This is a genomic window from Flavobacterium notoginsengisoli, from assembly GCF_014207905.1.
GTDB lineage: Bacteria > Bacteroidota > Bacteroidia > Flavobacteriales > Flavobacteriaceae > Flavobacterium > Flavobacterium notoginsengisoli_A.
In genome coordinates this window covers 1,043,736-1,101,406 of the sequence record NZ_JACHLB010000001.1, presented here as the reverse complement: position 1 = coordinate 1,101,406, position 57,671 = coordinate 1,043,736, and the positions used below count along the sequence as shown (strand labels likewise).

At 32.4% G+C, this 57,671-nt stretch carries 51 protein-coding genes (2 of these 51 cut by a window edge); 32 read left to right on the top strand and 19 right to left on the bottom strand.

Going from position 1 to position 57,671, the window contains the following annotated elements; translation table 11 throughout:
• The 4 genes from HNP35_RS04755 to HNP35_RS04740 all read right to left on the bottom strand — a co-directional run.
• Positions 1-440: the 5' portion of a M28 family metallopeptidase gene (locus tag HNP35_RS04755; RefSeq protein ID WP_184157964.1), read on the bottom strand. Its footprint begins 1,027 nt before the window's first position; 440 of the gene's 1,467 nt are visible here — the first part of the coding sequence; the start codon lies at positions 438-440; the stop codon falls past the left edge of the window.
• A 144-nt stretch (positions 441-584) separates the two neighbouring features.
• Positions 585-2,828: a hypothetical protein gene (locus HNP35_RS04750; RefSeq protein ID WP_184157965.1), complete on the bottom strand. Its 2,244-nt coding sequence runs from the start codon at positions 2,826-2,828 to the stop codon at positions 585-587.
• Between the two features lie 91 nt (positions 2,829-2,919).
• Positions 2,920-5,607, bottom strand: a complete 2,688-nt coding sequence (locus HNP35_RS04745) for a carboxypeptidase-like regulatory domain-containing protein (RefSeq protein ID WP_184157966.1) — start codon at positions 5,605-5,607, stop codon at positions 2,920-2,922.
• 79 nt (positions 5,608-5,686) lie between these two features.
• Complete coding sequence (locus HNP35_RS04740; RefSeq protein ID WP_184157967.1) at positions 5,687-6,574, bottom strand: GLPGLI family protein; 888 nt, start codon at positions 6,572-6,574, stop codon at positions 5,687-5,689.
• A 214-nt stretch (positions 6,575-6,788) separates the two neighbouring features.
• Here HNP35_RS04740 and HNP35_RS04735 point away from each other — a divergent pair, with 214 nt between their 5' ends.
• From HNP35_RS04735 to HNP35_RS04720, 4 genes are all read left to right on the top strand, one after another.
• Positions 6,789-7,604, top strand: a complete 816-nt coding sequence (locus HNP35_RS04735) for a hypothetical protein (protein WP_184157968.1) — start codon at positions 6,789-6,791, stop codon at positions 7,602-7,604.
• Positions 7,604-8,218, top strand: coding sequence for a deoxynucleoside kinase (locus HNP35_RS04730; protein ID WP_109191639.1), 615 nt, complete (start codon positions 7,604-7,606; stop codon positions 8,216-8,218). Before HNP35_RS04735 ends, HNP35_RS04730 begins: the two co-directional genes overlap by 1 nt.
• Before the next feature lie 151 nt (positions 8,219-8,369).
• A complete protein-coding gene (locus tag HNP35_RS04725; protein ID WP_184157969.1) occupies positions 8,370-8,666 on the top strand; it encodes a type II toxin-antitoxin system HigB family toxin in 297 nt (98 codons plus the stop codon).
• 2 nt (positions 8,667-8,668) lie between these two features.
• The gene (locus HNP35_RS04720; protein WP_184157970.1) at positions 8,669-9,037 is read left to right on the top strand and encodes a helix-turn-helix domain-containing protein; all 369 of its coding nucleotides are present in this window, start codon (positions 8,669-8,671) and stop codon (positions 9,035-9,037) included.
• Between the two features lie 88 nt (positions 9,038-9,125).
• On the opposite strand, the gene HNP35_RS04715 is transcribed toward HNP35_RS04720, so the two are convergent.
• The 5 genes from HNP35_RS04715 to HNP35_RS04695 all read right to left on the bottom strand — a co-directional run bounded on the left by HNP35_RS04715 (position 9,126) and on the right by HNP35_RS04695 (position 16,912).
• Positions 9,126-11,678 carry a sodium-translocating pyrophosphatase gene (locus HNP35_RS04715; protein WP_184157971.1) on the bottom strand — a complete coding sequence of 851 codons (2,553 nt, stop codon included), beginning with the start codon at positions 11,676-11,678 and terminating at the stop codon, positions 9,126-9,128.
• A gap of 113 nt (positions 11,679-11,791) precedes the next feature.
• On the bottom strand, positions 11,792-12,322 hold the full coding sequence (locus HNP35_RS04710; protein ID WP_111288276.1) for an inorganic diphosphatase: 531 nt from the start codon (positions 12,320-12,322) through the stop codon (positions 11,792-11,794).
• 146 nt (positions 12,323-12,468) lie between these two features.
• Positions 12,469-13,335, bottom strand: coding sequence for a diaminopimelate epimerase (dapF, locus tag HNP35_RS04705; RefSeq protein ID WP_184157972.1), 867 nt, complete (start codon positions 13,333-13,335; stop codon positions 12,469-12,471).
• Positions 13,336-13,362: 27 nt separating this feature from the next.
• Positions 13,363-15,864 (bottom strand): DUF5686 and carboxypeptidase-like regulatory domain-containing protein, encoded by a 2,502-nt coding sequence (locus HNP35_RS04700; RefSeq protein WP_184157973.1) that lies wholly within the window; start codon positions 15,862-15,864, stop codon positions 13,363-13,365.
• 70 nt (positions 15,865-15,934) lie between these two features.
• Positions 15,935-16,912 (bottom strand): pyruvate dehydrogenase complex E1 component subunit beta, encoded by a 978-nt coding sequence (locus HNP35_RS04695; protein ID WP_184157974.1) that lies wholly within the window; start codon positions 16,910-16,912, stop codon positions 15,935-15,937.
• Positions 16,913-17,414: 502 nt separating this feature from the next.
• Between HNP35_RS04695 and HNP35_RS04690 the strand changes: the two genes are divergently transcribed.
• The 4 genes from HNP35_RS04690 (at position 17,415) to HNP35_RS04675 (ending at position 20,962) form a co-directional block, all read left to right on the top strand.
• Positions 17,415-18,161 (top strand): electron transfer flavoprotein subunit beta/FixA family protein, encoded by a 747-nt coding sequence (locus HNP35_RS04690; RefSeq protein WP_184157975.1) that lies wholly within the window; start codon positions 17,415-17,417, stop codon positions 18,159-18,161.
• Positions 18,162-18,236: 75 nt separating this feature from the next.
• Positions 18,237-19,205, top strand: a complete 969-nt coding sequence (locus HNP35_RS04685) for an electron transfer flavoprotein subunit alpha/FixB family protein (RefSeq protein WP_184157976.1) — start codon at positions 18,237-18,239, stop codon at positions 19,203-19,205.
• A gap of 164 nt (positions 19,206-19,369) precedes the next feature.
• Entirely contained in the window at positions 19,370-19,993 is a 624-nt protein-coding gene (locus HNP35_RS04680; RefSeq protein ID WP_184157977.1) for a bifunctional nuclease family protein, read from the top strand.
• A 117-nt stretch (positions 19,994-20,110) separates the two neighbouring features.
• The gene (locus HNP35_RS04675; protein WP_184159709.1) at positions 20,111-20,962 is read left to right on the top strand and encodes a thymidylate synthase; all 852 of its coding nucleotides are present in this window, start codon (positions 20,111-20,113) and stop codon (positions 20,960-20,962) included.
• Between the two features lie 32 nt (positions 20,963-20,994).
• Here the strand turns inward: HNP35_RS04675 and HNP35_RS04670 are convergent, their stop codons facing one another.
• The gene (locus tag HNP35_RS04670; protein ID WP_184157978.1) at positions 20,995-21,291 is read right to left on the bottom strand and encodes an isoamylase early set domain-containing protein; all 297 of its coding nucleotides are present in this window, start codon (positions 21,289-21,291) and stop codon (positions 20,995-20,997) included.
• 239 nt (positions 21,292-21,530) lie between these two features.
• On the opposite strand from HNP35_RS04670, the gene HNP35_RS04665 reads away from it, so the two are divergent.
• The 4 genes from HNP35_RS04665 (at position 21,531) to HNP35_RS04650 (ending at position 24,377) form a co-directional block, all read left to right on the top strand.
• Positions 21,531-21,875: a 2TM domain-containing protein gene (locus tag HNP35_RS04665; protein ID WP_184157979.1), complete on the top strand. Its 345-nt coding sequence runs from the start codon at positions 21,531-21,533 to the stop codon at positions 21,873-21,875.
• A gap of 12 nt (positions 21,876-21,887) precedes the next feature.
• Positions 21,888-22,370 (top strand): dihydrofolate reductase, encoded by a 483-nt coding sequence (locus tag HNP35_RS04660; RefSeq protein WP_184157980.1) that lies wholly within the window; start codon positions 21,888-21,890, stop codon positions 22,368-22,370.
• Between the two features lie 563 nt (positions 22,371-22,933).
• Complete coding sequence (gene ubiE, locus HNP35_RS04655) at positions 22,934-23,665, top strand: bifunctional demethylmenaquinone methyltransferase/2-methoxy-6-polyprenyl-1,4-benzoquinol methylase UbiE (protein ID WP_184157982.1); 732 nt, start codon at positions 22,934-22,936, stop codon at positions 23,663-23,665.
• 1 nt (position 23,666) lies between these two features.
• The gene (locus HNP35_RS04650; RefSeq protein WP_184157984.1) at positions 23,667-24,377 is read left to right on the top strand and encodes a porin family protein; all 711 of its coding nucleotides are present in this window, start codon (positions 23,667-23,669) and stop codon (positions 24,375-24,377) included.
• Positions 24,378-24,386: 9 nt separating this feature from the next.
• Here HNP35_RS04650 and HNP35_RS04645 read toward each other — a convergent pair whose 3' ends face one another.
• Entirely contained in the window at positions 24,387-25,115 is a 729-nt protein-coding gene (locus tag HNP35_RS04645; protein WP_184157986.1) for an RNA methyltransferase, read from the bottom strand.
• A gap of 37 nt (positions 25,116-25,152) precedes the next feature.
• Here HNP35_RS04645 and HNP35_RS04640 point away from each other — a divergent pair, with 37 nt between their 5' ends.
• From HNP35_RS04640 to HNP35_RS04625, 4 genes are all read left to right on the top strand, one after another.
• Complete coding sequence (locus HNP35_RS04640; protein ID WP_184157988.1) at positions 25,153-27,726, top strand: BamA/TamA family outer membrane protein; 2,574 nt, start codon at positions 25,153-25,155, stop codon at positions 27,724-27,726.
• Positions 27,727-27,786: 60 nt separating this feature from the next.
• Entirely contained in the window at positions 27,787-28,854 is a 1,068-nt protein-coding gene (gene fbaA, locus HNP35_RS04635; RefSeq protein ID WP_012023542.1) for a class II fructose-bisphosphate aldolase, read from the top strand.
• Between the two features lie 109 nt (positions 28,855-28,963).
• The gene (accD, locus tag HNP35_RS04630; protein WP_008466538.1) at positions 28,964-29,821 is read left to right on the top strand and encodes an acetyl-CoA carboxylase, carboxyltransferase subunit beta; all 858 of its coding nucleotides are present in this window, start codon (positions 28,964-28,966) and stop codon (positions 29,819-29,821) included.
• Positions 29,805-30,491 carry a hypothetical protein gene (locus HNP35_RS04625; RefSeq protein WP_184157990.1) on the top strand — a complete coding sequence of 229 codons (687 nt, stop codon included), beginning with the start codon at positions 29,805-29,807 and terminating at the stop codon, positions 30,489-30,491. The genes accD and HNP35_RS04625 overlap by 17 nt, the downstream gene beginning before the upstream one ends.
• A 174-nt stretch (positions 30,492-30,665) precedes the next feature.
• Here HNP35_RS04625 and HNP35_RS04620 read toward each other — a convergent pair whose 3' ends face one another.
• On the bottom strand, positions 30,666-31,913 hold the full coding sequence (locus tag HNP35_RS04620; protein ID WP_184157992.1) for an ABC transporter permease: 1,248 nt from the start codon (positions 31,911-31,913) through the stop codon (positions 30,666-30,668).
• A gap of 164 nt (positions 31,914-32,077) precedes the next feature.
• Between HNP35_RS04620 and purH the strand changes: the two genes are divergently transcribed.
• The 6 genes from purH (at position 32,078) to rodA (ending at position 39,345) form a co-directional block, all read left to right on the top strand.
• A complete protein-coding gene (gene purH / locus HNP35_RS04615; protein ID WP_184157994.1) occupies positions 32,078-33,604 on the top strand; it encodes a bifunctional phosphoribosylaminoimidazolecarboxamide formyltransferase/IMP cyclohydrolase in 1,527 nt (508 codons plus the stop codon).
• A 56-nt stretch (positions 33,605-33,660) separates the two neighbouring features.
• Positions 33,661-34,689, top strand: coding sequence for a rod shape-determining protein (locus HNP35_RS04610; protein ID WP_008466528.1), 1,029 nt, complete (start codon positions 33,661-33,663; stop codon positions 34,687-34,689).
• 111 nt (positions 34,690-34,800) lie between these two features.
• Positions 34,801-35,625, top strand: a complete 825-nt coding sequence (gene mreC / locus HNP35_RS04605; RefSeq protein ID WP_184157995.1) for a rod shape-determining protein MreC — start codon at positions 34,801-34,803, stop codon at positions 35,623-35,625.
• On the top strand, positions 35,618-36,124 hold the full coding sequence (locus HNP35_RS23760; RefSeq protein ID WP_246453326.1) for a rod shape-determining protein MreD: 507 nt from the start codon (positions 35,618-35,620) through the stop codon (positions 36,122-36,124). Before mreC ends, HNP35_RS23760 begins: the two co-directional genes overlap by 8 nt.
• Positions 36,121-38,094 carry a penicillin-binding protein 2 gene (gene mrdA, locus HNP35_RS04600; RefSeq protein WP_184157997.1) on the top strand — a complete coding sequence of 658 codons (1,974 nt, stop codon included), beginning with the start codon at positions 36,121-36,123 and terminating at the stop codon, positions 38,092-38,094. Before HNP35_RS23760 ends, mrdA begins: the two co-directional genes overlap by 4 nt.
• A gap of 15 nt (positions 38,095-38,109) precedes the next feature.
• The gene (gene rodA, locus HNP35_RS04595; protein ID WP_184157999.1) at positions 38,110-39,345 is read left to right on the top strand and encodes a rod shape-determining protein RodA; all 1,236 of its coding nucleotides are present in this window, start codon (positions 38,110-38,112) and stop codon (positions 39,343-39,345) included.
• A gap of 155 nt (positions 39,346-39,500) precedes the next feature.
• Here the strand turns inward: rodA and HNP35_RS04590 are convergent, their stop codons facing one another.
• From HNP35_RS04590 to xrtF, 6 genes are all read right to left on the bottom strand, one after another.
• Positions 39,501-40,181, bottom strand: coding sequence for a DedA family protein (locus tag HNP35_RS04590; RefSeq protein ID WP_184158001.1), 681 nt, complete (start codon positions 40,179-40,181; stop codon positions 39,501-39,503).
• Positions 40,182-40,314: 133 nt separating this feature from the next.
• Positions 40,315-40,656 (bottom strand): heavy-metal-associated domain-containing protein, encoded by a 342-nt coding sequence (locus HNP35_RS04585; RefSeq protein WP_184158003.1) that lies wholly within the window; start codon positions 40,654-40,656, stop codon positions 40,315-40,317.
• Positions 40,657-40,687: 31 nt separating this feature from the next.
• Positions 40,688-42,694, bottom strand: coding sequence for a TonB-dependent receptor plug domain-containing protein (locus tag HNP35_RS04580; RefSeq protein ID WP_184158005.1), 2,007 nt, complete (start codon positions 42,692-42,694; stop codon positions 40,688-40,690).
• Positions 42,695-42,813: 119 nt separating this feature from the next.
• On the bottom strand, positions 42,814-43,212 hold the full coding sequence (locus tag HNP35_RS04575; RefSeq protein ID WP_184158007.1) for an HYC_CC_PP family protein: 399 nt from the start codon (positions 43,210-43,212) through the stop codon (positions 42,814-42,816).
• 47 nt (positions 43,213-43,259) lie between these two features.
• Positions 43,260-43,706: an exosortase F system-associated membrane protein gene (locus HNP35_RS04570; protein ID WP_184158009.1), complete on the bottom strand. Its 447-nt coding sequence runs from the start codon at positions 43,704-43,706 to the stop codon at positions 43,260-43,262.
• Positions 43,696-44,232, bottom strand: coding sequence for an exosortase family protein XrtF (gene xrtF / locus HNP35_RS04565; protein ID WP_184158011.1), 537 nt, complete (start codon positions 44,230-44,232; stop codon positions 43,696-43,698). Before xrtF ends, HNP35_RS04570 begins: the two co-directional genes overlap by 11 nt.
• A gap of 70 nt (positions 44,233-44,302) precedes the next feature.
• Here xrtF and HNP35_RS04560 point away from each other — a divergent pair, with 70 nt between their 5' ends.
• From HNP35_RS04560 to HNP35_RS04540, 5 genes are all read left to right on the top strand, one after another.
• Positions 44,303-44,758 (top strand): GAF domain-containing protein, encoded by a 456-nt coding sequence (locus tag HNP35_RS04560; RefSeq protein ID WP_184158013.1) that lies wholly within the window; start codon positions 44,303-44,305, stop codon positions 44,756-44,758.
• Between the two features lie 33 nt (positions 44,759-44,791).
• Entirely contained in the window at positions 44,792-45,487 is a 696-nt protein-coding gene (locus tag HNP35_RS04555) for a hypothetical protein (RefSeq protein ID WP_184158015.1), read from the top strand.
• A 26-nt stretch (positions 45,488-45,513) separates the two neighbouring features.
• Positions 45,514-46,452, top strand: a complete 939-nt coding sequence (locus tag HNP35_RS04550) for an energy transducer TonB (protein WP_184158017.1) — start codon at positions 45,514-45,516, stop codon at positions 46,450-46,452.
• A gap of 159 nt (positions 46,453-46,611) precedes the next feature.
• Positions 46,612-46,878 (top strand): 30S ribosomal protein S15, encoded by a 267-nt coding sequence (gene rpsO, locus HNP35_RS04545; protein WP_057117622.1) that lies wholly within the window; start codon positions 46,612-46,614, stop codon positions 46,876-46,878.
• A gap of 167 nt (positions 46,879-47,045) precedes the next feature.
• Positions 47,046-49,190 (top strand): polyribonucleotide nucleotidyltransferase, encoded by a 2,145-nt coding sequence (locus tag HNP35_RS04540; protein WP_184158019.1) that lies wholly within the window; start codon positions 47,046-47,048, stop codon positions 49,188-49,190.
• Between the two features lie 78 nt (positions 49,191-49,268).
• On the opposite strand, the gene HNP35_RS04535 is transcribed toward HNP35_RS04540, so the two are convergent.
• Positions 49,269-50,345, bottom strand: a complete 1,077-nt coding sequence (locus tag HNP35_RS04535; protein ID WP_184158020.1) for a fatty acid desaturase family protein — start codon at positions 50,343-50,345, stop codon at positions 49,269-49,271.
• A 104-nt stretch (positions 50,346-50,449) separates the two neighbouring features.
• Between HNP35_RS04535 and HNP35_RS04530 the strand changes: the two genes are divergently transcribed.
• The 5 genes from HNP35_RS04530 to HNP35_RS04510 all read left to right on the top strand — a co-directional run.
• Complete coding sequence (locus tag HNP35_RS04530; RefSeq protein ID WP_184158022.1) at positions 50,450-51,412, top strand: hypothetical protein; 963 nt, start codon at positions 50,450-50,452, stop codon at positions 51,410-51,412.
• A 173-nt stretch (positions 51,413-51,585) separates the two neighbouring features.
• Positions 51,586-52,332 (top strand): hypothetical protein, encoded by a 747-nt coding sequence (locus HNP35_RS04525; RefSeq protein WP_184158023.1) that lies wholly within the window; start codon positions 51,586-51,588, stop codon positions 52,330-52,332.
• A gap of 5 nt (positions 52,333-52,337) precedes the next feature.
• Complete coding sequence (locus HNP35_RS04520; protein ID WP_184158025.1) at positions 52,338-55,115, top strand: TonB-dependent receptor; 2,778 nt, start codon at positions 52,338-52,340, stop codon at positions 55,113-55,115.
• Positions 55,116-55,118: 3 nt separating this feature from the next.
• The gene (locus HNP35_RS04515; RefSeq protein WP_184158027.1) at positions 55,119-56,327 is read left to right on the top strand and encodes a DUF4249 domain-containing protein; all 1,209 of its coding nucleotides are present in this window, start codon (positions 55,119-55,121) and stop codon (positions 56,325-56,327) included.
• On the top strand, positions 56,315-57,671 hold the 5' portion of the coding sequence (locus HNP35_RS04510; protein ID WP_184158029.1) for a hypothetical protein. 395 nt of this gene lie beyond the right edge of the window; the window shows 1,357 of its 1,752 coding nt (coding positions 1-1,357); it begins with the start codon at positions 56,315-56,317; its stop codon lies off the right edge, out of view. Before HNP35_RS04515 ends, HNP35_RS04510 begins: the two co-directional genes overlap by 13 nt.

Below are 57,671 nucleotides of genomic sequence, written 5' to 3'. Positions count from 1 at the left end.
ACAACCGCTTTTCCTTTTATATCGGCTTTTTCAATTTCTTCTTTAGTTGCAGCTCCTAAGTATACTAATGAACCTTCAACTTTTATGTTTGTTGTTTCTGCTACCAGAACATCTTTCCATAATTTAAATTCTTTCTGGCCAATTTTAAACTTTGTATTTGGCGTAACCTGATGTCTGTACAAATCAAAAAACTGGAAATATGTTCCATCATCACCTGCTGGCGCCATTCCGGCTTCTTTGGCTTTATTTGCAAGCCACATTGAAACTTTTAGTTCATCTAAAGTTCCTGCTTCTCTACCATTAAAATGGTCACCTGCCATTTGATACATATCAGTTCTAAGGTCTTTATCCGTTATCGCAGAAACTAGTGGTTTTTTAACTGTCTGTGCAAAAGTCATTGCTCCACAGGCAAGTAAAACAAGAGTCATTTTGTTTTTCATACATTTTAATTTTATGTCATAAATTTAATCATTTCATATAAAAATTTTGACTTTTTACTACTTAAAACAGCATTTACAAATAAAAAATTAAACAAAAATGGCTGTCCGAACAGACAGCCATTTTTGTTTAATTACGATTAAATTTTAATAAGTTCCGTTTTGCATTTTAGTTAAAACTTCTTTTATCTCAGTTGCCGTAACTTCATCTGTATTCGCATCTAAATATTTGACTGCTAAAGTTTGCGTTTCTATCGCTTTTTGTTTTTGTCCATCCTTATAATATAACTGAGCTAACGTATCTAAATAATAAGGATTGTTTTTTGTTACTGCCAAACTATATTCAGACCATTTTATAGCGTCTTTTAAATAGTTTATATTCATCTGATTCGTAACAACTGTCCAAGCTGCAGAATTAGCCGTACTAGAATGATAATCTTTGAATGAATTCCATCCATCATAAGAATAACTTGAACTTGAATCTAATTTAGAAAATATAGCATCTAATTTCTCGATTGGACTTCCTCCAGCAAGAGTTGAATCAAAATAGGTGTTGAACTCTTTTAAATAAGTTGCATTAGAACCATCATTTTCTTGAATCTGGCTTAAATAGTAAAAGTAATTTCTATAAGCATCAAAATTTCCTTTTCCAGATGCGATGATCTTTTTATATACAGAATTAATTTTCTCTTTATTCATTTCTCCCGTTACTCCATCTTGAGATGCGTACAGGTTTTGCTGCAATGCGTTAGAAACTTCAGAAATAGCATTATTAAGAGCGTGAATTTCTCCTGCTTTGGTATTAAATGCAGCTCGATTATTTTCTATTTCTTCAGAATGTTTTAAAAGATAATCTATCGCTAAGAAATCGGTATCGTTTAAAATTTTGTCTTCATTAAAAAGCTGTTTAGTAAATCCTAAATTGCTAATTTCTTTAATGATAGTTTCCGCCAAATACATATTTACCTGCTTATCTTTTTGATGCGCTTCAATCAATTTTTTCCAAGCTTGCGCAACTTCTTTTTTATCTAAAGCCGTTTTAGTAATTACAAATTCTGTTGTATTACCATTTTCTAAACTATATTCTGAGCCATAATCATAAGAAGCTTCTAAAGTTGCAGCTTTGTTAAAAGCATCAATTAAATCTGCATCTGATGCTTTTTTGCTTTTTAAAACACTATTTAAAGAGACAAAAGCATCTGCTCTAAGAAGCTTACGATAGAAATCATCATAATAGTTGAAATGATATTTCTGCGTTTCTAAATCAGATTTTGCGACCGCCAGTATATCTCCTTTTCCGTTTAAAACCACAACACTTGGATCGTCTGTAATTTTATTGTTTTTGAGCCATTTTTTATCTTCGGCTCCAGCCAAATAATAATTAAAAACATCATAAAGAGCATTGTAACCATCGTACATGCTATAACCAGTTTGGGTTTCCTGATCTTTTACAAAAAAATCAAAACGCTCTTTGGCTGTTTTTTTACTGTCTATGCAAACACCTAAAAACTTATTTTTATTCGAATCTTTAGTTGCTGAAATCGCTTTGTTTAAGCTGTTTTCAATTTTTAATTTAAAATTATATTGATTGTAAGCTGGCGGAGCTATGGTAAAATCTGTTACTGTAAGAGCAGTATCAACCGCTGTAACTGTACCATAATCATAACTTGAATCTTCTTTGCCTGGATAAGTCCACTTTTCAATAGATTTAGTTTCTAGCGGAATTACTTTTGAAATTTTCTTAACTGGCTGTGGATCTTTTTCATTAGTAAAAACTAAAGGATTTAGCCCAGATTTCTCTGAAATTCTCAACTCGTTTGTGTTTTTATCAAAAAAGCCGAAAATTTTTAAATCTCCTAAAACAGCTAATTCATAAGTGATTGTTATTTCAGAAACATCTTTAGGAATTTCATATTTAAAAACATCACTTTTTCCATCGTATTCTTCATAAACTAAATAAAGGAAATCTGTTTTTTCTATTTCAAATTCAATGTTGGTTGCCGTCCAGTTTGGATCTTGCTTAGAACGAATATCAGAAAGTCTTTGGTACTTAACCTCTTCTTTTCCTTTTTGTGTCCCAACATAAAATGAATAGTACGATGGATCTACAAAATTCACTTTGATATTTTTAGCTTTTTTATCGACTTTGAAAGCAAGATCGAAGCTATTTCCAGATGGTGTGTTTTTAATAAATAATAATGAATCTCCTTTTATGGCATATTCTCCAGAATAAAATACCAATTCATATTTATTGTCGTCTAATAAATTCAGCTTAATTTTTTGACCTTTATTGTTTGACAAATAGGTTCCCTTTTCAATACCTTTTGTTTGAGAAAAAGACGTAAAAACTGCCAAAGCAGATAGCAGTAAACTCCAAATAAAATTGCGCATAATATAAAAATTTGGCTATTAATATTGACGTAAAGATATTTCATTCCTTTTAAAATTAAAGGTCTAAACTCCAAATTTTCAGCCAAATCTCTTATAAATTATACTTCATCGAAAAGATAATATAACGCGGTTGAACCGTATATTGCGAAACTCTTGTAGAAAACTGCGTAAAGTTATCATCGTTAAGATATCTTGTGTTTAACAAATTGGTTGCCGAAACTTTATACTCCCACTTACTATTTTTCTTCTGATAAATTAAACTGGCACTTAAGAAATCATATTCATTATCAACAGATTTATCTCCATTGTAATAATGGTAGAATTCGTATTCTGAAACAAAAGAAAAACTGTCTAAGAAATAATAATCTAACTTAGCAAATGGTTTATCGGTATAAAAAGTAGATCCGCTGTATTTGTTAATTAAAAGATTATATCCAAATTCGATATTCGGAAGTTTTTTATAATTTGTCGAAGCTCTTACCGTGTAGCTCTGCACAAAACTTTCGGTCGTTCTTAATTCATCGTTTTGAATATTATTGAATTTTGACCAATTTAAACTTGCGTTTGCCGAGGCTTTATAGTTTTTCAAAAAGGAACGTCCGTAAGCTCCCATTCCTGAAAAAGTCTCATCAGCTAAATTGGAATTATAAGGAACAGAAGACTGATTAATTCCATCAAACTGAGCAGCAGTTTTAATGGCATCTACTTTTCTAGTATAAGTTGCATTGGCAAAAATGTTCTCAAAATTGAACATATTGTATTTAAAATAACGAAGCGAATGCACTTGCGAAGTGGCATTTTCTAACAAACGATTTCCGCGAAATAAACTGCTATAATCAGACAGAACATAACCTGCAGCCAATTGGTTAATATCTGTAAAATCATTAGTTAGGGAGAAATTATAAGTCAATGTCTCCGATTTTTTGATTTGATATAAAGCAAAGAAATCTGGCAATATTTTAGTAAAACTTTGAGAATAATCTGTTCCCAATTGTCCATTTGTCATTTGATAAGTATGCAGACTTACTCCAGGAGTAAAAGTAAATTTCCCTGTTAAGATTTTATAATGAAATCCTACGAAAGCATCATTAAATCTATAATCTACATCATTATTATTTTCAGTATTATCCAAATCGTTTCTTGTTCCGTTATCTAACATCTGAAAAATATGGGAATTGAAGTTTTGATATGAATATGTATTACCTAAAGTAATATTAAAATTGCTTTTTGGTGTTACCATATAATAGTAATCCAATTTTGCATCCAGTTTATTGGTTTTCACAAAACGATTCTGATTGTAATCGTTTCTAGATTGCGTGGTATCATAGCCTGACAAAGCAAAAGGAAGCGTTTGCAAATTGGCATTATAAAATGGGTTTTCATCCTGATACAAATGCTGCGCTTCAAAAGCAAAAATATTTTTGGCGCTTTGTGTATAATACAAACTCAAATTCTGATTAATAGATGTCGGATCTTGTTTTTTAGTTGTAAAAATATCTTCAGAAGTCGCAACATTCTGAACAATTTGCTCTCTAAACAAATCTGAATATTCTTCTTGTTTTGTCAGTTTTGTTAAAATATCGTAATCAAACTGAAATTTGTCGCTTGGTTTATAAGTAGAACTTAATTTAAAAAGTCCTAAATTATTCTTTTGACTTGTATTTTCGTTACGTTTCTGCTGATCCCCAGAATCTAAAATCGTAGTCTGAGATTTGGTTTCCAATTGAGTTTTTGAAGTTGAAAGAATTCCGAAACCGCTCAAATTCCAAGCTTTATTAACGGAATAAGAAAAGTTTGTTGCTCCAAATTTGGTTTCAATTTCTTTCGCTCTATTATTTCTCAGAAGCGAAATTCCTAAATCATTAGAAGAAACATTAAAGCTGCTTCCTCCTTTTTTCATCACGTTCTTAAATCCGCCCGTAAACTTAAAATAATCTTGAGCTGTTAAAGGTAATTCACCAATATTATTAAAATTGGTAATTAAATTGACACTGTATTTCGGACTGTAATAAAACAGTTTCGGGTTGATAATATAACGACTGTCTAATTCTGCAACACCAATTCCTGCCGTCACATCTCCAAACCAAAAGTTCTTTTTACCTTCTTTCAGTTTAATATTCATTGCCACATTATCTTGATCATTTTCTAAACCTTTCAATTGACTTACTTCGTTAAAATTTCTTAGAACCTGAACTTTATCAATTGCATCTGCTGGAATGTTTTTAACGCCTAATTTGGTATCTCCGTCAAAAAAATCTTTGCCTTCTACCATTAATTTGCTCACTTTTTTCCCTTCCACTTCAATTTCGCCATCTGCGTTTACCTCAACACCTGGAAGTTTTTTCAGAACATCTTCTAATTTTTTTTCTGTTCCCGATTTAAAAGAATCTGCATTATACACAATTGTATCTCCTTTTATTGAAACAGGCATTTCGCGAACAATTTCTACCCCTTCCAATTCAATTCCAGCTCCATCTAAAACAATATTTTGAGTCATGTTTTCAGATTTTGTTGCAACCGGAATTTCTTTAGATTTCATTCCGAGATAACTCACTTTAATCGTATAAGCTGTATTTGGCTTTAAAGTAAGCTGAAACTTTCCTTTATCATTGGTAATTCCGTAAGAATCCATTGCTTTCGTGCCATTGTTAATTGCCATAATATTGGCCATTTCTAACGGATTTTTCTGTTCATCTTGAATTAAACCATCAAAACGAACACTTTGAGAAAAGCATATAGAACTAAAAAGTAAGGCAAAAATAAATAGCGTTTTATTCATTATAAGATATTAGAATTTGAACCCGAACGGATAACGAACAGGCGAAGCAATTTTTTAAACTATTGGAATTTTATAGATATTATCTTCCCATTGGAGGTGGCGGTCCTCCAGCGCGACCACGATTCATTTCTCTAAATTCCTCCATTTTTTTAATTACGGTTTCATCGTAATCTTTCTGAGAAATTACTTTTCCTTTTTTAGATGGCTTTATTTCTACTTTTTCTTTAGCATTTAAGACAATTTTCGAACATAAAATTGTAGTAGTTCCGTCGTTGATTTCTAAAATCAAACCTGGAAGTCCCCAATAATTTTCTGGTCCTTGATTTACAGGGATTTCTGGTGTATACCAAGCCGTCACGATAATTTCTTTCGGGATTTCAAAATTATCAGTAAAATTGGTTTTAGTATCTCCTGATGTCTTTTTGGTTTCCTCTTTTTTATCGTCGTTGTTTTTAGGTCTGAAATTTCTAAAATCGGTTTTACTTGCTTGTTTTACTGCAGTCGCCTTAAAACAATTATAACCTCCGATTTGCTTGGTTTCTTGCTCTAATTTCCAGTCTAATTTGGGAAGAGAATCTACAACAAGAAACTCCTTACCCATAAATTCTTTATCAACTGTATACGATTTTGTCTTAACATCTTTATAGAAAGTACCTCCACCTCCAGTTAATGAACCAAACATAATACGCATACCATTTTGTTGCCCAGGCGCTTCTAGTTTTTCTTCTTCTTTATAAATAGAGGCTGATTTGTCAAAATTTAGAATGAATGTTTTTTCGAGCATTTTTTTCATTCGCTCTTCCATATTTTTTTGCATTTCTGGAGTAATGTCTCTGTTTCCGCGCATTCCTTCAAACTTTGGAGCCTGCGTTTTTGACTCATAAACTGCCATTCCTTGAAAATCTTTTTGAGCTTGGATTTGTACAGAAACAAGCATCAATATCATATAAAAAAATAATTTCTTCATTTCATTTTCTTTAAAGTGAGTAAATCTGAGAAAACTTACATTCAAATGTATTACTAATTTTAAAATCCTAAAAATTAAATATATTAACGGGTTTATGATATAGATAGAACCGCTTATTTTTTAGACTATTAGAATAAAAAAAGGTTTAAGCGCTAAAAGTGATTTTCTAACAAAGGTTTTTTGTAATTTGGTACTCTTATAAATCAATTTTCTAATGTCTAAAAGGGTGCAAAAATTTCTATTTTCTTTTCTTATTTTCTGCACTATAAATGCGATTTCTGCCCAGAATTCTAGCGTTAGTCCCACCCTACTTTCTCATTTTAAAAATAATTTTGATGAATTTTTAGGATTTGATGCTTTTGGCTATTCGTATCAAATTAAAAATAATGTTTTTAGTAAAGTAAAAGGCAATGAACTTTTTGAATATAAAAATGTTTCGTTAGGAAAAATCACCAAAGTCGATTTACAAAATCCTTTAAAAATAGTGCTGTTTTATGAAGATTTCAATAGTGTTATTTTGTTAGATAATCAGCTCAATAAAATGACTGAAATTAATTTTTCTCAAAATCCAACACCAATTGTAGTTACAGCTATCGGAATGTCTACACAAAATCAGCTCTGGATTTACAATACTTTAAATCAACAAATTAGTCTTTTTGATTATTTAAAAAACGAATACAAAACCGTTTCTATACCGCTAACAGAGCCAATTAAATATTATCAAACTGATTTTAATACCTTCTTTTGGATTGATAAAAAAAACAATTGGTACTCTTGCGACATTTTTGGAAAAATAACTCTCTTAGGCAAAATAGCTGATTTTGATAAAGTTGTACTTGTGAGTTCTTCGCAATATCTTTTCGCAAAAGATAATTTATTGTATTTTAAAGGAATTGACAAATCAAATCCTAACGCGATTTCGGAGATTAAAATTTTAGAAAAAACCTTTGACAATTTTTATTACAAAGAACAAATTTTATCTATTTTTACAGCTACAGATATATCAAATTATAAAATCGTAACACCGTAATGCACATAGCAATAGCAGGAAACATAGGCGCAGGAAAGACCACTCTGACGAAATTATTAGCAAAACATTTCAAATGGGAACCCCATTATGAAGATGTAGTTGATAATCCGTATTTAGATGATTTTTACCATCAAATGGAGCGCTGGTCATTTAATCTTCAAATTTATTTCCTGAACAGTCGTTTTCGTCAAGTGCAGCAAATTCGCGAAAGCGGTAAAAAAATCATTCAAGATAGAACGATTTATGAAGATGCACATATTTTCGCACCCAATTTATATGCAATGGGATTAATGACGAGCCGTGATTTTGAAAATTACACGTCTTTGTTCGAATTAATGGAATCGTTGGTTAAAGCTCCTGATTTATTGATTTATTTAAGAAGTTCTATTCCAAATTTAGTAGGCCAAATTCACAAACGCGGACGCGAATATGAAAACTCAATTTCTATTGATTATTTAAGCCGTTTGAATGAAAGATATGAAGCTTGGATTCAGACTTATTCAAAAGGAAAACTTCTAATTATTGATGTTGATAATATCAATTTTGTTGACAATCCAGAAGATTTAGGAGATATTATTAATAGAATTGATGCTGAATTGAATGGGTTGTTTTAAAACACGAATTCCACTGATTTACACAAATAAAAAAATGCCTCTAAATAATTTTAGAGGCATTTTTTTATTTAATCTTTTTCTTACTTTTACAGTTGCCTAAAAATAATTTCCCTTTTTGGGAAAAATTAAGTAAATTTGTAAAACTACATTTATGAGAATAATAGCAAAAAGAACGTTGCAAAATTTTTGGGAGCGATTCCCAAATTCAAAGCAACAATTATTAGCTTGGTACCAAGTATTCGATAAAAATAATTTTGCTAATTCTAATGCTATAAAATTGCTATTTGGCACAGCCGATTTTGTAGGAAACAATAAAGTAGTCTTCAATATTTGTGGGAATCATTATCGCTTAATTGTAAAAATCAATTACGACACACAAATCGTTTATATTCTTTTTGTTGGTACACATGGCGAATATGATGATTTAAAAAACATTAAAAATTTGTAATTATGGATGTAAGACCTATAAAAACAGAAGATGATTATAATATTGCTTTAGAGAGAGTAAATTTTCTTTTTGATGCAAAACCAGATACTATTGAAGGAGATGAATTAGATATTTTAGTAACACTTATTGAAAAATATGAACAACTAAAATATCCGATTCCTGATCCTGATCCAATTGAAGCAATCAAATTTATGATGGAACAAAATGGATTAACAGATGCCGATTTAGGAATTATTTTAAATAGCCGTTCAAGAGTTTCTGAGTTATTCAATAGAAAAAGAGCATTGACAATTAAACAAATTAGGGTTCTAACAGAAAAACTTCATATTCCCGCCTCTGTTTTGATTAAAGAATATGCATTAATTTCATAAAAAATGCCTCTAAAATTATTTAGAGGCATTTTCTGTTTCAAGAAGCTTTCTCAAAGTTTAAAACTTTGACAAAGCTATCATGTTATTGTTATTTCGCAGCTTCAACTTTTGCTAAAACTTCTTCTTCTGTTCCTTCAAAAACTTCTGTAGTTGTTTTACCATTTTCTGTTTTAGTTACAGTTCCGGTAGTTTTTCCGTTTATATTTTTCACTTCTACTTTCACAGATGATTTTTTCTCATATTTGCTCGTGTCAAAGCAATCTGTTTTTTTATAAGGATTTCCATTTTCATCAAAATGAGCTAAACATTTAGCAGTTTCTTCTGGAGAACAGCCTTTTTCTTTACACATTTTAATACACTCTTCTTTTGTCATTTTAGACATGTCACCACATTTAGAAAAGCCATCTGCATGCATTTCTGTTTTTGCACAGCAAGAAGCTTTTCCTGCAATGTCAGAATGTGTACTTCCTTCGCCTAAAATTGGAGCAATCACTAATCCGATCAAACAAGTTAATTTGATTAAAATATTCATTGATGGCCCAGAAGTATCTTTAAACGGATCTCCAACAGTATCTCCAGTCACGGCCGCTTTGTGCGCGTCTGAACCTTTGTACGTCATTTCTCCATTAATCATAACACCAGCTTCGAATGATTTTTTAGCATTATCCCAAGCTCCTCCCGCATTGTTTTGGAAAACTGCCCAAAGAACTCCAGAAACGGTAACTCCAGCCATATATCCTCCTAACATTTCAGCAATCAACTGGTTGTTGTCTGCGTAAACTAGCTTTCCTATAAGTACAATTAAAATCGGGAAACCAATCGTTAGAATTCCAGGAAGCATCATTTCGCGTAAAGCGGCTTTTGTAGAAATTTCAACACATTTTCCGTATTCAGGTTTTCCTGTTCCTTCCATAATTCCAGCAATTTCTTTGAATTGGCGACGAACTTCGTACACCATATCCATTGCTGCTTTTCCAACAGAATTCATTGCTAAAGCAGAGAAAACTACTGGAATCATTCCGCCTACAAATAGCATCGCTAAAACCGGTGCTTTAAAAATATTAATTCCGTCAATTCCTGTAAAAGTTACGTAAGCTGCAAATAAAGCTAATGAAGTTAATGCCGCAGAAGCAATTGCAAAACCTTTTCCAGTTGCTGCAGTTGTATTTCCTACTGAATCTAAAATATCGGTTCTGGTACGAACTTCTTTTGGTAATTCGCTCATTTCGGCGATTCCTCCAGCGTTATCTGAAATTGGTCCGAAAGCATCAATTGCCAATTGCATAGCTGTTGTTGCCATCATAGCCGAAGCTGCCAAAGCAACACCATAAAATCCTGCCAAAGCATATGAAATCCAAATAGCTACAGCAAACAAAATTACTGTTGGAAAAGTAGAAATCATTCCTGTTGCTAAACCTGCGATTACGTTTGTTCCTGCTCCCGTAGACGATTTTTGAACAATTGCTAAAACTGGTTTTGTCCCTAAACCCGTATAATATTCTGTTACGGAAGAAATAGCTCCACCAACAACTAATCCGACTAATGTTGCGTAGAAAACTCGCATTGAGGAAATGGCTTTAGATCCTTCTCCAAAGAATGTCATTTGCATAGTTTCTGGAAGCATGTGCTGTACTAAAAAGAAACAGGCAACAGCAGTTAAAACAATAGAAACCCAGTTTCCTATATTTAACGCTTTCTGAACCTGTGCTTCTTTAGCATTGTCATCTGAAATTTTTACTAAAAAAGTTCCGATAATGGAGAATAAAATCCCGAAACCGGCAATAGCCATTGGAAGCAAAATTGGTCCGATACCGCCAAAAGCATCATTGATGCTTCCGCCCATATCTTTTATAACATAGTTTCCAAGAACCATTGCTGCTAAAACTGTTGCCACATACGAACCAAATAAGTCAGCTCCCATACCTGCAACATCTCCTACGTTATCACCTACGTTATCTGCAATTGTAGCTGGATTACGAGGATCATCTTCTGGAATTCCTGCTTCTACTTTACCAACTAAATCGGCACCAACATCGGCAGCTTTTGTATAGATTCCTCCTCCAACTCTGGCAAACAAAGCAATTGATTCAGCTCCTAGTGAAAAACCTGCTAAAGTTTCTAGAACTACTGTCATGGTATCGGTATCTTTCCAAACTCCATCAGAAAATAGATTAAAAAAGATTATAAAAAAAGCTGTCAATCCTAAAACTGCCAGCCCTGCAACGCCTAATCCCATTACCGTTCCTCCACCAAAAGATACTTTTAAAGCCTGAGGTAGACTTGTACGCGCAGCCTGAGTAGTTCTAACGTTTGTTTTAGTCGCTATTTTCATTCCAATATTTCCCGCATACGCTGAAAACAAGGCACCAAAAATAAATGCAATTACGATTAATAAATGTGTTTTAACTCCTGGGATAAAAGTAATTCCTGCTAATGCTAAACTGGCAATAATTACAAATATGGTTAATAGTTTATATTCTGCTTTGAGGAAGGCTAAGGCTCCTTCGTAGATGTAATCTGAAATCTCTTTCATCTTACCGTCTCCGGCGTCTTGTTTTAAAACCCAACTCCTTTTTATTCCCATGAAAAGTAATCCTAAAACTGCCATAACAATTGGCAGGTAAATCATAAATGCATTCATAATATATTAATGGTTTTGGTTAATAGTCAACAATCTAACTAAAACGAATTTAAACAAAAAAGCAATACTCCTGACGGCAGTATTGCTTTTTTTATATATTATGGGTGCTTAAATTATTTAATGCTAAATAATCCTGCTGGTTTATTTTCAATATCATCAAAACGTTTTGTACACTCAGCGATAATGTCGTAAGCTTCTTTTACGTCTCCCCATCCTTCTACATCTACTTTTTTGTTTTCAAGGTCCTTGTAAACTTGGAAAAAGTGCTCAATTTCTTTTACTAAGTGTGGGTTAATATCTGAAAGATCATTTAATGAATTCCAAATTGGATCTGAAACTGGTACACAAATAATTTTCTCGTCTGGTCCTTTGTCATCTGCCATGTGGAAAACTCCGATTGGCTTAACTTCCATAACACATCCAGGGAAAGTTGGTTCGTTTACCAAAACTAATACGTCAAGAGGATCTCCGTCTAAAGCTAAAGTTTCTGGAATAAATCCGTAATCAGCTGGGTACATCATTGAAGAGAATAACATTCTGTCGAAACGCATTCTTTTAATTTCAAAATCGTACTCGTATTTATTTCTGCTTCCTCTTGGTATTTCGATTAATACATCGAAAGTCGTTAATTTGTCTGCGGTCATTTTCGTTTTTTATTGTTTCTATAATTTCGGTTGCAAAAGTAACTAAAGAATCCCTTTTTACAATGAAAAAAGTACATTAATCTATGAAGTTTATTCATAAATTAATGTACTTTCTATGTTATCTAACAGAGAGTTAATAAAAGTGTTTACAAATTAACATCTTCTATTAGTTCTTCGCTTAAAATACCAGAACAAATTTCTCTAACTTCTCCTGTCATTCTAATATTAAAATCAGAATCAACTTTAATTTTTAAAGTTCCACCCTGCATTTTAATTGTGATATTTTCATCTACCAACCCTTTCTTTTTCATTACACTTGCAACGGCACAAGAAGAGCTTCCTGACGCAAGGGTAAATCCGGCTCCTCTTTCCCAAATCAGCACTTCCACTTCATTTCTGTTAATCACTTTTGCAAACTGCACATTGATTCGATTTGGAAACATTTCGTGATTTTCTAAAAAAGGACCAAATTGTTTGATTTCATCAATACTTAAATCCTCTTTCAGAATAACGCAATGTGGATTTCCAACTGAAACACAATTTACATCAAAAGATTTACCATTTGCTTCAATTGTAGCATTATTAACTTCCGGAGTTTCAAACTTTGTAGGAATCAAATCTGATTTAAAAATCGCCTGTCCCATATCGACAGTGATGATTTTTGCTTTATTATTCACCGTTTCTTCAATCGTAGCTTTTACGATTCCGCCTTTTGTTTCAACAGTAAATTCGTTTTTAGTTATGATTCCATAATCAAAAACATATTTGCAAAATATACGCAATCCGTTTCCGCTTTTCTCTGCTTCAGAACCGTCCGGATTGAATATCTGTAAACCGATATCAGCACGGTCAGAATCAACTAATAAAAGAATACCGTCAGAACCTATTCCGAAATTTACGTTACAGATTCTTGTTATGGCTTTTTGAGTTAGTTCAAATGTAATATTCTTGCCGTCAAGCACTATATATTCATTTCCTAATCCATGAGTTTTTACAAAGAAATTCTTGTTCATTTGTTTCATTATATTTTATTAATCTGACTAGAAATAGAATCCGAAAGATCCTTTTATAGCAAATTTATGAGCATCCGGCATATCTAGATAATTTCCTCTCCAGGAGAAATCAAGACGAAAAACTTTAAAGATATTTCCAATTCCTGCATTATATTCCCAATACACTTTTTCTGGAGCATTGTATGGCAAACCAGAAGCATTGATGGCACGATTGGCATCAGAAATAGTTCCGTGAACAGCTCTAATTCCAATAAACTCTCTCCAGTTTAATTTTCTCATAAATGGAATTCTAGCAAACAATCTTCCTCCAAAATCGTGATTCCATTGTAGCGTAGTATATTGATCGGTAACGAACTCATAAAAATTCAAGTTACTAAACGTATTTTCAATTGTAAAATAAGTCTGGTTTCCAGGGATAACACTCATTAAACCTAACGGAATTGTTCCAAATGTTTTTCCAGTTTCAATTGTGATATTTGTTCTTCCTAAAGGTCCGATAATAATTGGCTGTCTGTAGAAAACCTGAATTTTCTCGTAAGCAAAATCACTATCAAAAACACCTTTAAGTCCATAACTAAAGTTTACAAAGAAATGGCTGAAAGGGCTGTCTACTAGATCTCTTTCTACACCATAACCAATAGTTTTTCTATTTGGCATATATTCAAACTGAATATTAGCTTCAGATTGCTTTACCATACTTTGAACAACTCCGGCTGGATTTGCTGCACTAGGTAAGGTTGTGTAATAGTCTAAGCTAAAAGTTTTAGATGCCGATTCTAATGTTCGATACGAAAGTCCAGCCTGAATAATAAAGTTCTTCTTGGCTTCCATCTCAATAGAGACATTACTCAAATTAATGTTCGTTAATTTTCCATTGCTTCCTGTTGTAAACAAAGCAGAAGATGCAAAACTTCGACCTAAAACATCATTTGTTGTGGTTAGACTGGCTCCAATCTGTTCGATATCCCGCCTATTTCCTCCAGAGATAATAACTCGATTTTTCTTATCGACCATCCATTTTCCAGAAACACCATATTTGAATTTATTATCATCAAATCCGTAAGCCGTATAAGCCTGAATACGCCATGGGTCATTTGGTCCGAAATAAGTTCTTCCTCCAACTCTCAATCTTAATCCTTCAACTTCATTATAGCCAAAAGTGGAGAAAATTGGTCCGTAATCAAAATTTTTAAACTCAATATAACCACTTCCTAAAATCGAGACGAGATTGTAAAGTTGCTTGAATCGTTTGACGGTTTGCAAGGTATCAAGCATTTTATAGATGCCCGCTTCGTCTTTATTTAGTTTTTCGAAACGATTTTCTTCCCAGAATTCTGGCGGCCGTTCATAAACTGCGTTATCAATAAAATTGACTTCCTCTTTATAAAACTTCTCTGGTTTCTGGATATTGAATTTATGATTTCGATATAAAGTAGTACGTTTTCCGTAAACTCCTTTTGATTTTTCTTTTTTGTTTAAAGCAAAATCAGACATCATATAATCTCGTGTCAAAAGAAAAACAGAATCATTTTCTACTTCAAATTCCTGTTCGATATAAATATCTTTTACCCAGTTAATATTGGCACTTTTAGTAACACCCATATTAATTTTCTTGATCGCAAAAGTGGTATCATTAACCCAAAAATCCCCTTTAAAGGTTAATTCATTTTTACGTCTTGGATAAAAAACAATATTAAAACACCATTTTTTATCAATATAAGCACTGTCTTTCAACACATAATTATATACGTCAATTCCTGTTTTAGAAAGTGGACTCGTAAAGCTTTTATCAAAAAACTTAAGATGATTGTCGTAAATATTATAATCAGAATAAAGGTCTTTTACAAAAGATAAAATCTGCTGATTCCCATTGAAACCAGACATTTTATTTCCAGTTAAGTTTTCTTTTACCTTTTTAAGTTTATTATCTCCATAAACATCGTAAACCGATTCGTTTATAAAAATTGGAAGATAGGTTTTTCCCGTAACATCAGAAGTATCAACGTGATTGAAGACAAACTCCATACCTTTGAAAAGTTTGTTTTTCATGAACGCGCTGTCAATCGTGTTCATATCAAACTCAACCTTTTCATACTTTTGCATTTGATATTGATTGAATTGGTACAATCCGTTTTTACGTTTTCGTTCCCAAATTTTCCTCAAAATATCCAATGCCGGATTGTTTTTTTTAGAAGTTTTGCCCGTGTAAATTACAACTTCATTAAGCGCTTCAGCTTCGCCTAAAACAATTTTAAAATTATAATTAACCGCTTTTTCTAAAGGAACTTCCTTATCTGAAAAACCAGCAGAAGTAACTACTAGCGCTGTGTAGGTATTTGGAGATTCCAGATAAAAACGTCCATCTTCATTAGAAACGATTCCAGTATTAGATCCCTTGAATACAACATTGGCAAAAGGTATCGGTTGATTTGACTTATCCAAAACAATTCCACTCACTTTCGTTTGTGCAGTAGCAATAGCCGCAAATGCGAATACAAAAAATAGGCTGAGTAAAATTATTCTTTTCATTGTCTGGGCAAAAAAAAACTTCATCAATTAACTATGAATTATGAAGTTTTGTGAGTATTTTAAATATGTATTATTTGTACAATACTTTTTTAACTGCTTTTACTACATCACCAGCGTTTGGCAACCAGTCTTTTAATAATACTGGAGAGTAAGGCGCAGGAGTATCTGCAGTTGTAATACGTTGAATCGGCGCGTCAAGGAAGTCGAATGCCTGCTCTTGAACGATATAAGAAATCTCAGAAGAAAGGCTGGCAACTGGCCAAGCTTCTTCAAGAATTACTAAACGATTTGTTTTTTTAACCGATTTTAAGATTGCGTCTTTGTCCATTGGACGAACTGTTCTTAAGTCGATAATCTCACAAGAGATTCCTTCTTTTGCTAATTCATCAGCAGCGATAAAAGCTTCTTTGATGATTTTTCCGAAAGAAACGATAGTTACATCAGTTCCTTCACGTTTAATATCAGCAACACCTAGAGGAATTGTGTATTCTCCATCTGGCACTTCGCCTTTGTCTCCGTACATCTGCTCAGATTCCATGAAAATAACTGGATCGTTGTCACGGATAGCTGATTTCAATAATCCTTTTGCATCGTAAGGAGTTGAAGGAACCACAACTTTAAGTCCTGGAGTGTTTGCAAACCAGTTTTCTAAAGCTTGTGAGTGAGTTGCTCCTAATTGACCAGCAGAAGCTGTTGGTCCGCGGAAAACGATAGGCACATTAAATTGCCCTCCTGTCATTTGACGCATTTTAGCAGCGTTGTTTATAATTTGATCAATACCAACTAAACAGAAGTTAAATGTCATATATTCTACAATAGGGCGGTTTCCGTTCATTGCAGAACCTACTGCAATTCCTGAAAAACCAAGCTCAGCAATTGGAGTATCGATTACTCTTTTTTCGCCAAACTCAGCAAGCATTCCTTTTGAAGCTTTATAAGCTCCATTGTATTCTGCAACCTCTTCTCCCATTAAATATATGGATTCATCGCGACGCATTTCTTCGCTCATTGCTTCACAAATGGCCTCTCTAAATTGTATTGTTCTCATATTTTATATTGTATGTTGAATTTTCTGAAGAGCAAAAATAAATATTTTAAATAACTTAAAAGCATAAATTAGATTTAAAATCGCACTAACTTCTCACCATCTTTAGCTTTTAACTTTTTAAACTTAATTGTGATATTTACGAAAACGATATAATAGCATATAATTCACACTTAAAACATTATAATTATTTTTTTTTACAAACTTTTATTTATTTGTTTAATTATTGTTTCTTCAAAATTCAATGCTTTAAACGAAAAAAATAAAAGCTTAGTATTTATCGGACAAAAAATAAATGCACTCAACGAATCAGAATATTGCAAAATTCCTAACAATCAGGCAAAATGAATGATTTTTTATTTTTAGAATCCGATTAAATTCACTCAAAACAACACAATTCACGAAATCGTAATAGTTTTAAAAAATATTATGCATGCATAGTATAATTATTCCAAATAATATTCTAAATTTGTAAAAGCATATTATAAATTCAAAATATATACTTATGAAAATACTAGTTTGCATCAGCCATGTGCCTGATACTACTTCAAAAATCAACTTTACAAACGGCGATTCAGAATTTGATACAGCCGGCGTACAATATGTAATTAATCCTAACGACGAATTCGGCCTTACACGCGCTATCTGGTTTCAAGAACAACAAGGTGCAAATGTAACAGTTGTAAACGTTGGAGGTCCTGATACTGAACCAACATTGCGTAAAGCTTTGGCAATTGGTGCGAACGAAGCCATTCGTGTAAACGCAAATCCAACTGATGGTTTTTTTGTGGCTAAACAATTAGCAGAAGTAATTAAAAACGGAGGTTACGATCTTGTAATTGCAGGAAAAGAATCTTTAGATTATAATGGAGGAATGGTTCCTGGAATGATTGCAGGTATTTTAGGTTCAAATTTCCTAAACTCTTGCACAGGTTTAACTGTTGACGGAAACAACGTAAAAGCTGTTCGCGAAATTGACGGAGGTAAAGAAACTGTAAGTACTACTCTACCTTTAATTATTGGAGCCCAAAAAGGTCTTGTAGAAGAAAAAGATTTACGTATTCCAAACATGAGAGGAATTATGACTGCAAGAACTAAAGCTTTAACTATTCTTGAGCCAGTTGATGCAGCAGTAAATACAAAAGCGGTGAAATTTGAAAAACCAGCTCCAAAATCAGCAGTAAAATTAGTTTCTGCAGATAATTTAGATGAGTTAATCAATTTATTACACAACGAAGCGAAAGTAATCTAGTAATCAGTTTTCAGTCGCGGTTTTCAGTTTACAAAACTTTAAACCTCAAACTTTAAACCTCAAAACAAAAAAATCATGTCAATATTAATATATGCAGAATCTGCAGAAGGAAAATTTAAAAAAGTTGCTTTCGAATTAGCTTCTTACGCTAAGAAAGTAGCAGAATCATTAGGGACAACTGTTACAGCTTTAACAGTGAACATTAGCGATGTAAGTGAATTAGGAAAATACGGCGTTGATAAAGTTCTAAAAGTAAATAACGATAAATTAGCTGGCTTTACTGCTAAGGCTTATGCTGATGTAATCAAACAAGCTGCTGAAAAAGAAGGAACAAAAGTAGTTTTACTTTCTTCTACAACAGATAGTATTTACCTTTCGTCATTAGTTGCAGTAGCTTTAAATGCTGGTTTTGCGTCTAATGTTGTTGGATTACCAGTTAGCACATCACCGTTTCAGGTAAAAAGAAATGCTTTTTCAAACAAAGCTTTCAACATTACACAAATCGATACAGATGTAAAAGTTCTTGGTTTGGCTAAAAACTCTTACGGAATTTTCGAAAGCGCAGGAGCTGCTGCTGCAGAAGATTTTAATCCAACTCTTGGAGACAATGACTTTGGAATTAAAGTTGAATCTGTAGAAAAAGTATCTGGAAAAGTTTCTATCGCCGATGCTGATATCGTAGTTTCTGGCGGACGTGGATTAAAAGGTCCTGAAAACTGGGGATTAATTGAAAACTTAGCTGAAGTTTTAGGCGCTGCAACGGCTTGTTCTAAACCAGTTTCAGATTTAGGATGGAGACCTCACAGCGAACACGTTGGACAAACAGGAAAACCAGTTGCAACTAACTTATACATTGCGGTTGGAATTTCTGGAGCTATTCAGCATATTGCCGGAATTAACTCTTCAAAAGTAAAAGTAGTGATCAATAATGACCCTGAAGCTCCTTTCTTTAAAGTTGCTGATTATGGAATTGTTGGCGATGCTTTTGAAATTATACCTCAATTAACAGAGAAATTAAAAGCTTTTAAAGCTCAACATTCTTAATTCAAGAATTCTCTTCAAAATAATTGCTGCCTAAAAACAAGATATCGTATCTTTGTTTATAGGCAGCTTTTTTGTTCCATATTTTTTGATTAAAATTGCAGCTTTATTTTCCAATCAAAAAAAGCAAAAAAATGAGGCGCTAAGTGCCCGTTTTACAAACATATATGAGTCTAGTAAAATTATCTATAAAAGGAATTTCATACAGTCAAACTCAAAATGGCGCTTATGCCTTAATTTTGAATGAAGTTGATGGCGAAAGAAAACTACCAATCGTTATTGGCGCTTTTGAAGCCCAGTCAATCGCTATTGCTTTAGAAAAAGAGATAAAACCGCCTCGTCCGTTAACACACGATTTATTCAAAAATTTTGCTGAAAGATTTGACATCGTGGTAAAACAAGTTATCATTCATAAACTTGTAGATGGTGTTTTTTATTCTAGTTTAATCTGCGAAAGAGATAAAATTGAAGAAATTATCGATGCTAGAACTTCTGATGCTATTGCATTAGCTTTGCGATTTAATGCGCCTATTTTTACTTATAAAAACATTTTAGATAAAGCTGGAATTTATTTAAAATCAAATACTGCTGAATCGGATTCTGGAGCTCAAGAAATTGACGATGTGCTTTCTAATCCTGAAACTTTTGGACGCGAAGAAGAAAGCAACCAATCTGGCGATGTATATTCTAAACATAGTTTACAAGAATTAAATGATCTTCTTGATCAAGCAGTTTCTCAAGAAGATTATGAAAAAGCAGCAAAAATTAGAGACGAAATCTCTAGAAGATAATTTTAAGGCTGTAAGCCATAAGCTTTAAGCTATAAGCCTAAAGCGCAAACATAAAAAAAACAAGCTGAAAGCATTAGGAAAAAGCCTAAAGCTTAAAGCCTAATGCCTATAGCAATAATGAAACAATACTTAGATTTAGTAAAACACGTTTTAGAAAACGGCAATCAAAAAGGAGATCGTACAGGAACGGGAACAAAAAGTGTGTTTGGATACCAAATGCGTTTTGATTTAAGCGAAGGTTTCCCAATGGTTACAACCAAAAAATTGCATTTAAAATCGATTATTTACGAATTGCTTTGGTTCTTAAAAGGCGATACGAATATAAAATATCTTCAGGAAAACGGAGTTAAAATCTGGGATGAATGGGCAGATTCTAACGGAGATTTAGGACCTGTTTACGGTCATCAATGGCGCAATTGGAACAGTGAAGAAATTGATCAGATTTCTGAATTAATTACAGAATTAAAGACAAATCCGAACAGCCGTAGAATGTTGGTTTCTGCTTGGAATCCTTCGGTTTTACCAGATACAAAAAAGTCTTTTGAAGAAAATGTAGCCAACAATAAAGCTGCATTACCTCCTTGTCATGCATTTTTTCAGTTTTATGTGGCAAGTCCAGATCCTGAAAAAGGCGAAACAAAAGGTAAACTTTCATGTCAATTATATCAGAGAAGTGCTGATATCTTTTTAGGAGTTCCGTTTAATATCGCTTCATATGCACTATTAACCATGATGATTGCTCAAGTATGCGATTTAGAGCCGGGAGATTTTATCCATACATTTGGTGACGCGCATATTTACAATAATCATTTTGAACAATTGGAATTGCAATTAACACGCGAACCAAAACCATTACCAAAAATGATTTTAAATCCAGAGATTAAAAACATTTTTGATTTTGATTTCAATGATTTTACATTAGTTGACTATGATCCGCATCCTGCAATAAAAGGAAGTGTTGCTGTATAAAAAATAAAAAATCCGCTATTAAGCGGATTTTTTTATACAACTAAAACACTGTTTTCACTTCCAGCATAATCATTCCATTTGTAAAAATCTGCTTCAGGATCGTTAACATAGATTCCGTCAATTACGTATTTAAATTCGTAAATCGCGTCTTTAACCAAATCATAAGTTGCTTTAAAAGTACCGTTTTTCAACTTACTTAAAGCTCCTTCTTCAACATTCCAATTATTAAAATCTCCAACAACTGCTGCCGAATCAGCATCTTTGGCATCTATAGAAAATGTAACTTTACATACCGGTTTCGTTTTTACGAATTGCTTCTTTAAAGACATAACTATTTAGTTTTTAGATTTATATCTTTAAAATTAATCAAATTAGACGAAACGTCCACCACTTCTCTAGCCGATTTATCATAATATTAAAAACAGTATCTTATTTTAGCTTTATCCGTAATTTAAAGTGCATAAAATTTTACATTTCAAATTCGCGGCGATTTTAAAGGCAAATATTCTGGAGTCAAAATATTGACTTTCAAAAATAAATTTTAACTTTATAATCTCATTTTTATCTTATGGAAAAAGAAGTGCACGAACAGTACGAATACGCCAGACGACGATTAAGGCAAAAAAAGGTTTTATATTTTCATTTTGTTCTTTTCCTGCTTGGAAGTTTATTTTTATTTATTGCCAATAGATTTTTTGGTTTTGGAGAAGGCACAACCCAAAATTGGTGCATTTGGGGCATAACTATCTGGCTCTTTATTTTCATCCTTCATTTTATTAAAGTGTATATAACAGATCGCTTTATGAACAAAAAATGGGAAAGAGAGCAAATTGACAGGTTAGTTGCTTTACAGCAAAAAAGAATCAGTCAGCTTGAATCTTCTATCAACGAAGAGAATCAAAGTAAAATTTAGTATAAGCAAACCATGATTATAATGATAGCGGCTGCAGCCGAAAATAATGCGCTTGGAAAAAACAATGAATTAGTATGGCATCTGCCAAATGATTTTAAGAGATTCAAATCTCTTACTACAGGCCATTATATTATTATGGGCAGAAAAACTTTTGAGAGTTTTCCAAAACCATTGCCTGATCGCGTGCATGTTGTAATTACCCGTCAGGAAAACTATAAACCAGAAGGCTGTATTGTAGTCGATAGCATTGAAAAAGCGATTGCGGTATGTCCTGAAAATGAAGACAATTATATTATCGGGGGAGGCGAAATTTACAACTTAGCACTTCCTTTTACAGATATTATTGAACTTACTAAAGTCCACCATACTTTTGAAGCGGATACTTTTTTTCCGAAATTAAATAAAAATGAATGGGTTTTGGTAGAGTCTGAGGAAAATTTTAAAGACGAAAAACATCTTTACGACTACACTTACGAAACATATATTAGAAAATAAAAAACATCCTCTTTTCAGAGGATGTTTTTAAAATGATCGGTTTTCTAACCAGACTCGTTCAAGAATTAGCTTTGTTAAAAATCACAAATGTTAAGACATTTGAAATAACTGAATAACATTTAATGTTAATTTGAGACCTACATCTCAAATAAGCCTTTAATAACAAATACCACTAAGATATTAAAGGCAGAAAATTAAAATTTCCAAAAACAAATTTAATCCTAAGAACGTATTTTGCACTTTTAAATTAGTATTTCCCCCCAAAGAACAATACTTTACAAAACTTTTTCAAGAACAGATAAATTACCAGCGCAAAAAAGTAATTATCTGCTTTAAGTCATTTTGGCTTACCAATCATTTAAAACTTAATCATTTTTACTTTAGCAAAGTTGTTCAAAATAGAGACGTTGCACAATACCAGTTTTTAGTGATTTTATCAAAATACCTAGATTTAGGGATGTCTTGAAAAACGTAAAAACAGATCTATTTAAAACATTTAATTACTAAGCAAAAAACTCAATTACAGTTTAACTAGATTGTTTATATTTGCCTAAATAAAAAAAATGTCTGAAAAAATAACTCCGTATAAAGACTCTTCTTTAGGTAAAAAAGAGCAAGTAACCCAAATGTTTGACACTATTTCTGGGAATTACGATAATTTAAATCGTGTCATTTCATTTGGAATTGATGTAAAGTGGCGTAAAAAAGTATTAAAAATAGTCTCAGACAAAAAACCAAAATTCGTTTTAGACATTGCAACTGGAACTGGAGATCTAGCTATTTTATTGACACAGACTAAGGCAGAAAAAATTATAGGTTTAGATATTTCTGCAGGAATGCTAGAGGTTGGGAAAAAGAAAGTTGAAGAAAAAAATCTTTCTAATATAATTGAATTAGTTTTAGGAGATTCTGAAAATATGCCTTTTGAAGACAATTACTTTGATGCCATTACTGTGGGCTTTGGAGTGAGAAACTTTGAAAATCTAGAAAAAGGTTTTGCTGAAATTTTAAGAGTTTTAAAGCCTGGTGGTGTTTTTGTAATCTTAGAAACTTCTGTGCCAGACAAATTCCCATACAAACAAGGCTACAATTTTTACAGCAAAAACATACTTCCATTAATTGGAAAATTGTTTTCTAAAGACAATGAGGCTTACGGTTATTTATCCGAATCTGCGGCCGCTTTTCCTTATGGAGAAGCTTTAAACAATATTTTGAGAAAAACTGGGTTTATAGATGTTGTGGCTATGCCTCAAACTTTTGGTGTCGCAACAATTTATTCTGCATCTAAAAAATAGTATGAAAAAAGCTGTAATCTTATTTTTATTAGTCTTAACGACAAAAGGGCATTCGCAATTTGCTAAAAATTTGTTTAGCAAAGACCCTATTATTAATCTTGAAAACTGGCAAAAGCAACGTGTTTACTTTGGCTACTATTTAGGTTTTAACAGTTTTGACTTTAAATTTGATTACAAAACACCACAGCCTGACGACATTCAGGTAAAAAAAACTACTGGTTTTAATGTTGGTGTTGTAGCCGATTTGAGATTACAAGAATATATTAATCTTCGTTTTGAACCTGGATTGTATTACACAAAACGTGATTTATACTTTCCTGGTGTCGGAACATCAGAGAGTGACTATTTAAGAGAAGTAAACAGCACTTATATTCACTTTCCTTTATTACTAAAATTCTCTGCTTTACGAACAGGAAATGTTCGTCCTTATTTGGTTGGCGGTATGTCTACCACTTTAAATTTATCTAGTAATGCCAAATCTCAAGATGATAATTACCAGCAGAAATTTAGAGTAAAACAATGGACAGCCGCTTATGAACTTGGTTTTGGAATCGACATTTTTACCGAATACTTTATCTTTTCTCCTTCTGTTAGAGGTATGTTCGGCATAACTGATGAATTGATTCGAGACAATACATCTCCTAGCGGCTACACAGATAATATTGATTCGATGAAATCTAGAGCTATTTTAATAAATTTCACTTTTCATTAAAACAAAATCTTAACTATTTCGTTTAAATTCACTAAGAATAATTGCTGTTGCAGTAGCTACATTTAAACTTTCGGTTTTTTGAAGCTCTCCAAATCTAGGAATTGTTAGACGAGAAGTTACTAATTTTTCGATTTCAGACGATATCCCATTGGCTTCATTCCCCATAATAATGATTCCGTCTTGAGGTAAACTGGATTGATAAATATTATCTCCGTCCATAAACGTTCCAAAAATAGGCAGTTTAGTTTGAGCTAAGAAAACATTCAAATCAACATAGTTAACATTTACTCTAGAAATAGATCCCATCGTAGCTTGCACCACTTTTGGATTGTAAATATCTACTGTTTCTTTTGAGCAAATTACTTGTTTAATGCCAAACCAATCGCAAAGACGTAAAATGGTTCCAAGATTTCCTGGATCTCTAATATCGTCTAAAGCTAAAATCAAGCCTGAATCGATAATTTTCTTTTCGGCTGGAATTTTAAAAACTGCCAAACAAGAATTCGGAGTCGATAGAGCACTTATTTTTTTAAGTTCTTGCTCATTAATTAAGGTTCGTTTTGAAGATTGAACTGTTTCAAAATCATTCAAAGTCGTGTATAAATGTTCTAATTCAAAATTGGATTGCAGCAATTCTTGAATTACTTTTACTCCTTCGGCAAAAAATAATTGATTAACAAAACGCTGCTTTTTTTGATGTAAGCCAGAGATAAGCTTTATTTGGTTTTTACTAACCATAAAATAATGTACTTTTGAATTAAATATTTAACAACACTTGAAAAATAATTCCACAAAAATAATAGCATTTCTTCTAATTGCAATATTAATTTGCGCTTGTAATGCCGTAAAAAGAGTTCCCGATGGAAAAAACCTTCTTGTAAAAAATAATATTTTGGTAAATGGAAAGTCGACAAATGATGAAACGGCTTCTAATCAAATGTATCAAAAACCAAACGGCAAACTGTTAGGATACAAACTTCGTTTAAATTTATACAATTTAGCCAATTTAAATCCAGATTCTACTTATCAAGCAAAATTCAAAAACAATCCTGGAAAATATGAGCGTATGTCTAAAATATTTTCAGCGAAACAAGTTGATCGTCTTGGGCAATCATTTTATTATAAAGGAATTCATGAATTTTTGAAAAATACTGGAGAACCACCAGTAATCATCGATACAGCAAAAACTAAAAAGTCATTATTGCGTTTGAAGTATTACTATTTCAACAATGGTTATTTTAATGTTCTAACAGACTACACCATCGACACAGTTGGCCGCAAGAGAGCTGCAATTAATTACAATATTACGACTGGACCGGCGTATAAATTAGATACTATTAGAACAAGCATAAAAACTCCTGCTTTAGACTCTTTATACAGAACTAATCCTGAACCTTCATTATTAAAATCTGGAAATCAATATAGAACCACAGATTTTGAAGATGAAAAAAATCGTATTACAACTTACTTTAGGAATCACGGAGCTTACTATTTTCAGCCAACTTACGTAACTTTTGATATTGACACTATTGGCAAAAAAGCAAAGGCTGATGTAACTTTAAAAATTAGCGACAATATTATTCAAGGAAGAGATTCTAGCCGTACTGAACCTTTTAAACTATACACAATTAGTGATGTAAACATTTACACTGATTATTCGGCTGCAAATGCGAAGAAGAAACCAACGGATAGTACAACTTACAACAACTTCAATCTTTACAGCTATAATAAATTAAAGTATAAACCACGCGCTATCACTGACGCAATTTTTATAACTAAAGGAAGTACTTTTGCCGACTTTAGAACTACTCTTTCTTCAAGATATCTAAACAATTTAAGGATTTTTAATTATCCATCTATTCAATACGAAGTTGACAAGAGAGATTCTACAGCACAATCTCTTATTGCAAATGTTTACTTGACGCCTCGAAAAAAATATAGTTTTGGAGCTACTCTCGACTTGACGCATTCTAATATTCAAGATTTTGGAATTGGTGCTTCTGTTTCAGAAACCATTCGAAACGTTTTTAATCGCGCCGAAACTTTAGAAATTTCAGCACGTTTAAATGTAGGTTCATCCCGTGATATGGCAAATCCAAATGATAATTTCTTTAATGTTTCAGAATATGGTTTGGATTTGAAATTGAATTTCCCAAGAATTTTACTGCCTTTTGGAACAGAGAAAATTATTCCAAAAAGTATGATTCCTTATACTTCTATAACATCTGGTTTTTCGAAACAGCGGAATATTGGTTTGGATAAGGAAAATTTCACAGGAGGTATTTCATACAACTGGACACCAAAGCGTCATAATACTGCAAAATTAGAATTATTAAATGCACAATTTGTACGCAATTTAAATCCAGACAATTATTTTAGAGTTTATACTTCTTCTTATAATGATTTAAATAATATTGGTAAAGATTATAATACCGATGATCTCAACTGGGGGCTAACACCAGAAGAACAAGCAAGAAAAAATCTTGTCATACCTACAGGAACTGCAGGTTTTACAAATGATGTTTTAACAAATCAAACTGCTTTAGTCCCAGGCGATGCAGAATACGAAGAAGTAAAAAGTATTGAAGAAAGAAGAATTCGTTTAACAGAAAACGATTTTATTTTAGCAACAAGTTATACTTTCACCAAAACGACTAAAAAGGATTTGGCTGATAACAACTTTTATCAATTTAGAACTAAAATAGAATCAGCAGGAACATTATTGACACTGGTTTCAGAAATTGGAAATCTTCAAAAAAATACTAGAGGCAATTATGAGATTTTCAATTTAGAATATTCTGAATATGTCAAAACCGAATTTGATTACATCAAACATTGGGATTTTGGAAAAGAAAAAGTTTTGGCTGTTAGAAGTTTCTTTGGTATTGCAATTCCTTTTGGAAATTCAAATTATATTCCGTTTTCACGAAGTTATTATGGCGGAGGTTCCAACGATAACCGTGCATGGCAGCCTTATGCTTTAGGTCCGGGAAGCACAAATGCTGTAAATGACTTTAATGAGGCTAATATGAAAATTGCAGCAAGTTTAGAATATCGTTTCAAAATTTTTGGAGATGTCAAAGGAGCACTCTTTGCAGATGCCGGAAATATCTGGAATGTGCTCGATAATGTGACCGATCCGAAAGCAAAATTTGACAACTTAAACGATTTAGAAGAAATTGCCTTGGGTACAGGATTTGGTTTAAGATACGATTTAAGCTTTTTTGTGATTCGCTTAGATTTAGGCTTCAAGACCTATAATCCGGCGCATGAGAAGGGAGACAGATGGTTTAAAGAATACAATTTTGGTCATTCGGTTTTAAATTTTGGAATAAATTATCCGTTCTAATGCTAATTAATTCTTATTTTTGCAACCTAAAAACTAAAAACAACTATAAAAAAAATTACAATGGCACATAACATTAAACCAGGAGTAGCTACAGGAGATCAAGTACAAGAGATCTTTAATTATGCGAAAGAGAAGGGTTTTGCTCTTCCAGCAGTAAACGTTACTGGATCAAGCACAATTAACGGAGTTCTTGAAACTGCAGCGAAACTAAACGCGCCAGTTATCATTCAATTTTCTAACGGAGGAGCACAATTCAACGCTGGAAAAGGATTATCAAATGCAGGTGAAAAAGCAGCAATCGCAGGAGGAATCGCGGGAGCAAAACATATTCACACTTTGGCAGAAGCTTACGGTGCAACTGTAATCTTACACACTGACCACTGTGCGAAAAAACTTTTACCTTGGATTGATGGTTTATTAGATGCTTCTGAGAAACATTTCGCAGAAACAGGAAAACCATTATTCAGTTCTCACATGATCGATTTGTCTGAGGAGCCAATCGAAGAAAACATCGAGATCTGTAAAGAATATTTAGCTAGAATGAGCAAAATGGGCATGACATTGGAAATAGAACTTGGTATCACAGGTGGTGAAGAAGATGGTGTTGATAACTCTGATGTTGACAGCTCAAAATTATATACTCAACCAGAAGAAGTAGCTTATGCTTACGAAGAATTATCTAAAGTAAGCCCTAAATTCACAATTGCTGCTGCTTTTGGAAACGTTCACGGTGTTTACAAACCAGGAAACGTAAAATTAACTCCAAAAATCTTAAAAAATTCTCAGGATTTCGTACAAAACAAATTCAACACAGGACACAATCCAGTTGATTTCGTTTTCCACGGAGGTTCAGGTTCTACACTTGAAGAAATCAGAGAAGGAATTAGCTACGGAGTTATCAAAATGAACATCGATACAGATTTACAATTTGCATACACTGAAGGTATCCGTGACTATATGGTTAAAAATTTAGATTATTTAAAATCTCAAATTGGTAACCCAGAAGGTCCAGATGCTCCAAACAAAAAATACTATGACCCAAGAAGATGGGTACGTGAAAGTGAAGTAACATTCAACGCAAGATTGGAACAAGCTTTTGCTGATTTAAATAACGTAAACACGCTTTAAATTTTAGATTTCTGATTTTAGATTTCAGACTTCTAAAAAAGCCTGAAATCTAATTTCTGAATCAGATTAAAAATCTAAAATCTAAAATCTACATTCTAAAATTAAAAAAATGGCTTGGTTTAAAAGACAAGAAAAAGGGATTACGACCGCGACAGAAGACAAGATGGACGTTCCGAAAGGATTGTGGTACAAATCTCCTACTGGAAAAATTATTGATGCTGACGAATTAGCGAGAAATTTATTCGTGAGCCCTGAAGATGATTTTCACGTTCGAATTGGAAGCGCAACCTATTTTGAAATTTTATTCGACAACAACGAATTTGTTGAGTTAGATAAAAACATGACATCAAAAGATCCTCTGCACTTTGTGGACACAAAGAAATATGCAGACCGATTAAAAGATGTAATGGAAAAAACTCATCTTAAAGACGCTGTACGCACGGGAGTAGGAAAATCTAAAGGAAGAGAACTTGTAATCTGCTGTATGGATTTCGCTTTTATCGGTGGATCTATGGGAGCAGTTGTAGGTGAAAAAATTGCAAGAGGTATTGATCATGCAATCAAAAATAAACTTCCTTTTGTAATGATTTCTAAATCTGGTGGAGCTCGTATGATGGAAGCTGCTTATTCTTTAATGCAATTAGCAAAAACTTCTGTAAAACTTGCTCAATTAGCTGAAGCTAAATTACCTTATATTTCTCTTTGTACAGACCCAACAACTGGAGGAACAACTGCATCTTATGCTATGTTAGGAGACATTAATATCTCTGAGCCAGGCGCTTTGATCGGTTTTGCTGGTCCTCGTGTTGTTCGCGATACTACAGGAAAAGATTTACCAGAAGGTTTCCAAACTGCTGAGTTCTTATTAGAGCACGGTTTCTTAGACTTTATCACGCCTAGAAAAGAATTGAAAGATAAGATCAACTTATATATCGATTTGATTCAAAATAATGATATTAGAAAATAGTTTTAAAACTATTTCAATACATAAAATCCCAAGAAATTGCTTCTTGGGATTTTTTTATATCTTTATTTTAAATCTTATTTCTATGACGAGAATTTTTATTGGGCTTTTGATTTGTTTACTTTTTTTGAATTGTGACAAGAAAAAGGAAAAAACTGTTATTAAAAACAAACCATACATCATCTCTTATGAAAACAAAGAACTTAAAAGACATTACGATTCATTAGCAGTACGTCCTCCATCAACAAAAGGTTTTTTCTATGGGGAAAGCCAATTAATAATTGACCAAAAAGGGAATTTATATTTTTATCAAAAAAGACACATTCAAATTTTATGCAGTTATGGTAGTGAAAACGATACACTTCCACATTTTCTTAATTTACAACCAAAAGACATTGTCAAAATTCCGAAAAAATGTCTAAAGGATTTTCTATCAGAAAATATTTTATCAAAAGAGAAAAAGAGACATATTTTAATAATAGGCTCACAAAGCGATACAATTAAAGACCCATACTTTTTGGATTTTTTAAAAAGTAACATTATACAAACGTACTACATAAGGAGAACCACACAAGAAGAAGACACTGTTTTGAAATACAAAAATAATAGTGATTACTATTACTCTGATTCTATCAAATGGGACAGAACAAAGATTAAACTCCCGAACAAATAATAATATGCATCATTCCTACGGAGTTTTCATGAATATAATTCAAAGCATAAAATCCTAAAACAATTCGACTAAAGTCTCTTTCTAATTTTATAATAAATCTCCAGCTAAAGCCGTAGGCAATTCAAAAAAACTTAGAATCTTAGCATCTCAGCTACTTAGCAACTTAAAAAAAAACTACATTCCCGTTCTAATAGCTTCCACGGGATCAAGTTTTGCAGCAGAAATCGCAGGAAGAATTCCTGATACCAAACCAATAAATGCAGCTAGACCAGTTCCTAAAATAATATTTCCAAAACTTAGAACGAATTCGAAGTCTAGTAATTTTGTGAGCAGAAAAGCTATTCCCCAAACCATCAAAAGACCTATAATTCCGCCAATTACAGATAGAATCACCGCTTCAAACAAAAACTGGAATAAAATAAACCTATTTTTAGCTCCTAACGATTTCTGAATTCCAATAAGATTGGTTCTTTCTTTAACCGAAACGAACATAATATTAGCAATTCCGAAACCGCCAACAAGAAGAGAAAATCCACTAATAATCCAACCCACAACATTCATCTGACCTAAAATTCCATCAATGAAATCAGTAAATCCTGAAAGTACATTAATGAAGAAATTATCCATTTCTCCTGCTTTCATTCCGCGAATTGCTCTTAATTTTTGTGCAACTTCTGCTTTATAAGCTTCCATATCTACACCTTTTTCAGGTTTCAACACAATTACTGGCGTCATAGCATCGCTGTCGCCATACATTCTTCTTAAAAAATTAGCAGGCAGATAAACAGATGTATCATTACTATCTCCAAAAAAACCTGCTCCTTGTTTTGCCATTACTCCAATAACAGTAAAACGCTGTCCGTATAAGCGAATATTTTTTCCAATCGGATCACTTGAACCAAAAAGGCCGTCAGCTATATCATATCCTAAAACAATAACTGGAGTTCCTGAGTTAGATTCAGATTCATTATAGAACCTTCCTTTGTCGAAACTCAATCCGTCAATATCGACCATTTCGCTTGACGAAGGAATGATATTTACATCGCTAACTGTTTTAGAGTCATATTTTAAACTTTCTCTATTTACAAAAAGCTGGTAACCGACTTGATCGGTGTTATTCATTGAATTTTTCAAGCCTATATATTCATCATATTTCACATTTGGAAATTGTTCGCGTTTCCATTGCGGAATATTAGATGGCCCGAAGCAGAATTTCATTAAATAAATTGTATTTTTATCTAAGCTGCTTAAATCTTTCGAAATCTTTTTGTCTAAAGAATCAACAGCCGCCAAGACTGCTATAATTGAAAAAATACCGATAGTTACGCCTAATAAAGACAATAAAGTTCTCAATTTATTATTTCGCAAAGCATTAATGGCGAAACTCAAACTTTCTTTTAACAATCTAAGATAAACAAGCATATTTTCGTATTTTTCAATAAAGTAAAATTCAATAATTTAAATTCAAAAACCTAATAAAAGTTAACTTACTCATCAGTAGATTTTTTTAGCATTTTGTTACACTAATTTCTTTAAAATAATATATAAAAAAACTACTTTTGCAGTCTGAAAATCATAACTACACAATGAGCACAACAAAAAAAATACAATCAGCATTAATTTCTGTTTTTTCTAAAGATGGATTAGAACCAATTGTTAGAAAATTACACGAACAAAATGTAACACTTTACTCAACTGGAGGAACAGAAGATTTCATTAAAAACCTTGGAATTCCGGTAGTTCCTGTTGAAGATATTACTTCTTTTCCAGAAATTCTTGGAGGAAGAGTAAAAACATTGCACCCAAAAATTTTTGGTGGAATTTTGAATCGTCAAGATAACGAGAACGATGTTCAGCAAATGAAAGAATTTGATATCCCTCAAATTGATTTAGTAATTGTTGATTTGTACCCTTTTGAAAAAACCGTTGCTTCTGGAGCAAGTGAACAAGATATTATCGAAAAAATTGATATTGGCGGAATTTCATTAATTCGTGCTGGTGCAAAAAATTTCAAAGACACTGTAATTGTTGCTTCTGTAAACGAGTATAGTTTGCTTTTAGACTTGATTACAGAACAAAATGGAGCAACAACTCTTGAGAACAGAAGATTGTTGGCTACTAAAGCTTTCCACGTTTCATCTCATTACGATGGAGCTATTTTTAACTATTTCAACACAGACGAGACTATTTACAAAGAAAGCATTGCAAATGGTCAAGTTTTAAGATATGGTGAAAACCCTCACCAAAAAGGATTCTTCTTTGGAGATTTTGATGCTATGTTCAACAAACTTCACGGAAAAGAATTATCATACAACAATCTACTTGATGTTGATGCTGCAGTTAACCTAATTGCCGAGTTTAAAACTGACGGACCAACATTTGCTATTCTAAAACATAACAATGCTTGTGGTTTAGCTTCTAGAAAAACAATCAGCGAAGCATATTTAGCAGCTTTAGCTTGTGATCCAACTTCTGCTTTTGGTGGAGTGTTAATTTCTAACACAAAAATTGATTTAGAAACAGCACAAGAAATCAACAAATTATTCTGTGAAGTGGTTATTGCTCCAGCTTACGATGATGAGGCTGTAGCGGTTTTACAGGAGAAAAAGAACAGAATCATTTTAGTTCAAAATGAAGTTGAATTACCAGCTCGTCAAGTAAGAACTTGTCTTAATGGTTTGTTAATTCAGGACAGAAATAATATTACGGATAATAAAGAGCATTTAAAAACCGTTACAATTACAGAACCTACTGCTCAAGAGATCGAAGATTTGATCTTTGCTTCTAAAATCTGCAAGAATACAAAATCAAACACTATTGTATTTGCTAAAAACGGAACATTGATTTCTTCTGGTACAGGTCAGACTTCAAGAGTTGATGCTTTAATTCAAGCAGTTGATAAAGCAAAAGCATTTGGATTTGATTTGAATGGAGCTTCGATGGCAAGTGATGCATTTTTCCCATTTCCGGACTGTGTAGAATTAGCCAAAAAAGCAGGAATAACTGCTGTAATTCAGCCAGGAGGTTCTATTAAAGACGAATTAAGTATCAATTATTGCAACGAAAATAATCTTGCAATGGTATTTACAGGAACACGTCATTTTAAACATTAATTTGTTTAACTTTGTTCGATAAATAATTTATAACATTTTAAACCCCTAAAAAACTTATGGGATTTTTTGATTTCATGACCGAGGATATTGCAATAGACCTTGGTACCGCAAACACTTTAATCATTCATAATGATAAAGTTGTTATTGACAGCCCCTCTATCGTAGCACGCGACAGAGTTTCAGGCAAAATCATCGCTGTTGGTAAAGAAGCCAACATGATGCAAGGTAAAACACATGAAAACATCAAGACCATAAGGCCTTTGAAAGATGGTGTAATTGCCGATTTTGATGCTTCGGAAAAAATGATCAATATGTTCATTAAAAGCATTCCTGCATTAAAAAAGAGAATGTTTACTCCAGCTTTAAGAATGGTAGTTTGTATTCCTTCTGGAATTACTGAGGTTGAAATGCGTGCAGTAAAAGAATCTTGTGAAAGAGTAAACGGAAAAGAAGTTTACCTAATTCACGAACCAATGGCTGCGGCAATTGGTATCGGAATTGACATCATGCAACCAAAAGGAAACATGATTGTTGACATCGGAGGTGGTACAACTGAAATTGCCGTAATCGCATTAGGCGGAATTGTTTGTGACAAATCTGTAAAAATTGCAGGTGACGTTTTCACAAATGATATCGTTTATTACATGCGTACACAACACAACTTATTTGTTGGAGAAAGTACTGCTGAAAAAATTAAAATTCAAATTGGAGCGGCTATCGAAGATTTAGATGGACCGCCAGAAGATATGTCTGTTCAAGGTAGAGACTTACTTACAGGGAAACCAAAACAAGTAGATGTTTCTTACCGTGAGATTGCAAAAGCATTAGACAAATCTATTCAGCGTATCGAGGATGCTGTAATGGAAACATTATCTCAAACTCCTCCAGAATTAGCAGCAGATATCTACAATACTGGTATTTATTTAGCAGGTGGTGGATCTATGTTAAGAGGTCTTGACAAACGTATTTCTCAAAAAACAGATTTACCTGTTTATATTGCTGAAGATCCATTAAGAGCTGTTGTTCGCGGTACAGGAATGGCACTTAAAAACATTGCAAAATTTAAAAGTATCTTAATCAAATAAGATTCAAAATAACAATCAATTTACTTTTATAAGGGTCGAATTTTTAATATTTGACCCTTGTAAAACTTGAAAACTTAAAGCATATCCTGAAACAAAATAACCAGACAAGAAATGCAGCAAATATTTAATTTCATTATAAGAAACAGTAATCGATTGCTGTTTTTGCTGCTTTTAGGTATTTCGTTAGGACTCACTATTCAATCCCATTCCTTTCACAGAAGTAGAGTAATAAATTCAGCTAATTTTTTAAGTGGCGGTGTTTATGAAAAAATCAATCGTGTTAACGAATACTTGAATTTAAGAGCTGAAAATGACGAACTTGTACTTGAGAACGCAAGATTAAAAAGTCTTTTATTCAATAAAGAAGACACTACAAAATTACCTTTACCAGATACTATCAAAGGTGTAAAACCTGCTGATATTATTGTTTCAAAAGTAATTCACAATACTTACAGCACACACGAAAACTTTCTTACTTTAAACTCTGGTTCTAATGAAGGTGTAAAACCAGATATGGGAGTAATAAACAGTTTAGGAATTGTCGGTATTGTCGACAATACATCTCCTAGATATTCTACTGTCATTAGTATTCTGAACATGAAATCTCAGATTAATGCCAAGTTAAAAAAATCAAATCATTTCGGTTCTTTAACGTGGGACGGAGTAAGTACTGGTTTTGTACAATTAAAAGATGTTCCAAGATTAGCCTCAGTTAGAAAAGGCGATACGATTGTAACAGGAGGACAATCTGTAATTTTCCCTGAAGGAATAAACATTGGAACCGTTGAAACCATTTACAGAGAAACGGAAACAAGTTTTTATGTCATAAAAGTGAAATTGTTTAACGACATGACAAACTTAGGACACGTTTATATTATCAAAAGCAAGGACAGAGAAGAACTTATTAATTTAGAAAAAAAGGAAAAAGATGAATAGCGCAGTGTTACTCAATATTTTTCGATTTATCATACTGCTAGCGATTCAGGTTGTTATTTTCAACAATATGAATTTCTTAGGGTACATAAGTCCTTTTCCGTATATTTTATATATAATTCTTTATCCTGTAAACAGCAATAAAGCTGGTCTGATTATTTCGAGTTTCCTACTTGGATTAATAATGGATATGTTTTGTAATTCGGGCGGAATACATGCTACTGCCTGTGTTATTCTTGCATATTATAGGCCGTATATTTTCAAATTTTCATTTGGTCTCAGTTACGAATATCAAACTATTAAGCTAAATGAATCTTTAACACCAGAACGTTTTTCATTTATTCTGGTTTCGGTTTTAATGCATCACATTGTATTATTTGTTCTTGAAGCATTCCAGTTCAAATTTATTTGGGACATTTTACTCAGAACTTTATTTAGTTCTATTTTTACTATAATCACTTCCATAATAATCATATATCTTATTAAGCCCAATAAACGATGAGAAAAGTTCTGCTGCCCACTATAATAATTATTGCAGCATCTTTGCTAGTGATCAGAATCTTTTACCTTCAAGTTATTGATGATTCTTTCAAACTAAAATCAGAAAATAACGCGATAAAGAAAGTCTACGACTATCCTGAAAGAGGTTATATCTACGATCGACACGGCAAACTTCTTGTTGCAAACCAGGCTTCTTATGATATTATGGTTATTCCGAGAGAAATAAAGAAAGACCTTAATATAGCTGAATTCTGCGCATTACTGAATATTACACAAGAGGAATATCACAAGCGTATTGAAAAAGCAAAAGTTTATAGTCCAAGGCTTCCTTCTGTATTTTTATCTCAATTGAATAAGAATGAATTTGCTGCTTTTCAAGAGAAAATAAGAAAATATGATGGTTTCTATTTCCAAAAAAGATCTCTCCGTGATTACGAAGTAGATTATGGCGCCAATATTTTTGGTTCTATTACACAAGTAAATGAAGCCCAAATTGCAAAAAATCCATACTATAATAGTGGAGATTTAATCGGAAGACAAGGTGTAGAAGAAAGTTACGAAGAAGTATTGCGCGGTATTAAAGGCGTTAAATACATTCAAAAAGATAAATACAATAGAGAAATTGGCTCTTATAAAGAAGGGAAATACGATACAATTGCCGTTGCGGGAGAAGATATCAATTTAACAATTGATGCTGAACTTCAAAAATATGGCGAGGAATTAATGATCAACAAAAGAGGTGGAATCGTAGCACTTGAACCAAAAACTGGTGAGATTTTAGCGCTTGTTACCGCTCCATCTTACGATCCCGGAATTTTAGTTGGAAGACAAAGATCCAAAAACTATACTCTTTTATATAATGATTCTATTGCGAAACCATTATATGACAGAGGATTGCTTGCTGAATATCCTCCAGGTTCTCCTTTTAAAATTTTGACTGGTTTGATTGCACTTCAGGAAGGTGTTGTAAACGAACAAACGACATTTATGTGTCATCATGGTTTTAGTTATGGAGGAGGCCGATTCATGAAGTGTCACGGTTTTGGTCCGCACCAATTGCATAACGGAATTTACAATTCCTGTAACACTTATTTTGGCCAAGCTTATATGCTTACCATCAACAAATACAAAGATCCAGGTCAAGCTGTTGATGTTTGGAGCAGTCACGTAAAAAGTTTTGGTTTAGGTCAATTTATGGGTTATGATTTACCTACTGGAAAAAGAGGAAACATTCCAACTTCTAAAACTTATAAAAGAATTTATCCTAATGGCGGATGGAGAAGCTCAACAATTGTATCTAATGCAATTGGTCAAGGAGAGGTTTTAATGACTCCTGTTCAGTTAGCAAATATGATGGCTACTGTGGCCAATCAAGGTTATTATTACACACCTCATATCATTAAAAAGATTGAAGGCGAAAAAATAGACGAAAAGTTTACCACAAAACATGTGACTTCTATAGATCAGAAATATTTCCCGCCAGTTATAAGCGGATTATTTGATGTATATAATAAAGGTACAGCTTACGCTCTAAGAGTGGAAGGAATTGATATTTGTGGAAAAACAGGAACAGCAGAGAACTATGCAAAAATCAATGGCAAAAGAGAAAAACTAAAAGACCACTCTATTTTCGTAGCTTTTGCACCAAAAGATAATCCAAAAATTGCAATTGCAGTTATGATTGAAAATGGAGGTTTTGGAGCGACAGTAGCAGGGCCAATTGCAAGTTTAATGATTGAAAAATATCTAAGAAAAAAAATCACAAGAACTGATTTAGAAATAAGAGTACTAAACAAAAGTTTAGCTGCCGAATATGCTAAATTAGGTGGAATGAATGCAGCAAGTGCAATTGAATCTGTACCTAAAGATTCTGTTTTACAAGCTAAAATCATAAAACCAAAAGCCCCAGTTACAACGGCACCAAAAACAGAAGTTAAAAAAACAGCAGTAGACACAACTAAGAAAAACTAAGAGAAAGTATTTCAAATGAAAAATCAAAGTGTAAAAAATAATATTGATTGGATAAGTGTTTTTATCTACGTTGCGTTGGTAACTTTAGGCTGGCTGAATATTTATTCGTCTTCTTTGTTGTCAACAGATGGAACTTATCAAAAGCAATTGATTTTTATTTGCTGTACAGTTCCTTTGATATTTGTAGTGCTTTTTGTTGACGGTAAATTTTACGAAAAATATGCCAGTATCATATTTGGTGTTTCTTTACTGTCCCTTGCAGGATTATTTCTCTTTGGAAAAACAATTGCTGGACAACGATGCTGGTACGCAATAGGAAGTTTTACTTTGCAACCGTCAGAGTTTGCCAAAGCCGCAACTTCATTAGCTTTGGCTAAATATCTAAGTGATACGCAGATTAATCTAAAAGAAACAAACAGACAGATTCAGGCTTTAGCAATTATGTTATTGCCAGTAATGCTAATTTTACCTCAGCCTGACCCAGGAAGTGCTTTAATATATAGTGTTTTCATTTTAGTATTATATAGAGAAGGATTACCTTCTTGGTATGTTTGGACAGCCTTTATAACAATAGCTCTATTTGTACTTACATTAGTACTGGAACCTTATGTTGTTATTGGAATAGCTTTTATTATTCTAGCTATTATTCATTTTAAAGGAAGAGTTGTTGACCGTAATCTATTACTTAGCGCAATCTTGTTGGCATTAATCTCTGGTTTTGTTTTCTCTGTTGACTATGTTTTTGATAACGTTTTCAAGCAACACCACAGAGATCGTTTCAACATCTTATTAGGTAAAACTGTAGACATGAAAGGTATTGGATACAATACCAATCAATCTGAAATTGCGATTGGATCTGGTGGATGGATCGGAAAAGGTTTTCTTGAAGGCACACAAACTAAAGGCGGATTCGTACCAGAACAACATACCGATTATATCTTTACGACTGTAGGTGAAGAATGGGGATTTGCAGGTTCTGTGGTTGTTATTGCGCTTTTTGTTGGATTATTACTTAGAGTGATTTATCTAGCCGAAAGACAAAAAACCAAATTCAGCCGAGTCTACGGATATTGTGTCGCTGGAATTTTATTTATACACTTCTTTGTAAATATTGCCATGGTAATTGGAATTTTCCCGACAATTGGTGTCCCTCTTCCCTTCTTTTCATACGGAGGTTCTGGACTTTGGGGATTTACGATATTGTTGTTTATTTTCCTTAAAATGGATGCCAATAAAGTGAATGAATGGTAAGTCTAAAACATTCAATTCTTAAATTCCAAATTCCAAGCTAGACTTACAAATAGGATTTTTAAAACACGAAAGAATCCATTTAATTATAAAATTTATAACCATAAAAAAATCCGAAGCTTAATTAACTTCGGATTTTTTTATGTCTTATTTTTAAATTATATCTGTTCGTTTGGTCTCTTTTTTAAAAGCTTTAATAGAACTGGGAATGTTGATATGATGATAATAATGATAATAATGTATTCAATGTGTTTTTTCAAATCTATTCCTTGCTTCAAAAATACTCCGTATAAATAATGTCCTGCAAAGATTAAGATGAATGACCAAAGGAAAGAACTCAAAATATTATAAAACATAAACTTCTTTTTATCCATTGATACAATTCCTGCAACTATTGGAGCGAATGTTCTAAAAATTGGAAGGAATCTCGCGTAGATAATTGCTTTTCCACCATACTTTTCAAAGAAATCTTTCGACTGAAGAAGGTATTTTTTCTTAAACCAAAACGTATCTTCTTTTTTAAATAAATAATAACCGCTTTTTGCTCCAAACCAATAACCAGTCATATTTCCTAAAACTCCCATTATTGCAACAGCTGTTGCCAGTAAAAACACGTTTACAAAGTCGTTTGGAATAAATAAAACATTTTCAATTAAATCACGACTGTAAATACCTGCTAAAAAAAGCAAACTGTCTCCAGGCAGAAAAAAACCTGCAAAAAGTCCTGTTTCAGCAAAAACTATAAACAGCACAATAAACAACCCAATTTGAAAACCTCCGACACTTAAAGTAATATAAAATTCAGGGTTTAGTAACTGGGTCCATTCAAAATTATTCATAAAACGAGATTGGTTATCTTTATAAGTCTGTGAAAGTAACAATAATTTACTTTAACTACAATTAAATGCGGTATTTTAAACATAAATTAACTATTAAAAAAAGCCCAAACTAAGGTTTGGGCTTAAGCAATAATTATTCTCTTACATACTTACAACAGCTATGCAAGTTGTCATAATCTTCTGTTGTAGCTTTAACTTCCTTAGTATCATGACCTACTTTGGCAATTGCTTTGTTTAAGTCTAGAGGAGTAGTTTTTTCTTCATTCAAAATAACAGAAAGCTGATGAGAACTGATATCCCAACTTGCTGTCTTTACACCTGGAACTCCGTAGGCTGCTTTTTCAATTCTTTTTTTGCATTGCTCGCAGTTACCGTTTACCTCTGTTGTATATTTTAAATTTTTGTTCTTTTTAGTTTGTGCTTGAGCTGAAAATCCTAAAAAAGTAATTATCGCTATTAAAAATAATTTATTCATTTTATTAAAATATTTATTGTTGTTAATACTATTATTTAATCTTAAATCGTAATCCCGCATAATACATTTGACCAAAAATAGGCGCGTATGCAACCGACGCATCAAAATTAGGACCAAAAGGATTATCTGCTCCTAAAATTGCTTTTTCTTGTTTATAATTTCCAATATTTTCCCCTCCGATATACACTTCGAAAACTGAAGAAAAAACACGTGTTACTTGTGCATTCATTACTGCATAAGCTGGTGAAAAATCTGGAAATTGATCTTCTACAGGATTTGATGCCGTGTAAGGCAATTGCTGCTTTCCTGACCAATTATAAGTAAAATCAAATCTCCATTGTTTATCATCATTTAAAGTTGTTTCATACTCTAAATTCCCTAAAAAACGATGTTTTGCCTGCAAAGGACGCTGAAACGAACCTCTTAAATAATCTGTTTGAATATCGTAATATTTGTAAGCCGTTCTTAAATTTAAATTATGAATCAACTCATAATTAAACTCAACTTGTAGGCTGTTTGCAAACGAACTTCCTTTTAAATCATAAAACAAAACTTGCTGTGGACTCTGCATCACATCAACCACTGCCTGATTTTGAAAATCTGTTCGATACAAATCGAAACCTGCATCGGCATTTTTACCAAAAATCTTGAATTTCTGTGAAAAACTTACTCCGTAATTCCAAGCAATTTCTGGATTTAATCCATACACTTTTCCATTTGAGTCTAAAACTGAAAACGTTCTTGAACTTGCAAAAAGCTGCTGATTTTCGGCAAAAATATTCGCAGAACGTTTTCCTCTTCCTGCTGAAAAACGCACAACTCCATTCTTCCAAGGATTGTATCGCATGTGTAATCTTGGAGTAACAAAAAATCCTAATCGATTATGATTGTCTACCCTTCCTCCTAAAACCAAACTGAAATTATCGGTGTTATCGTATGTATATTCAAAGAAAGCACCAACTGAATTATCGATTCGGCTTACATCTGTTAAGTTTACAAATTCTTGATATTGATCATAGCTAAAATTCAATCCCGTTGTAAACTTGTGCATTGTATTGTTTATAATCGAGTTGAAAATCAAATTAGAATAAAAACTATTTTGTTTTATATCGTATTGATTTAAACCGAAATAAGAATCTTGTTTATGACTATTAAAAGCATTTTGAAAACCAATACTTTGATAAGGCATATCTTTAAAAACATATCCGATTTTAGTTGAAACATCAAAGCGTTCGGTATTAATTTCTGAACCCCAATAATTTGTAGTTCCGCGATCACGATCTTTATCAAAATCAAGTTCTCCTGTCTGTTTTTTATCATTCATATATCTGAAATTGATAAAACTTACTAAACCACTTTCAGGATTATAATATTGATAACGGTTTAAAACATTGATTTGTTTTCCTAATGGATTATCTAGAAATCCATCATTGTTCATGTCATTTTTTGCGACACGAGTATTTCCGTGAACAAATAAACTTGTTGCCCATTTGTCAGACAGTTTTTTATTGAAATGGGTATTTAATTCAAATCGAGAATCGGTTGAGCCATAAGCATTCAGAAAAAATGGAATATCACTAAGAGGCTTTAAAAGCTCTGTGTTAATCTGTCCCGAAATGCTTTCGTAACCATTAATCACACTTCCCGCCCCTTTTGTGATCTGAACACTTTCAATCCAAGTTCCTGGCGTAAATGATAAACCATAAGCTTGAGAAGCTCCACGAACAGAAGGAATATTTTCTTCTGTTATCATTAAATAAGGACTTGTCAAACCAAGCATTTTGATTTGTTTAGTTCCCGTTAAGGCATCAGAAAAGTTAACATCAATTGATGGATTAGTTTCAAAGCTTTCGGCTAGATTACAACAAGCGGCTTTTAGCAATTCTTTGCTTGTAATTAGAGATGTATTGGCAGTTACTGTAAAGGATTTTTTAATTCCTTTTTGCTTTTTATTGATTTTTACTTCCTCTAAATCTTCTTGTGAAAACATAGAAACAGAAAGCAAAAACGCTGCAAAAAGCATTATTTTTTTTTGCATAAAAAATGATTTTAATGTTGAAATAGAATTACATTCTTGATGTTTTTTCAAAATGAAAAACAATCAAAATGTACGTACAAAGTCTTGACCAAGACTTGCACAGCATCTTAACATTAAAATCAGGAATAGAAAATATACTGATGATATAGTTTGAATAAGGGGGGCGCATTTGCATCGGCATAATACGAAAGCGTTTGTCTAGTTTTAAAACTAGATACCGCAGCAAAAACTAATGGTTTATATTCCTGTATTACGGCAGGAAAATCAAATTGAAAAAAGAAAAACTTAAGTGTTGCATTTTCAGACTTTTTCTCAATCTGAACATGTTTGTCTTTGCAGCAGGAATTCTTTTTCTCTTTAGAACCACAGCATTTTTTTTCAATTACAGGTTTTGAAGTTGTATTTAATGAAATAGAGGCAATTTTTCCTCCGCAATAGTGCACATCAAGAGCAAACCCGATATTGGAAACCAATAAAAGGAACGCTAAAAACAGACCTGTACACTTTTTAATATTCATACCGCAAAATTATTCAAAAAGGATTTATAAAAAAACTTAAACAAATGTTATTTTTTTGAATTTTGAAGTTGATAATAGAATCCAGGAATAAATAGCAATATTAGTATTGGCTGAATTATAAATCTTCGAACATAAAAAAGAAGCCAGCTGGCAGTTGGAAAAAAGTCTAAAACAATAAAAAATGCTATTAGAAGAATTAAGAGAAACAGACTATATAACAGTGCACTAAACTTTAAAAAATCACGATTTTGAAACAACACATAAATCAAAATCAATGACAAAATCGAATTCAAGATATATCTAAAAAACAAACTGCAAAAAAGCTTCAACTTATCGACTTGCGGATAAGGCAAATTTTTAAAGTCATTCTGAAAATAATTTAAAAAAGGATCATAAAACAGCTGCAACTCAAACATTCTGACCAATGCAAAACCAAGCACAATAAGACATGCACCAATAAGTTTAAATTTATTTTCGAGTAATTTATTTAGCATATTTTGAAAATCTATTGATCCAAAAAATCCATAAAAGAAAAACATAACCATATATAACTAATGGAAATATAATATCATGAACTAATTTGTTGTTTTCTGGAAAATTGTACAAAAGTACTACCAATAGCGCAATACGCAATACATTCAAAATATAAATAGAAACTACTCCAAATAGAATGAATAAGATTGTTTTCTTAGGTTTTCCTGAAAAAGCCGTGACAAAGGAAACAAAAAGAATCATGACACTTACAGCATTGCATCCTTCAATTAATCTTGCTAAAAACAAATTATTCAGGATAATCTCCAACCATGGATTTTGAGAGCTTTTTTGAATAATAATATTATAATCAAAAATCTTCAATAATGATTCGACATTTTTACCAACAAATAAGGAAATGCCATCAATATCATTGATTTCATAACTATTTAAGTAGAATTTATAAAGCATGGTCAAGACAATATAAGTCAGAAAAAAGATGCTTACAAAAATCAAGAAAGGCTTAAATTGAACTAAATATTTTTTCAAGAGATTTTTTTTTCAAATTTATATATTTTTTGAGTTTAGCTTTAAATACTTTTGTATAAAATTTTACATTATGACATTTCAAGAATTACAACCAAAGATAAGCAGCATTGTTGCTGATAATGAAAACAGTAGAGACGAAAAATTATTAGCAATCTGCCAACTGCTAAATGAAAATGTGGATTATTATAATTGGGTTGGTTTTTACTTTGCCAATCATGAAGCTAAAACTTTACATTTAGGACCTTATGTTGGTGCAGAAACAGACCATACCGTTATTCCTTTTGGAAAAGGCATTTGCGGACAAGTGGCAGAAAGTAATGCCAATTTTGTAGTCCCAGATGTTAAAGCACAAGACAATTATATTGCTTGTAGTTTGACCGTAAAATCTGAAATTGTAGTGCCTCTTTTTGTAAACGGAGTAAATATCGGGCAAATTGACATTGACAGTCATGTTATCGATCCTTTTACAGAAGCTGATGAAAGATTTTTAGAATTTGTAAATCAAGAGGTTGCTAAATTATTTTAGAAGTCCTATTTTTAGTTTAAAAAATAGAACTGAATGAAAAGAAACATCCTACTCTTTTTGCTTCTGATTATTTCAGTCAGCCTTTCTGCGCAAATTAATATGGTTTCTAAAAAAATATTTTTAGATTCTTTAAATCAGGAATGCAAGCCAGAAAACTATACTTACACAAGAGTCATTACCAATTATTCTCAAAAAAGCTTGCGTTATGTTGTAACAGATTATTACAAAAATGGAAGAAAGAAAATGACAGGATCTACTTTAGATCGTGATGTTTTGAAAAAAGACGGAGAGTTTATTTATTACTTCAAAAACGGCACTAAAGAATCGGTTATAAATTATGTTGAAGACCATAAATCTGGCAAAGAAATTAATTGGTACGAAAATCAAAATAAGAAATCGGAGAAACAAAATTTGTGGGATCCAAAAACAAAAAAATCTCAACTCTTAATTCTTAATTGTTGGGATCCAGACAAAACTCAAACTGTAACCGATGGAAATGGAGAATATGAAGAAACCATTGGGTTTGTAACTCAAAAAGGCGAGATAAAAAATGGTTTAAAGCAAGGCGTTTGGCAAGGAAATGATTCTTCTAAAAACATTTCGTTTACCGATAATTACGATAAAGGGATGCTCGTTTCCGGATTTAGCATTGATGCAAACAATATTAAGACTTCTTATTCTTCTTTAAACGAGAAACAGACTGGTAAAAAAACTCTAAAATCAAAATAAAAAAACTTAAAAACATATTCATTTCAATGAAAAAAAAATTTGTCTTTCTTCTTATAATTTTTCCAATCTGGATTTTTTCACAAAATACAACAGACAAAACCATTTATTATGACTCAAAGGGAAAAGAAACCTCCAAAGGCGAACATAGTTTTTATAGAGTTATAAAAGATTATTACACAGAAAAAGATTTATATCAAATTAAAGATTATTATAAATCTGGCGTTTTAGAAATGGAAGGAAATTCTAAAACAAAAGAGGGTTTTTCTAGAGAAGGTGAATATGTTCATTATTATGAAAATGGCAAGAAGAAAAGAGTTGAAAACTATGTCAAATCAAGACTAAACGGACCATTTCTGGAATGGTATGAAAACGGAAAACCTAAATTGAAAGGGGAATATATTGAATCTGAAAACGGATTCATTTATACTTTAAAAATCTATGATTTTTGGAATTCTAAAAACATGCAAACCGTAAAAAAAGGAAATGGCACATATGAAGAAGAAGGAACACATTCAGGAAAAGGCAATTTAAAAAATGGCTTTAAGGATGGCGAATGGAACATTTTCGACGAAGAAAACAACCGCCGTTATGTCGATATTTATGCTGGAGGAAAATTTATCTCGGGGAAGACTATAGATTCTTCTGGAAAAGAAACACGATATAATGTTTTAGAATCAAAACCAATTCCACAAAAAGGAATTAATGATTTTTATCAATTTGTTGGTTCTAATTTTACGAAAACAAAAGCGGCAGAAATTAATAAAATAGCAGGAAGAGTAGTTGTTCAGTTTGTAATTGAAAGAGACGGAAAAATTGTTGAACCAAAAATTCTAAAATCATTAGGTTACGGGCTTGACGAAGAAGCTATAAGAGTTGTTACTAGTTACGAAAACTGGATTCCTGGACAACAAAGAGGGGTACCAGTAAGAGTATTATATTCAATTCCAATAACCGTTTCAAATTAAGACGAGAGAAACTTAGAATTGTTCAGAAAATAAAAATCGACATGCTATTTTAAGATTCTTTTATTTTTGTTTGATTTTTTTGTTTTTTTAATCTAATTTTGCACCCGTCTTACAAAAGTTGTATTGACATACATAAAAATCATTTAAAATAATATTGGAATGTATTTAACTAAAGAAAAGAAAGAAGAGATTTTCGCACAACACGGTGGTGCAACAAACACTGGAAGCGCAGAAGGTCAAATTGCATTGTTCACTTACAGAATTGCTCACTTAACTGAACACTTGAAAAAAAATCGTCACGATTACAACACTGAGCGTTCTCTTGTACTATTAGTAGGTAAAAGAAGAGCGTTACTTGATTACTTGAAAAAGAAAGAGATTAACAGATATCGTGAGATTATCAAAGTATTGAATATCAGAAAATAATCAATATAGAAAAGAGGTGCGAAAGTGCCTCTTTTTGTTTTTACATTACACGCATACTATTACAAGAAAAAAAGTTTGGTTTTTCATTGGGTTTTAGATAACAACAACTACACACAACAACTACAACACAACTAAAACCCATTGTATAATCAAAAAGGAAAAAATTTATGATTCCACAATTATTTGTAGAAAAAATCGATTTAGGTGATGGCAGAAGCATCACAATCGAGACAGGTCGTTTAGCAAAACAAGCTGACGGTTCTGTAGTAGTTAGAATGGGCGATACTATGATTCTTGCAACAGCAGTTTCAGCTCGCACATCAAATCCTGGTGTTGACTTTTTACCATTAACGGTAGATTATCGCGAAAAATTCGCAGCAGCAGGTCGTTTTCCTGGTGGTTTCTTCAAAAGAGAAGCACGTCCAAGTGATAGCGAAATATTAACAATGAGATTAGTTGACCGTGTATTGCGTCCACTTTTCCCAGACGATTACCATGCTGAAACACAAGTTATGATTCAGTTAATGTCTCATGACGAAACTGTTATGCCAGACGCATTAGCTGGTTTAGCTGCATCTGCAGCATTAGCTGTTTCAGATATTCCATTTTACAACTTAATTTCAGAAGTACGCGTTGCTCGTATTGATGGAAAATTAGTAATCAATCCAAGCAGAGAAGAATTAGAAAAATCTGATATCGACATGATGATCGGTGCATCTATGGATTCTGTTGCAATGGTTGAAGGTGAGATGAAAGAAATCTCTGAAGCTGAAATGATCGAGGCTATTAAATTTGCTCACGAGGCGATCAAAGTTCAAATTGAAGCGCAACAACGATTAAGAGCACAACTTAGCTCTCAAGAATACAGAACTTACGAAGGAGAAATTGAAGACGAAGCTGTTTATGCTAAAGTAAAAGCTGCTGCTTACGACAAATGCTACGCAATTGCGCAAGAAGCTTCTGGAAAAGCTGAAAGAGGCGAAAAATTTGCTGCTGTTAAAGAAGAAGCAAAAGCTTTATTTACTGAAGAAGAATATGCTGAAAATGCAGATTTAGCAGGCTTAGTTGGTAAATATTTCTACAAAACGAACAAAGAAGCTGTTCGTAACGTTGTTTTAGAACTAGGTGTTCGTTTAGATGGTAGAAAAACTACAGATATCAGACCAATCTGGTGTGAAACTGATTATTTACCAAGAGTTCACGGATCATCTTTATTTACACGTGGAGAAACTCAAGCTTTGGCTACAGTAACTTTAGGAACTTCTAGAGAAGCTAACCAAATCGATTCTCCTTCTGAACAAGGTGAAGAGAAATTCTACTTACACTATAACTTCCCTCCTTTCTCTACTGGTGAAGCAAAACCACTTAGAGGAACTTCAAGAAGAGAAGTTGGTCACGGTAACTTAGCTCAAAGAGCATTAAAAAATATGATTCCTGCAGATTGTCCTTATACAATTCGTGTTGTTTCTGAAGTTTTAGAATCTAATGGTTCTTCTTCTATGGCAACAGTTTGTGCTGGAACAATGGCTTTAATGGATGCTGGAGTTCAAATGACAAAACCAGTTTCTGGCATCGCTATGGGATTGATTACAGATGGAGAGAAATTTGCTGTATTGTCTGATATCTTAGGAGATGAAGATCACTTAGGAGATATGGACTTTAAAGTAACTGGAACTGCTGACGGTATCACTGCTTGTCAAATGGATATCAAAATTGATGGTTTACGTTATGACATTATGGAGCAAGCTTTAGCTCAAGCTCGTGATGGACGTTTGCATATTTTAGGAAAATTAACTGAAACAATCGCTACTCCAAGAGCTGACGTAAAAGCACACGCACCAAAAATCATTACTAGAACTATTCCTGGAAACTTTATTGGAGCATTAATCGGACCTGGAGGAAAAGTAATTCAAGAATTACAAAAAGCTACTGGTACAACTATCGTTATCAACGAAGTTGACGAACAAGGTGTTGTTGAAATTTTAGGAACTGATCCAGAAGGAATCAAAACTGTATTGGCTAAAATTGACGCTTTAACTTTCAAACCTCAAATGGGAGAAGCTTATGAAGTTAAAGTAATCAAAATGCTAGATTTCGGAGCTGTAGTAGAATATACTGCTGCACCAGGAAACGAAGTATTGCTTCACGTTTCTGAATTAGCTTGGGAGCGTACTGAAAATGTTGCTGACGTAGTTAAAATGGGAGATGTTTTCCAAGTGAAATACTTAGGAATTGATCCTAAAACGAAAAAAGAAAAAGTGTCTAAAAAAGCGCTTGTTCCAAGACCTCCACGTGAGGAGAAAAAAGAGTAATCAGATCTTAGTTTACTAAAGGTTTATTCATAGGAAACCCCAATTCAAAATTTGAATTGGGGTTTTTCGTTTTATAATTTAATTTTGTGGATTACCCATTTTGTGGAGATGCGTAAAATGAGAAAACATCATTTTAAACAAGGTTTTATGATGATATGGCTGCTTAAACTCTTTTGTTGTTTCTTCTATTATCGAATTTATCTCACTATAGTTTGTATGGCATATATTTGGAAAGAGATGATGTGCCGCATGACAATTTGAACCTCCGCTTAAAAATCTAGCCCAACTTTTATCTGCATTCCAATCACAGCTAGTATGAAGCTGATGAACTGCCCAAGTATGTTCTAAAAACTCTCCCTCGGGTTCTGGATAATCTGCGCCGTCAAAAAAATGTGTTCCTACCAACATGATGATAAAAACCATTGACGTAAAAGCACTGGCAGTAAAGTAACTCAAAACGACAAAGCTCCAATCAAAATGAGAAAACAAAATAGGAAGAATTAAAACCAGAGAAAAATAAATCATTTTATATAATAGAAATCTAAAATATAATTCCGTCTTTGGAACTCCTCGTTTCATCCAATCATATTCGTTTGAAAATAAATACACCCAATCACTCATAAAAACTGAATGCAATAAAGTAAACATATAAACGAAAGGTGCATAATAGACTTGATATTTATGCATGGGCTTCCAAGTATGTGTTGGCCCCAATCTCAAGAAAGGATTTTTATCAATATCTACATCACTTCCCTCTACATTAGCATATAAATGATGCGATCGTATATGCCTTAATCCCCAAAGCAACGGATCAATTCCGACGGTTAGAAAACTAAGAAAATGCAGAACCGAATTTGCTTTTTTATTTTTGAAAGCCGTATTATGCGAAGCATCATGACCAAAACTAAATCCTATTAACAATCCAGATAATTGAAAAACAACATACAGCAGCCAAAAACTCATTTTACTTATAGAATCCGAAAAAAGTGCAATGTATGATAAATAACAAACGAATGTCCAAAACAGGCCTTTAAACCAAAATCTGGCATCTCCATAAGAAATAATTCTCCCTTGAAGCTGTTCATAAACTCGTTTCTTTAATGTAGAAAAGAAGAGTTTTTCTTCTTCAGATTTATTAAAATATTTAGCTTTCATAAAAATATCTTTTTAAAATTACAAAGCAAACCTATTGCATTTATCGCATTTCAATTTGCGTAAACCAATAAAACATTTTCTTATATTTGCGATTATCGCAAAATATGAAAACGCAAGATTTATTTTTAAAAGCAATTAGACAGAAAATTTCAGACTCTACTTCATTGATAGATAAAATTGCTGGAGTTTTAGAAATCAGCTACGACGCCTCGCATCGAAGAATTTCTGGAAAAAGTAAATTTTCTATAGACGAAACAATTAAACTGGCTGGTCATTTTAATATTTCGTTGGATCATTTATTTTCTAATAAAGAAAAAGTGATTGTAGAAAAAACAATTGAAATAGAGAATTTAAAAGACATGCTTCAGTATTTCAAATCTTCTGCTGAAAATATCGAATTGCTTACAAAAAACAAGAAAACAGAGCTTTATTATTCAGCAAAAGATATTCCGTTATTCTATTTTATGGACGGCACTATTTTATCAAAATTTAAAGCTTTTGTATGGCTTAACCTTTTAAATTCAAGTCAAAAGAAAGTAGCATTTGAGAATTTTGTAATTGATGAATCTTTTACAGAATACATGCAAAAACTAAAAAAAATCTACGAAACTACAATCGTAAACGAAGTCTGGAACGACACAACCATAAACAGCAGTTTACAGCAAATTCTTTATTTTTATGAAGCTGGGCTCTTAAATCTAAAAAATGCCAATGCACTTTGTATTGATTTAAAAAGAATTATCAACTTAATAAGAACAAAATGCAACGAGTCTAATGATACGTTTTCTATTTACTATAACGAACTTATTTTACTCAACAATAACATGCTTATAGAGACTGATAACAAACTGACAATGTTTGTCCCTTACACGCTTTTAGGCTATTTTATTACAGACAATGAAGAAAGCTGTAAAAATGTGCATCAGTTTTTTAAACAGCAGATTATCAACTCTATTCCACTCGGAAAATCGGGTATTAAAGAGCAAAATCTTTTCTTTAATAGAGCTATTAGAAAAATAGATTATTATATAGAAAAGATAAATTCACAAGTAGATTTACTATTTTAAAAACCCTGTTTTCTTAACCATCATTTAACAGCGTTTAACTTATTTATACAGCAAAATCAAGCTTTTTCAATTAAATAATATCACTTTTTTATTACATTTTAACATTTACCGTTCGCTTTTTAAAATATATTTTTAATACATTTGGAAACATCAATCCAAAAACAGAATATTCCTTGAAAAATCACAAAAAAAAGTACATCCTTATAGCAATATTTGGATTATTCTTAAACATTTCCAATTTATACAGCCAAAACGCTAAAGAACAATCAATACACAATTTATTTGACAATACAGTTGGCATAGAAAATTTAGGCATCAGCAATGGTTACGCCTACAAAGACCCTTATAATACAATTGATGGCAATAATATGTATTATATTTCGAATGATTTCAGAAAAGGTTCGGTGACCTATGAAGGACAAACCTATTTTGATGTAAACCTAAAATATGGCCTGTACAAAGATGAATTGATATTTAGCCCGCATGGAGAATCTAAATACTCTAGCATTTCTTTGATTCAAGACAAAACAAGCGCTTTTACTATAAATGGTAGAAACTTTGTCAATCTAAATAAAAAAGTCTCGCCATTACCAGAACTAACTACTGGTTATTATGAAGTTACAGCTCTTAGAGAAGGCTTTAATTTCTATATCAAACACTTCAAAAAACTTGAAAATAAAACGGTTGACAATAAAGTATATTCCAATTTTATCGAAAGCAATACTTATTTTATTTTTTACAAAAACACCTATTATACTAGTAATAGCAAAAGTGAAATTCTAAAAATATTTCCAAACCAAAAAAAACAGATTAATGATTTTTATGCAATGAATAGAGGGATTAGAAAATCAGACAATGATCAGTTTATGATCAATTTACTTAAACACATCAATGCATCTCTATTACTTACAGAAAAATAAACCATATGAGAAAATTTCTACTTATTCTATTTGCCTTTATTTACAATCAACTCCTTTTTGCTCAAAATACCGATGAGAAGTTATCAATCGAATTGAAAAACGCAGACTTGACGACTGTTATTCAAACTATTGAAAAATCATCATCTTACCGTTTTTATTTCGATTCAGAATGGATAAAAGCCAACAAAACGCTATATACTGCCAGTTATAAAGATGTTTCTATTGATGAAATTTTAAGCAAAATATTCACCAATACGAATCTCAATTTTTTTGTTTTAAAAAAGAAAGTAATCTTAACGAGTAATAGCAGCATTCATGACAAATTGCCTGCAAATTATTTCCCTGAAGCCAATGATTCTGCCAATCAAATTAGCAGAAGAGCTCAGAATCCTGTTTTTTATCAGCAGTATGATTCTTTAAATAGTATCAGTTCTAAGAAAAATAACAGCATCATATTTATTGGCAAGGAGTCTGATATTACGGATAAAAAAACCAGCGTTTTATCTGGTTACATTAGAGATGTTGCGACTAACAAACCTGAATCTAATGTCAACATCAAAATACGCAATAAAAACATTAGCACCGTTAGTGACAATGAAGGACATTACAGCCTTCAAATGCCTATTGGAATTAATGTTATAGAAATAAAATCAATTAATTACAAAAAGAAAGTGCAGACCGTAATGGTCTATAATGATGGAACTCTTGATTTTGAGATTCACGAAGACAGAAACCAGCTGGACGAAGTTGTCATTAAAAAAAGAGGAAAAAGAATTACCGAAACTGTTGTTTCCGGTTTAGTATCTATTGATATCGAAGCGGTAAAAAATGTCCCTCTGATACTTGGAGAACGTGATCTTTTTAAAATTGCGACTACTTTTCCAGGAATCAAAACTACTGGCGAAGGTTCTGCAGGATTTAATGTTCGAGGCGGTAAAGAAGATCAGAATTTGATTCTTTTGAACAATGCTGTACTTTATAATCCGCAACATTTCTTAGGTTTCTTCTCTGCGATAAATCCTTATGTTACCAAAAAAGCAGATATTTATAAAGGAAGTATTCCTGTAGATTTTGGAGGGCGTTTGTCTTCTGTTTTTGATATTAGTACCAAAAATGGTAATGCCGAAAAGGTTTCTGGAGAAGGTTCTGTTGGACCTATAACCACTAATATTACGGTAGGATTGCCAATTCAGAAAAACAAATCAAGTATTCTTGCTGGAGTTCGAGCAACTTATTCTGACTGGATTTTAAAATCTTTAGACGATGAAGATTTAAAAAATAGTGAAGCTGGATTTTATGATGTTTTCTTGAAATACAACAATACGATAAACAAAAATAACGCTGTAGAAGCAACTGCTTATTACAGTAAAGACCGTTTTAGAATAAGTTCGGATTCTTTGTACAAATACAGCAACCGACTTATTTCTGCGAAATGGGATCACACATATGATAAAAAAAACAAATCATCTTTAATCTTCACTAATAGCGAATATCGATTCAATATCGACTACGATAGTCGTGATGTAAATGCTTTTGATTTTGGATATAAAATCAATGAAACGCAGGTGATGATGAAATTCAATTATGCTTATAATGAAAAGCATAACATCAACTATGGAATATCAAGTAAATTGTACAATGTAAATCCTGGTTATCAAAATCCTAAAGACCCTGAATCACTGTTAGCTCCAATTAATATTGATAAAGAGAAAGGTTTAGAATCGGCTATTTTTATCGCAGATAACTTTAAATTGAATGATAAATTAGAAATTGATTTAGGATTGCGCTATTCTTTTTATGCTGCTTTAGGAGAAGCCAATCAGCATATTTATGAAGATGATGCTCCACTAAATGAAGGAACGCTTATTGACACAAAACACTATGGAAATTTTGAAGTAATGAAAACTTACGGAGGAATAGAACCTCGTATTTCTGCTCGTTATTTTTTCAGAAAAGACTTTTCTATAAAGGCAAGTTTTGATCAAACGAGACAATATATTCATCTTTTATCAAACAACACCACACAATCTCCAACAGACACTTGGACATTATCTAATACGAATGTAAAACCTCAAAGCGGTAAACAATATTCTCTTGGTTTGTACAAAAACATATTTGACGATGAAATTGAACTTAGCTTAGAAGGATATTACAAAACATCCAAAAATATAATGGATTATAAAGTTGGCGCAAATCTATTATTAAATGAAGCTATAGAAACGCAGCTGTTGCAAGGCGATGGAAAAGCTTATGGAGTAGAATTTTTACTTAGAAAAGATGTTGGTAGATTAAATGGATGGATTGGATATACTTATTCTAGAACACTTATAAAACTGGATAGTAAATTTGATTCTGAAAGAATTAATAATGGCGACTTCTTCCCTGCTAATTTTGATAAACCGCATGATTTAAGCACTGTTTTAAATTATAAATTTACAAAGCGTTATAGTATTTCTACTAATTTCATGTACCAAACAGGACGCCCAATTACGTATCCTATCGGAACTTATCAATATGGAAATGCAGAATACACTTTATATAGTGATAGAAATAAATACAGAATTCCAGATTACATTCGTCTAGACATCGGAATTAACATTGAAGGGAATCATAAAATTAAAAAGCTGGCGCATAGTTTCTGGAACATTTCTGTTTACAATGTCTTAGGCAGAAATAATCCTTACTCAATTTATTTTGCAACAGAGAGCGGACAGGTAAAAGCTTATAAAACATCTATTTTCTCAATTCCTGTTCCAAGTATAACTTATAATTTTAAATTTTAAAAAATGTATCAAAAAGCTATAAAAACCAAATACTCAAGTAAAATTATTCTTTTACTTCTATTAAGCTTATTGATTAGTAGTTGTACAGAAACTTATAATTTACAGACCAATACTTACGAAGAAGCTATAGTTATTGAAGCTACGATAACTAATGAACTTAAAAAACAAGAAATAAAGATTACTAAAACTGCTCGTTTTGAAGATGAAGGAATAACTACTGTATCCGGAGCGACAGTTATTGTAAAAGATAATCTTAACAATCAATACAACTTCGTAGAGCAATCTGATAGATATGTTTCTGAAACAGAGTTCCAAGCCCTTGCTGGAAGACAATATCACTTAGAAGTGAAAACTAAAGACGGTAAAGTATATGAATCATCGAATCAAACTTTAACAACAGTAAGTCAGATTACCGAAATTGTTCCAACTGCTGTTACAAAAGACAAAGAAGGACTTGGCGTTCAAATTAATGTAAATAGCTACGACCCAACGAGAACTTCAAAATATTATAGATATGAATATGAAGAAACTTATAAAATTGTAGCTCCAAAATGGTCTTCTGAAAGAGCTATCGTTACAGGACCACAATCAATATCTGTGCGAGAAGATAACGATCCGAACAAAAAAGTCTGTTATGCGACCAAAAAGAATACAGACATAATCGTTACTTCTACAAACAATTTAACTGAAGATCGCGTTAATTTTCCTGTAAGATTCATCAGAGAAGATGATTACATCATTGCTCAGAGATATAGCATTTTAGTGAGACAATATGTAGAAAATCAAGAAGCTTATTCTTTTCATAAAATCATGAAAGAAATGGCAACTTCTTCTAGTGTTTTATCGCCAAAACAGCCAGGAGTACTTTCGGGCAATATAAGATGTACCAGTAATGTAGACGAAAAAGTGATAGGCTATTTTGATGTCACATCAGTTTCATCCCAAAGAATCTTTTTTAATTACACCGATTTATTTCCGCCAACAAATACTCCAGCGTATTTGAACCCGTGTGAAAATATTTCATATAGATATTGTTTTCAACTTAACACAGATCCTCCCTGCGATGGACCTCTTTTAATTTCTGGTATACAAAACAACGCCATTACCTATATAGCCGGCGAAGGATCTGCAACCTTTACGATGGTAGAGGCTGCTTGTGGAGATTGTACAACATTTGCGTCTAATATAATACCTTCATTTTGGAAAGAATAAAATACCTTTTATTATTGATATTGCTTATCAATACAAAACAGATTGTAGCTCAAGAGGTTTCTCTAAATGAAACCTTATTTATCCATGCAAATGCCACCACATTTGTTTCTGGAGAAACTTTATTATACAAAATCTATTGCTTAAAAAATACAGACAAAACGCCAAGTACAATTAGCAAAATAGCTTATGTAGAACTTGTAGATAGTCACAGCAATGTTGTTTTTAAAAACAAATTACGTTTAGAAAACAGTAGCGCATCGGGAGATTTTTTCATTCCAACGACAGTAAAAACAGGAAATTATAAACTGATAGGATACACCAATTGGACTTTAAATTCGTCTACTTCTAAAATCTTCCAAACAGATGTAAAAATCATAAATCCTTATGAGGTTGCTGAGACTAATGTCGTAAAAGATAAAAACACTACAGTAAATACTACATCAGAAAAAGCAATTCTACTGACAGCATCACCTATTAATAAAGAAGAGCTAGTAGACAACAATTTCAAAATAAACGTAAATAAAAAAACCTTTTCAAATCGAGAAAAAGTTGTTTTAGAAATTGCTTCCGCGAATGCAGTTCCAGAAAAAGGAAATTATTCTCTTTCTGTTAGAAAAATAGACAATTTGTCTTTTACAAAACAGCCAACTGCCAGCGAATTCTATAAAAACTCTGGCAGCATTGAAACTTTAAATACAAAAGAGAAAATAATTCTTCCAGAACTTCGTGGAGAAATGATTTCTGGTAGAATTATTCCTAAAGACAATTCTTCAAGTGTTCAAAACATCAACGTGGCTTTATCTCTAACAGGAAAATCATTTGCTTTTAAAGTAGTAAAAACAGATGCTGCAGGTCATTTTACATTCAATTTAGATAAAAATTATGTTGGCAATGAAACTGTTTTACAAGTTTTAGGAGAACAAAAAGAAAGCTTCACTATAGAATTAGACAAAATGAATGAGCCAGAATATTACAAACTGTCATTTCAGCCTAATTTTAGATTACCAATTGAATTTAAAGAAACATTGCTAGAACGATCAATTGCTAGTCAAATTGAAAATGCTTATTATTTGAACAAAACAGATAGCATTATAAAACCAGAAAAAATAGATCCGTTTTATTCACCACTTGCAAAGGAGTATAATCTTAAAGATTTTACCCGATTTCCTACTTTAAAAGAAACCATCATCGAAATTGCGACAGTAGTTTCTTATAAACAAAATGGCAAAAATTATAGTCTACATGTGGTAGATTACAGTACAACGTTTCAGTCTCCAGAACCAGCATTAGTTATTATTGATGGTTTAATGCTCCAAAATGTAAACGAACTTTTTACGTACAACA

Coding starts and splice junctions, on each gene's coding strand:
- HNP35_RS04575 (WP_184158007.1), bottom strand. CDS start 43,212: ATGAATATTAAAAAGTGTACAGGTCTGTTTTTAGCGTTCCTTTTATTG.
- HNP35_RS04690 (WP_184157975.1), top strand. CDS start 17,415: ATGAAAATACTAGTTTGCATCAGCCATGTGCCTGATACTACTTCAAAA.
- HNP35_RS04580 (WP_184158005.1), bottom strand. CDS start 42,694: ATGCAAAAAAAAATAATGCTTTTTGCAGCGTTTTTGCTTTCTGTTTCT.
- HNP35_RS04700 (WP_184157973.1), bottom strand. CDS start 15,864: ATGAAAAGAATAATTTTACTCAGCCTATTTTTTGTATTCGCATTTGCG.
- HNP35_RS04555 (WP_184158015.1), top strand. CDS start 44,792: ATGAAAAGAAACATCCTACTCTTTTTGCTTCTGATTATTTCAGTCAGC.
- HNP35_RS04535 (WP_184158020.1), bottom strand. CDS start 50,345: ATGAAAGCTAAATATTTTAATAAATCTGAAGAAGAAAAACTCTTCTTT.
- HNP35_RS04715 (WP_184157971.1), bottom strand. CDS start 11,678: ATGAATGCATTTATGATTTACCTGCCAATTGTTATGGCAGTTTTAGGA.
- HNP35_RS04670 (WP_184157978.1), bottom strand. CDS start 21,291: ATGTCTTTAAAGAAGCAATTCGTAAAAACGAAACCGGTATGTAAAGTT.
- ubiE (WP_184157982.1), top strand. CDS start 22,934: ATGTCTGAAAAAATAACTCCGTATAAAGACTCTTCTTTAGGTAAAAAA.
- mrdA (WP_184157997.1), top strand. CDS start 36,121: ATGAGAAAAGTTCTGCTGCCCACTATAATAATTATTGCAGCATCTTTG.
- HNP35_RS04745 (WP_184157966.1), bottom strand. CDS start 5,607: ATGAATAAAACGCTATTTATTTTTGCCTTACTTTTTAGTTCTATATGC.
- HNP35_RS04610 (WP_008466528.1), top strand. CDS start 33,661: ATGGGATTTTTTGATTTCATGACCGAGGATATTGCAATAGACCTTGGT.
- HNP35_RS23760 (WP_246453326.1), top strand. CDS start 35,618: ATGAATAGCGCAGTGTTACTCAATATTTTTCGATTTATCATACTGCTA.
- HNP35_RS04675 (WP_184159709.1), top strand. CDS start 20,111: ATGAAACAATACTTAGATTTAGTAAAACACGTTTTAGAAAACGGCAAT.
- HNP35_RS04695 (WP_184157974.1), bottom strand. CDS start 16,912: ATGAGAACAATACAATTTAGAGAGGCCATTTGTGAAGCAATGAGCGAA.
- HNP35_RS04570 (WP_184158009.1), bottom strand. CDS start 43,706: ATGCTAAATAAATTACTCGAAAATAAATTTAAACTTATTGGTGCATGT.
- HNP35_RS04515 (WP_184158027.1), top strand. CDS start 55,119: ATGTATCAAAAAGCTATAAAAACCAAATACTCAAGTAAAATTATTCTT.
- HNP35_RS04720 (WP_184157970.1), top strand. CDS start 8,669: ATGGATGTAAGACCTATAAAAACAGAAGATGATTATAATATTGCTTTA.
- HNP35_RS04590 (WP_184158001.1), bottom strand. CDS start 40,181: ATGAATAATTTTGAATGGACCCAGTTACTAAACCCTGAATTTTATATT.
- HNP35_RS04625 (WP_184157990.1), top strand. CDS start 29,805: ATGATATTAGAAAATAGTTTTAAAACTATTTCAATACATAAAATCCCA.
- dapF (WP_184157972.1), bottom strand. CDS start 13,335: ATGAACAAGAATTTCTTTGTAAAAACTCATGGATTAGGAAATGAATAT.
- rpsO (WP_057117622.1), top strand. CDS start 46,612: ATGTATTTAACTAAAGAAAAGAAAGAAGAGATTTTCGCACAACACGGT.
- rodA (WP_184157999.1), top strand. CDS start 38,110: ATGAAAAATCAAAGTGTAAAAAATAATATTGATTGGATAAGTGTTTTT.
- HNP35_RS04650 (WP_184157984.1), top strand. CDS start 23,667: ATGAAAAAAGCTGTAATCTTATTTTTATTAGTCTTAACGACAAAAGGG.
- HNP35_RS04645 (WP_184157986.1), bottom strand. CDS start 25,115: ATGGTTAGTAAAAACCAAATAAAGCTTATCTCTGGCTTACATCAAAAA.
- HNP35_RS04665 (WP_184157979.1), top strand. CDS start 21,531: ATGGAAAAAGAAGTGCACGAACAGTACGAATACGCCAGACGACGATTA.
- HNP35_RS04750 (WP_184157965.1), bottom strand. CDS start 2,828: ATGCGCAATTTTATTTGGAGTTTACTGCTATCTGCTTTGGCAGTTTTT.
- HNP35_RS04710 (WP_111288276.1), bottom strand. CDS start 12,322: ATGACCGCAGACAAATTAACGACTTTCGATGTATTAATCGAAATACCA.
- HNP35_RS04685 (WP_184157976.1), top strand. CDS start 18,237: ATGTCAATATTAATATATGCAGAATCTGCAGAAGGAAAATTTAAAAAA.
- HNP35_RS04620 (WP_184157992.1), bottom strand. CDS start 31,913: ATGCTTGTTTATCTTAGATTGTTAAAAGAAAGTTTGAGTTTCGCCATT.
- HNP35_RS04550 (WP_184158017.1), top strand. CDS start 45,514: ATGAAAAAAAAATTTGTCTTTCTTCTTATAATTTTTCCAATCTGGATT.
- purH (WP_184157994.1), top strand. CDS start 32,078: ATGAGCACAACAAAAAAAATACAATCAGCATTAATTTCTGTTTTTTCT.
- HNP35_RS04585 (WP_184158003.1), bottom strand. CDS start 40,656: ATGAATAAATTATTTTTAATAGCGATAATTACTTTTTTAGGATTTTCA.
- HNP35_RS04730 (WP_109191639.1), top strand. CDS start 7,604: ATGCACATAGCAATAGCAGGAAACATAGGCGCAGGAAAGACCACTCTG.
- HNP35_RS04680 (WP_184157977.1), top strand. CDS start 19,370: ATGAGTCTAGTAAAATTATCTATAAAAGGAATTTCATACAGTCAAACT.
- HNP35_RS04530 (WP_184158022.1), top strand. CDS start 50,450: ATGAAAACGCAAGATTTATTTTTAAAAGCAATTAGACAGAAAATTTCA.
- HNP35_RS04540 (WP_184158019.1), top strand. CDS start 47,046: ATGATTCCACAATTATTTGTAGAAAAAATCGATTTAGGTGATGGCAGA.
- HNP35_RS04740 (WP_184157967.1), bottom strand. CDS start 6,574: ATGAAGAAATTATTTTTTTATATGATATTGATGCTTGTTTCTGTACAA.
- HNP35_RS04560 (WP_184158013.1), top strand. CDS start 44,303: ATGACATTTCAAGAATTACAACCAAAGATAAGCAGCATTGTTGCTGAT.
- mreC (WP_184157995.1), top strand. CDS start 34,801: ATGCAGCAAATATTTAATTTCATTATAAGAAACAGTAATCGATTGCTG.
- accD (WP_008466538.1), top strand. CDS start 28,964: ATGGCTTGGTTTAAAAGACAAGAAAAAGGGATTACGACCGCGACAGAA.
- HNP35_RS04725 (WP_184157969.1), top strand. CDS start 8,370: ATGAGAATAATAGCAAAAAGAACGTTGCAAAATTTTTGGGAGCGATTC.
- HNP35_RS04520 (WP_184158025.1), top strand. CDS start 52,338: ATGAGAAAATTTCTACTTATTCTATTTGCCTTTATTTACAATCAACTC.
- HNP35_RS04660 (WP_184157980.1), top strand. CDS start 21,888: ATGATTATAATGATAGCGGCTGCAGCCGAAAATAATGCGCTTGGAAAA.
- HNP35_RS04735 (WP_184157968.1), top strand. CDS start 6,789: ATGTCTAAAAGGGTGCAAAAATTTCTATTTTCTTTTCTTATTTTCTGC.
- fbaA (WP_012023542.1), top strand. CDS start 27,787: ATGGCACATAACATTAAACCAGGAGTAGCTACAGGAGATCAAGTACAA.